This window comes from Methylobacterium sp. 092160098-2, from assembly GCF_028920805.1.
Classification (GTDB): Bacteria; Pseudomonadota; Alphaproteobacteria; order Rhizobiales; family Beijerinckiaceae; genus Methylobacterium; species Methylobacterium fujisawaense.
In genome coordinates, this window is the sequence record NZ_JAQPZJ010000001.1 from 2,734,396 (window position 1) to 2,791,100 (window position 56,705).

A 56,705-nucleotide genomic window follows, 5' to 3' on the forward strand; every position below is an offset into this window, starting at 1 on the left:
TGGTGGGCGGCGTGAGCCTCGTGGTCGAGCCCGGCGAGTGCGTGGTGCTCGGCGGCCCCTCGGGGGCGGGCAAGTCCTCGCTCCTGAAGATGGCCTACGGCAATTACCGCTGCGATGCCGGCGCCATCCGGGTCCGCGACGGCGAGGCCATGGTGGACGTCGTCCGGGCCGATCCGCGAGTGGTCCTGGCGCTGCGGGCGCGGGTCATCGCCTACGTGTCGCAGTTCCTGCGGGTGATCCCGCGGGTCCCGGCCCTCGACGTGGTCGAGGCCGCCGGCCGCGAGGGCGGGTTGTCCGAAGAGGCCGCCCGCGCCAGGGCCAAGGACCTCCTCGCCCGGCTCAACCTGCCCGAGCGGCTCTGGGGCCTGCCGCCCGCGACCTTCTCGGGAGGCGAGCAGCAGCGGGTCAACATCGCCCGGGGCCTGATCGCCGACCGGCCGCTCCTGCTCCTCGACGAGCCGACCGCCTCCCTGGACGCGCAGAACCGCGCCGTGGTGGCCGACCTCGTGCGCGAGAAGCTGAAGGCCGGCGCCGGCGTGCTCGGCATCTTCCACGACAGCGAGATGCGCGAGGCTGTGGCGACCCGGGTGGTCGATGTCACCCGCTTCGCGCCGCAAGCCCGGGCAGCCTGAGGAATTCACGATGGACGACTTCATCCTCGAGAACGCGACCCTGGTCCTGCCCGACCGGGTGCAGCGCGGCTGGCTCGCCGTCTCCGACGGGGCGATCATCGAGATCGGCGAGGGCCGGGCGCCCGCGCGCGGCCTCGATTGCGGCGGCGATTACCTGATCCCCGGGCTGATCGAGCTGCACACCGACCATCTGGAGAGCCACTACGCGCCGCGCCCCAAGGTCCGCTGGCATCCGCTCGGCGCGGTGCTCGCCTACGACGCGCAGATCACCGCCTCGGGCATCACCACGGTGTTCGATTCGCTCCGCGCCGGCAGCGACCCGGACGGCAGCGGCCTCGGCTCCGAGCTGGAGCAGCTCGCCGGCGCCATCGCCGCCGCGCGGGCCGGCGACCTGTTCCGAGCCGAGCACTTCACGCATCTGCGCTGCGAATTGCCCTCCACGGATGTGCTCGACACGGTGGCGACCTTCACCGCCCGCTACCCGGTGGGGCTGATCTCGCTGATGGACCACACCCCCGGCCAGCGGCAGTTCCGCGACATGGAGAAGTACTACACCTACGCCACGCGCGGCGGCCGTCCCATGGAGGAGATCCGCGCCAACACCGAGCGCAAGATCCGCGACGGTCGGTCGCTGAATGCGAAGAACCGGCCGGCCCTGGTCCAGTTCGCCCGCGAGATGGGGATCCCGCTGGCGAGCCACGACGACACCACCCTGGCGGATGTCGACCTCGCGGTCGGCGAAGGCGTGCGGCTGGCCGAGTTTCCCACCACCCTGGAGGCGGCCGAGGCCGCGCACCGCCAGGGCATCACCGTGATGATGGGCGCGCCGAACCTGATCCGCGGCGGCTCGCATTCCGGCAACGTCGCCGCCCTGGCGCTGGCCGAGGCCGGGCACCTCGACATCCTCTCGTCGGACTACGTGCCGGCGAGCCTCTTGATGGCGGCCTTCCTGCTGCCCGAGCAGGCACCGTCGATCACGCTGCCTGAGGCGCTGGCCACCGTCACGGCGAATCCCGCCCGCGCCACCGGGCTCACCGACCGGGGCGCCCTGGCGCCCGGGCTGCGGGCCGATCTCGTGCGCGTGCAGCGGGCCGAGGGCGTGCCGGTCGTCCGCGAGGTCTGGCGCACCGGCCGGCGGGTCGCCTGATGCCGGGCTGCCTCGTCCTCGTGGTCGGCCCGAGCGGCGCCGGCAAGGACACGCTGATCCGGCTGGCCCGGGCGGCCCTCGCGGACGATCCGCGCTACGTCTTCCCGCGGCGTCTCGTGACCCGGCCACCCTCGGCGGACGAGGACAACGACGAGATCGACGAGGCTGCCTTCGCGGATGGCTGCGCGGCCGGCCGCTTCACCTTGAGCTGGCGCGCCCATGGCCTCGGCTACGCCCTCCCGGCGGAGGCCGGAAGGCGCGCCGCCGACGGTCAGGTGGTGATCTGCAACGTCTCGCGCCGCATCGTCGCGGAGGCGCGGAGGACCTGCCCGCGGGTGAGCGTCGTCGAAGTCACCGCGCCGCCCGAGATCCTGGCGCAGCGTATCGCCGCCCGGGGCCGGCCGCAGGACGGCGACCTCGCCGCGCGTCTCGCTCGGGAGGGCGACGTCGTCGCGGATCTGACGATCCTCAACACCGGCTCCCCGGGCGACGCCGCGTCGCAACTCGTCGCGCATCTGCGCGCCTGCTGACGGGACATCTTCGTCCCACGCCGGGTGCGACTGCCGGGTCGCGGCGGCCGATGCACCGATCGCGCCGGAGCAACGAAAAAGGGCGGGTGCCGATATCGGCACCCGCCCTTGTTGGTCTCGGCCGGGGAAGCCCCGGCGCCGTCGGTCTCAGAGGCCGCCGAACTTGTAGTTGAAGCCGGCGCGAACGATGCTGCCCTCGGTGCGGAAGCGCGAGATGTACGCGCCGTTGCCGACACCCGGGACCGCGCCGACGAGCACGTTCTGGCTGCCGAGGTCGTAGTGCAGGTACTCGGCCTTCACCGTGATGGCGTCGTACTTGATGCCGATGTAGCGGCCGAGCGCGAAGGTGTTCAGGAAGCTGTCGGTGGGCAGGGCGAACTCGATGCCGCCGCCGTAGGCGTAGCCGACCTTGAAGTCGTCGTAGCGGCCGGCGAACTGCAGGCGGCCGCCCGGGGTGTAGAAGTTGGCGTCGTGGAACACGTTGCCGTAGGCGAGGCCGCCCATCCCGTAGACCAGAACGCGGTCGAAGGCGTAGCCGACGCGGCCCGTGAGGGTGCCGAGCCAGTCGAGGCTCTGGCGGAACTGGCTGATGTTCGGCGGGCCGCCGGCGACGTTGCCGGTGCCGAGGACGACGCGGTTCTTGGTGATGTCGGTCCAGTCGATGCTGTTGGCGAGACCGACGACGATGCCGGAGCCCGGCGTGAACTGGTAGTTGTAGCCGGCGGTGCCGCCGATGTTGGCGAAGCCGTCCTGCGTGGTCGAGGTCAGGAAGGGACGGCGGCCGAGGGCCACATTGGTGGCGTTGCCCGGCTGGACGCCGACCGTGGTGATGCGCTCACGATCCGTGAAGGTGTAGGCGGACTCGAGACCGGCGTAGAAGCCCGTCCAGGTGAAGACCGGCACCGGCGTGAAGACCGGCGGCGGCGCGGCCCGGCGCGGCAGGTCGGCGGCCGAAGCGGCCGTCGTGACCAGCGCCGTCGCGGCGGTGGCGAGGAGGAACTTCTTCATCATGGCGGGGGGTCCGAGGTGATGCGTTGTTGTCCCCACTTAAGCTCGGCCGCACGGATCCCGCTATGCCCGCGAAGCCACACTGTGGCGTGAAAGCGGCGTGGATACTGCCTGTGATTGATGTTTCGGCGTTCAAGACTCATGGCCGCGGCTTGACAGCAGAGCCGGTCGTCGGGCGCCCGCGCGCCGCGGAGCTTGATCCCTGGCGGCCGACCCTCTAAGCGGACCGCGTTTTTCGCCCCTGTCCGAGCTTCGGGGCGGCTGACCAGGATTCGGGGCCCTTGTGTGGTCCCCGCCGCAGGAATGGGAATCATGGGCAAGGAAAAGTTCTCCCGCACCAAGCCGCACTGCAACATTGGCACGATTGGTCACGTTGACCACGGCAAGACGTCGTTGACGGCGGCGATCACGAAGGTTCTGGCGGAGACGGGCGGGGCGACGTTCACGGCCTACGACCAGATCGACAAGGCTCCGGAGGAGAAGGCGCGCGGGATCACGATCTCGACGGCGCACGTGGAGTACGAGACGCAGAACCGTCACTACGCGCACGTGGATTGCCCCGGGCACGCCGACTACGTGAAGAACATGATCACGGGCGCGGCGCAGATGGACGGCGCGATCCTGGTGGTTTCGGCGGCCGACGGCCCGATGCCGCAGACCCGCGAGCACATCCTTCTGGCGCGCCAGGTCGGCGTTCCGGCGCTGGTGGTGTTCCTCAACAAGGTCGACATGGTCGACGACGAGGAGCTCCTGGAGCTGGTCGAGCTGGAGGTGCGCGAGCTCCTGTCGAAGTACGACTTCCCCGGCGACGACATCCCGATCACCAAGGGCTCGGCGCTGATGGCGCTTGAGGACAAGGAGCCGAAGATCGGCAAGGAGGCGGTGCTGGCGCTGATGGCGACGGTGGATGCCTACATCCCGCAGCCGGAGCGTCCGATCGACCTGCCGTTCCTGATGCCGATCGAGGACGTGTTCTCGATCTCGGGCCGCGGCACGGTGGTGACGGGTCGCGTCGAGCGCGGCATCGTCAAGGTCGGCGAGACGGTGGAGATCGTCGGCATCCGCGACACGCAGACCACGACGGTCACGGGCGTGGAGATGTTCCGCAAGCTGCTCGACCAGGGCCAGGCGGGCGACAACGTCGGCGTGCTGCTGCGCGGCACGAAGCGCGAGGACGTGGAGCGCGGCCAGGTCGTGTGCAAGCCGGGTTCGGTGAAGCCGCACGCCAAGTTCAAGGCCGAGGCCTACATCCTGACCAAGGAAGAGGGCGGCCGCCACACGCCGTTCTTCACCAACTACCGGCCGCAGTTCTACTTCCGCACCACCGACGTGACCGGGATCGTGACGCTGCCCGAGGGCACCGAGATGGTGATGCCGGGCGACAACGTGACCATGGACGTGGCGCTGATCGTGCCGGTGGCCATGGAAGAGAAGCTGCGCTTCGCCATCCGCGAGGGCGGCCGCACCGTCGGTGCCGGCGTCGTCGCCGCCATCAACGATTGAGCTCGAGCAGGGCCGGCGCGTCGCGACAGACGATGCGCCGGTCCCGCGCCGTCATCCGGCGGATGGTCCGTGGTCATCTCTAGACCACGGGGGTGCGTCAGGGCTCTGGCCATCGACTTCGACGTGACTCGCGCCGGCCTCCATCTTGACGGGGTGCCGGCGTTGTTTTGTCTTGTCTCCGCCTTGTCTTGGGGGAGACTCGGATGTTCGGAGATTCCGCTCGGTGGGCCGCGCGATTGCTGGCCCTGATCTGTGCCGGCTCCGTGTTCCTGCCGGTCGGCGCGCGGGCAGACGACCTGAGCGACGGCCGCTTTCGCGACGCGGTGATCAAGCAGATCCGGATCCGTCGACCGGACGTGGCGATCGACCTCAATGCCGATCCGGCGCAGCTCGGCATCGGCACCCAGACGCTCGATCTCACCAACCTCCACCAGCATGTCCGCGGCCTCACCGAGGCCGAGCGCCGGCGGGAGGTCGACGAATTCCTCGGCCTCGCCTTCGCCAAGGCCGGCCCTGTGCCGGAGCCGGCGGATTTCGCGGCGATCAAGGGCCGCCTGCGCGTGCAGCTGGTGCCGGATGAGATCCTCCAGCAGAACCCGCAGCTCGCGCATCGCCGGTTTTCCGAGACGCTGCACGTCGTCTACGTGCTCGACGAGTCCAGGCGCTACCAGTACGTCACCCGCGAGATGATCGCCGGCTGGCATGTCGATCCTGCCGTGGTGGAAGCCACGGCGGTGCGGAACCTCGCGGGGGCCTCCAAGGATGTGCCGTTCCAGCTCGTCGTCGCGGACCGCACGCCCGTCGCCGCCCTCGCCAGGGAGGACGACAATTACGCCCTCGCGCGTTTGCTCGTGCCGGACTGGCTCGAGGAGATCCGCAAGGCGCTGAAGGCCGACGGCATCACGCTGACCGGGCCGACCCGCAATCTGCTCATGGCGTGGCCCGCCGACAGCCCTGCGCGGCGCGAGCTGGCCGCAGAGGCCACCACGCAGATGCGCGCCGGCCCCTACGGCCGCAGCGACGAGCTGTTCCGCTTCGACCGGGGCGGACTCCGGCCCCTGACCGCCGCCGAGCGGGCGGATCACGGTCGGTGATGCGCGGCGATCGGCGGCGAACCTCTTGCAAGCCGCGCCGCGATGAGGCATTGGGCGGTGCGCTAGGAGTGTAGCTCAACTGGTCAGAGCGCCGGTCTCCAAAACCGGAGGTTGCGGGTTCGAGTCCCTCCACTCCTGCCAGACATTCAGCCCGATCCCGCGCGGTGGCCCGGTCGACAAGCCGGGGGAGTTGCGCTAGAGCGGGCGCAATCCGAGATCTGAAGCGACCGTCGGTGCGGGCCCATCCGGGTCCTCGGCGCCGACATTCGCATTCCCGGATGCGGTCTCTGCCTCGGGGCCGAACACGCACAGATACTGGCGCCATGGCATCGAACGAAGCGACCAAGAAGGTGGACCTGGTGCGCGGCGCAGCCCGCGGTCCCGCGAATCCGCCGCCGGCCCGGCCGGCGACGCCGAACCGGGCGCCGCAGAAGCGTGCCACGCCGGGCGAGTTCATCGCGCAGGTTCGCGACGAGGCCCGCAAGGTCACGTGGCCGACCCGCCGGGAGACCACGATCACGACGATCATGGTCTTCGTGATGGTCGTGGCCGCGAGCCTGTTCTTCACGGTCGTGGATCAGGCCTTGCGCTTCCTGGTCGGCCTGATTTTGGGCGTCTGAGGCGGAGGCGTACGAGGGCGGCTCGCCGCCGATCGGGGGAGACCCCGCGGACTTGTCGGAGTTGAACGGAACCGTGTCGAAGCGCTGGTACATCGTCCACGCCTACTCGAACTTCGAGAACAAGGTCGCCCAGTCCATCAAGGATCAGGCGGCTCAGCGCGGGCTGACCGAGCTGTTCGACGAGGTGATGGTCCCGACCGAGAAGGTCGTGGAGGTCCGCCGCGGCCGGAAGGTCGATGCCGAGCGTAAGTTCTTCCCCGGCTACGTGCTGGTGAAGTGCGACCTCACCGACGAGGTCTACCACCTCATCAAGAACACCCCGAAGGTCACGGGCTTCCTAGGCGCCGACAAGTCGAAGCCGGTTCCGATCCCCGACGCCGAGGCCGAGCGGATCAAGGGCCAGGTCGCCGAGGGTGTCGACCGGCCGAAGCCCTCGATCTCCTTCGAGATCGGCGAGACCGTCCGGGTCGCCGACGGTCCGTTCGCCAGCTTCAACGGCACCGTCGAGGAGATCGACGACGCCCGCTCCCGCCTCAAGGTGGCCGTGTCGATCTTCGGCCGCGCGACGCCGGTGGAGCTCGAATACGCCCAGGTCGAGAAGGCCTGAGCCTCCTGATTTCGGCGGCCCTGAGGCCGCCGCGTCCTTCCGGCCGTCGCTGTGCGGCGGCCGCGAACTTGCCCCATCCTCCTGAGGCTGGGGCATCATCCGCGGGAGATCCGCCCGGCCTCGCCTCCGGGATCCACGGCTCGCACCGCGACCTGCAACCGTCCGACCCGCCGCGCTTCAGGCCGCGTGGGGGCGGATTCTCATTGGGAGCAGTCCCATGGCGAAGAAGATCACGGGCTACGTGAAGCTTCAGGTCCCGGCCGGCGCCGCCAACCCGTCGCCGCCGATCGGTCCCGCGCTCGGTCAGCGCGGCCTCAACATCATGGAATTCTGCAAGGCCTTCAACGCGAAGACCGCGCAGATGGAGAAGGGCACCCCGATTCCGGTGATCATCACCGCGTATCAGGATCGCTCCTTCACCTTCGAGATGAAGCAGCCCCCGGTCACCTTCTTCCTGAAGAAGGCCGTCGGCCTGAAGATCGGCAAGAAGCCGGCCTCCGGCTCGAAGACCCCGGGCAAGGGCCCGACCGTCGGCAAGATCTCCGAGGCGCAGCTGCGCGAGATCGCCGAGAAGAAGATGCCCGACCTCAACTGCGACTCGATCGAGTCGGCCGTTGCCATGATCCGCGGCTCCGCCCGGGCCATGGGCCTCGAAGTGACGGCCTGAGGGAGGACAGCATGGCTAAGGAAGGCAAGCGCATCCGCGCCGCCCGCGAGGGCATCGAGGTCACCAAGCTCTATCCCCTCGACGAGGCGATCAAGCTGGTGAAGGAGCGGGCGACCGCGAAGTTCGACGAGACCGTCGAGGTCTCCATGAACCTCGGCGTCGATCCCCGCCACGCCGACCAGATGGTCCGCGGCGTCTGCAACCTCCCGAATGGTTCCGGCCGGACGGTGCGGGTGGCGGTCTTCGCCCGCGGCGCCAAGGCGGACGACGCCAAGGCCGCCGGTGCCGACATCGTCGGCGCCGAGGACCTGCTGGAGATCGTGCAGAGCGGCAAGATCGAGTTCGATCGCTGCATCGCGACCCCGGACATGATGCCGCTGGTCGGCCGTCTCGGTAAGGTGCTGGGCCCGCGCGGCCTGATGCCGAACCCGAAGGTCGGCACCGTCACCATGGACGTGAAGGGCGCCGTCGCCGGCGCCAAGGGCGGCTCGGTGGAGTTCCGCGTCGAGAAGGCCGGCATCGTCCATGCCGGCGTCGGCAAGGTCTCGTTCGATGCCGACAAGCTCGTCGAGAACATCAAGGCCTTCGCGGACGCCGTCGCCAAGGCGAAGCCCGCGGGCGCCAAGGGCACCTACGTCCAGCGCATCGCCGTCACCTCGACGATGGGCCCGGGCGTGAAGGTCGAGCCGAACACGGTTCTGACCGCCTGAGGCAAGGCATAGCGTCTACGCTGCGGAGCGCCCGGCCGGAAACGGCCGGGCGTTTTCCGTTGCGGGCATGCGGACCGAGCCGCCGTCCCGCCGCGACAGTCTGGCGAGCCGCCGGACGGCACGCTCGACGCGGGCTCGGCGACCGATCCGGCGCATCGCGTGGGTACCTTGCCGGGAAACGCCCCGGATTACGGCGTGACCATGCTGGTCCCGTCCGAGGCCCGTCGGCGGATCTGATCGGCGGGGCCGAATCGCGGCGATTCTCGTGCTGGATCCCGGGTCGCATATCGCTGACGCGCCCTGTGCCCGGGAAGGGCCGGTGAGAAATAAACCCGTACCCCTTTTCCGGACGGGTGAAGCGGATCCTATCCGGAACCCGGCACGCGACAGGCCGCGACAGCGGCGCCGTTCTCCTTCACGCCATTCTTAACGGCAGAGGGGGCGCCAACGCGCGCGGCTGTGCTAGATAGGCCGACATGCGATGCACCCTGACGGTCACCTCCAAGCGACGCATCCTGTGCGTCTTTCCCGCCTACACGCCGTCCTTCGGGACGTTCTCCCACGCCTACCCGCTGATGGGCGGGGTGAAGGCGTTCATGCCGCCGCAGGGGCTGCTGCTGATCGCGGCCTACATGCCGGAGGCGTGGGAATGCAGATTCATCGATGAGAATATCCGCCGCGCGAGCCCGGCCGAGTTCGCCTGGGCCGACGCGGTGTTCGTTTCTGGCATGCACATCCAGGAACCGCAGATCCACGACATCCGCGACCGTGCCCGGGCCGCCGGCAAGGTCACGGTTCTGGGCGGTCCCTCGGTCTCGGGCGCGCCGGAGAAATATGGCGACTTCGACTATCTCCATGTCGGCGAGATCGGCGACGCCACCGACCAGCTCGTCGCGCGCCTCGACGCCGATGTCGCGCCCCCGCCCGCCCAGGTGGTTCTGGAGACGAAGGACCGGCTCGCGCTCGCCGACTTCCCGGCCCCGGCCTACGACCACGCACCGCTCAAGCGCTATCTGATCGGCTCGCTGCAATTCTCCTCGGGCTGCCCCTATCGCTGCGAGTTCTGCGACATCCCGCAGCTCTATGGCCGCCAGCCGCGGCTCAAGAGCCCCGAGCAGATGTGCGCCGAGCTCGACGCCATCATCAGCCAGCCCGGCCATCCGGCCGTCGTGTACTTCGTCGACGACAATTTCATCGCCAACCGCAAGGCGACCCGCGAGATGCTGCCGCACCTCGTGGCGTGGCAGAAGAAGAACAACTACCCGCTCCAGTTCGCCTGCGAGGCGACGCTGAACATGGCCAAGCAGCCCGAGATCCTCGAGCTGATGCGGCAGGCGAACTTCATGACGGTGTTCGTCGGCATCGAGACCCCGGAGGCCGAGGCCCTCAAGGGCATCGACAAGACCCACAACGCCGCCGTCCCGATGTACGAGGCGATCGAGACCCTCAATTCCTACGGGCTGGAGGTGACCTCGGGCATTATCCTGGGCCTCGATTCCGACACCGACAAATCCGAGCAGAACCTGATCGACTTCATCGACCGCTCGGCCATTCCCGTGCTGACCATCAACCTGCTCCAGGCCCTGCCCAAGACCCCGCTCTGGGACCGGCTGGAACGCGAGGGCCGGCTCGTCCACGATGCGGCATTGGAATCGAACGTGCTGTTCAAGCGCCCGCACGACACCGTGGTGGGCAGCTGGCGCCGGGCCATCGCGCACGCCTATACGCCGGAGAAGATCTTCGAGCGCTTCAAGCACCAATGCGCGGTGACCTACCCGAACCGCATCACCACGCCGACCGCCGGCAAGCTGACCTTCACCAATCTCCGGCGGGGCCTGATCCTGGGGTTCAACATCATCACCCGGGTCGGGATCTTTTCCGATTACCGCAAGCCGTTCTGGAGTGCGGCCGGCTACGCGCTGAAGCGCGGGCAGATCGAGGCGGTGTTCAACATGGGCTTCGTGGCCCACCACCTGATCCGCTTCACCCGCGAGGCCCTGCGCGGCGAGCACAACGCCTCCTTCTACGCCGCCAAGGCCGCGGAGGCGAAGGCGGCCCGCGACCGGAGCTGGTGGGAATCGGCCCGGCGCAGGCTGGCGCCGGAACGCGAGGCCGCGTGAGGCGGGTTGCCGGTCAGGCCCGGAGATTCCGCAGCAAGTCCTTGCCTGCGGCGGAAAAGTCGCGCTTCAGCCCTTGGCAGGCGGCTTGCTAGGCTCTATACACCGCGCCTCACGCATTTCATCCTCACGGAAGGAGACGGCCGATCGGCCGGTTTCCGCTCGAAATGTCGCCCGGGCAACCGGGTGGCAAAGGCCGGACGGATCCCAGGGGCGACGAGCCCCGCGGAGCCTTGTCCGGCCATGTCCTGTCCGAGACTGCAGGTGCCGGCTCGCCGGCTTAATCCCCAAGCCTGCACAGACGGGGAAGACCGAATTCGAAAAGCCTCGCCCAGGCCTCGGCCGCGGAGGGGTGTCGGTTTGAACCAACTCGCCCGAGGCGGCCTCCAGGGGCACGCGCGGGGACAGGGCCGCGAAGCGTCGTTCGGACGTTCCCGGTCTCTTGGCCGAGATGACGTCCGGGCGGCATGTGCAACCGGCGGACCCGAGATCGGGTTCCGCCAACCGGAGAGAGCCCAGTGGACCGGACAGCTAAAGCTGATCTCGTCTCGACGCTCAACGGCGTGTTCAGTGAGAGCGCCGTTGTCGTCGTGGCCCACTACAAGGGCCTCACGGTCGCCGACATGCAGAAGCTGCGTTCGCAGATGAAGCAGGCTGGCGCCACCGTGAAGGTCGCCAAGAACAGCCTCGCCGGCATCGCACTCGATGGCACGGACGTCGCCTCCATCAAGCCGCTCCTGAAGGGCCCGACCCTGCTCGCCTATTCCGGCGACCCGGTCGCAGCCGCGAAGGTCGCGGTCGATTTCGCCAAGGCCAACGACAAGCTCGTGATCCTCGGCGGCGCGATGGGGAAGACCGCCCTGAACCCGGACGGCGTGAAGGCCCTCGCCTCGCTCCCGTCCCTCGACGAACTGCGCGCCAAGATCGTGGGCCTCGTGCAGGCTCCCGCGACGAAGATCGCTCAGGTCGTCAACGCGCCGGCGGCCAAGCTCGCCCGCGTGTTCGGGGCTTATGCCAAGAAGGACGAGGCCGCCTGAGGCCCTTCAAAAACCATCCGTTCGAACCGATATTGAGAGGAATTCAAAATGGCTGATCTCGCCAAGCTCGTCGACGACCTGTCCTCGCTGACCGTGCTCGAGGCCGCTGACCTGGCCAAGATGCTCGAAGAGAAGTGGGGCGTCTCGGCCGCCGCTGCCGTCGCCGTTGCCGCCGGCCCGGCTGCCGGTGGCGCCGCCGCCGCCGTCGAGGAGCAGACCGAGTTCACGGTCGTCCTGGCCTCCGCCGGCGACAAGAAGATCGAGGTCATCAAGGAGGTCCGCGCGATCACCGGCCTCGGCCTTAAGGAAGCCAAGGACCTCGTCGAGGGCGCGCCGAAGCCGGTCAAGGAAGGCGTTGCCAAGGACGAGGCCGAGAAGCTCAAGGCTCAGCTCGAGAAGGCCGGCGCCAAGATCGAGCTCAAGTAAGTCGACGATGGGCCGGTCCCGGCCCATCACCCCACGGAGGTCCGCTTCGGGCCTGTCGTGACCGGAGCCCGCGGGTGCAACACCCGCGGGCTTTAGGCCGCTTCGGCGGATGGTCCCGGAAGGGACCGGCGAGAAGTTTCGGTTCGGTGGCGCTGCCCGGCGGGGCGCGCGTCGCGGCCCGGTGCGGGAGGTCCCTTTCGGGAACGCTTCCCCGGGCGAGAGGTACGCGGGTAGGAGCGAGGTCACATGGCCAACACGCTGGTCGGTCGCAAGCGCATTCGGAAGTTCTTCGGCAAGATCAAGGAAGTTGCCGAGATGCCGAACCTCATCGAGGTTCAGAAGGCGTCCTACGACCAGTTCCTGATGGTCGACGAGCCCGAGGGTGGGCGCGCCGACGAGGGGCTGCAGAGCGTGTTCAAGTCGGTGTTCCCGATTTCCGACTTCGCCTCCACGGCCCTGCTCGAGTTCGTGCGCTACACCTTCGAGGCGCCCAAGTACGATGTCGACGAGTGCCGCCAGCGCGGCATCACCTTCGCGGCCCCGCTGAAGGTCACGCTGCGCCTCATCGTGTTCGATGTCGATCCCGACACGCAGGCGAAGTCGGTCAAGGACATCAAGGAGCAGGACGTCTACATGGGCGACATGCCCCTGATGACGGAGAACGGCACCTTCATCGTCAACGGCACCGAGCGCGTGATCGTCTCGCAGATGCACCGCTCGCCGGGCGTGTTCTTCGACCACGACAAGGGCAAGACCCATTCCTCGGGCAAGCTCCTGTTCGCCGCACGCATCATCCCGTACCGGGGCTCCTGGCTCGACGTCGAGTTCGACGCCAAGGACATCGTCCACGTCCGCATCGACCGGAAGCGCAAGCTGCCGGCGACGTCGCTGCTCTATGCCCTCGGCCTCGACGGCGAGGAGATCCTGTCGACCTTCTACAACAAGGTCGTCTATGACCGCGACGGCGCCGACTGGCGCGTGCCGTTCGACGCCGAGCGCATGAAGGGCATGAAGGCCACCGTCGACCTGATCGACGCCGATTCCGGCGAGGTCGTGCTCGAGGCCGGCAAGAAGCTCAACGCCCGCAACGCCCGTCAGATCACCGACAAGGGCACCAAGTTCCTCAAGGCCACCGACGAGGATCTCGTCGGCCAGTACGTGGCCGAGGATCTCGTCAACGCGCAGACCGGCGAGATCTGGGCCGAGGCCGGCGAGGAGATCACCGACAAGCTCCTGAAGAGCCTGGATGATGTCGGCATCACCGAGCTCCCGGTGCTCGACATCGACCACGTCAATGTCGGCCCCTACATTCGCAACACGCTGGCGGTGGACAAGAACTCCAACCGCGAGGGCGCGCTGTTCGACATCTACCGGGTCATGCGCCCGGGCGAGCCGCCGACCCTCGAGACCGCCGAGGCGATGTTCCACTCGCTGTTCTTCGACTCCGAGCGGTACGATCTCTCGGCCGTCGGCCGCGTGAAGATGAACATGCGCCTCGACCTCGACGCCGCCGACACCGTGCGCACCCTCCGCAAGGAGGACATGCTCGCGGTGGTGAAGGCGCTCGTGGAGCTGCGCGACGGCAAGGGCGAGGTCGACGACATCGACCACCTCGGCAACCGCCGCGTCCGCTCGGTGGGCGAGCTCATGGAGAACCAGTACCGCCTGGGCCTCCTGCGCATGGAGCGCGCGATCCGCGAGCGCATGAGCCAGGTCGATATCGACACGGTCATGCCGCAGGATCTCATCAACGCGAAGCCCGCCGCCGCGGCCGTGCGCGAGTTCTTCGGCTCGTCGCAGCTCTCGCAGTTCATGGACCAGACCAACCCGCTCTCCGAGGTGACGCACAAGCGCCGCCTGTCGGCGCTCGGCCCGGGCGGTCTGACCCGCGAGCGCGCCGGCTTCGAGGTGCGCGACGTGCACCCGACCCATTACGGCCGCATCTGCCCGATCGAGACGCCGGAAGGCCCGAACATCGGCCTGATCAACTCGCTCGCCACCTTCGCGCGGGTGAACAAGTACGGCTTCATCGAGACCCCGTTCCGCCGCGTCCGCGACGGCGTGGTCACCGACGAGGTCGCCTACCTCTCGGCCATGGAGGAGGCGAAGTACTACGTCGCTCAGGCCAACGCCCAGATGGACGAGGCCCGCAAGCTCACGGAGGACCTCGTGGTCTGCCGTCGGGCCGGCGAGGTGATCGTCGTGGGGCCCGAGCGCGTCGATCTCATGGACGTGTCGCCGAAGCAGCTCGTCTCGGTCGCCGCGGCGCTGATCCCGTTCCTTGAGAACGACGACGCCAACCGCGCCCTCATGGGCTCGAACATGCAGCGCCAGGCGGTGCCGCTCGTCCGCGCCGACGCCCCGTTCGTGGGCACCGGCATGGAGGCGGTGGTCGCCCGGGATTCCGGCGCCGCCATCGCGGCCCGCCGGGCCGGCATCATCGATCAGGTGGACGCCACCCGTATCGTCATCCGCGCCACCGAGGAGGCCGACGCCAACAAGCCCGGCGTCGACATCTACCGCTTGCAGAAGTTCCAGCGCTCCAACCAGTCGACCTGCATCACGCAGAAGCCGCTGGTCCGCGTCGGCGAGTTCGTGAAGAAGGGCGAGATCATCGCCGACGGTCCCTCGACCGAGTTCGGCGAGCTGGCGCTCGGCCGGAACGTGCTCGTCGCGTTCATGCCGTGGAACGGCTACAACTTCGAGGACTCGATCCTGCTTTCCGAGCGGATCGTGAAGGATGACGTGTTCACCTCGATCCACATCGAGGAGTTCGAGGTGATGGCCCGCGACACCAAGCTCGGGCCGGAGGAGATCACCCGCGACATCCCGAACGTCTCCGAGGAGGCGCTCAAGAACCTCGACGAGGCCGGCATCGTCTATATCGGCGCCGAGGTGAATGCGGGCGACATCCTCGTCGGCAAGATTACCCCGAAGGGCGAGAGCCCGATGACGCCGGAGGAGAAGCTCCTCCGCGCCATCTTCGGCGAGAAGGCCTCGGACGTGCGCGACACCTCGCTGCGGGTGCCGCCGGGCGTCACCGGCACGATCGTCGAGGTCCGCGTGTTCAACCGGCATGGCGTCGACAAGGACGAGCGCGCCCAGGCGATCGAGCGCGAGGAGATCGAGCGGCTCGCCAAGGACCGCGACGACGAGCAGGCGATCCTCGACCGCAACACCTACGCGCGCCTCGCGGACGTGCTGATCGGTCAGGCGCCGGTGGCCGGCCCGAAGGGCTTCCGGAAGGACACCACGCTCACCCGCGAGCTGATCAACGACTACCCGCGCTCGCAATGGTGGCAGTTCGCCGTCATCGAAGACCGTCTCATGACCGAGATGGAGGCGATGCAGAAGCAGTACGACGAGTCGAAGAAGCGCCTCGAGCAGCGCTTCCTCGACAAGGTCGAGAAGCTGCAGCGCGGCGACGAGCTGCCCCCCGGCGTCATGAAGATGGTCAAGGTCTTCGTGGCGGTGAAGCGCAAGATCCAGCCGGGCGACAAGATGGCCGGCCGTCACGGCAACAAGGGTGTCGTGTCGCGGATCGTGCCGATCGAGGACATGCCGTTCCTGGAGGACGGGACGCATGCCGACATCGTGCTCAACCCGCTGGGCGTGCCCTCGCGCATGAACGTCGGCCAGATCCTGGAGACGCACCTGGGCTGGGCGGCTGCGGGCCTGGGTCGCAAGGTGTCGAAGGCGGTGGATGCCTATCTGAAGTCGCAGGACATCGCGCCGCTGCGGGAGGAGATGAAGGCGATCTACTCCCCGGGCGAGCTCGACGGGCTGACGGACGAGGAGCTGGCCGAGGCCGGCAACAACGTCCGCCGTGGCGTGCCGATGGCCACGCCGGTGTTCAACGGCGCCAAGGAAGCCGACATCGAGCAGATGCTGGAGATGGCCGGGCTGGACCGCTCGGCGCAGTCGACGCTCTACGACGGGCGGACCGGCGAGCCCTTCGACCGCAAGGTCACGATGGGCTACATCTACATGCTGAAGCTCCACCACCTCGTGGACGACAAGATCCACGCGCGCTCGATCGGCCCGTACTCGCTCGTCACCCAGCAGCCGCTGGGCGGCAAGGCGCAGTTCGGCGGCCAGCGCTTCGGTGAGATGGAGGTCTGGGCGCTGGAGGCCTACGGCGCGGCCTACACGCTGCAGGAGATGCTCACGGTGAAGTCGGACGACGTGGCCGGCCGCACCAAGGTCTACGAGGCGATCGTCCGCGGCGACGACACCTTCGAGGCCGGCATCCCCGAGAGCTTCAACGTGCTCGTCAAGGAGATGCGCTCGCTCGGCCTCAACGTCGAGCTGACGTCTTCGAAGAAGGCCGCGAACGATCAGCTGGAGCCGCCGGCCGACGCGGCCGAGTAGAGCCAGTCACAAACACCTCCCGTGGCGGCGGATCCCGCCGCCACGGTCGAGCGGGGAGGGGAGGGGCCTTCCGGGTTCGACGACGGTGAGCAGCGCCCGTGCGGGGTGCGGCGCCGGATCTTTTTCAGGACGCGGTGGCCCGGCGCGGGGCTGCCGGCGTCAACAAGGAGCGGATCATGAACCAAGAGGTCATGAACCTTTTCAACCAGCAGGCCACGCCGGTCAGCTTCGATCAGATCAAGATCTCGATCTCGTCCCCGGAGAAGATCCTCTCCTGGTCGTACGGCGAGATCAAGAAGCCCGAGACCATCAACTACCGGACCTTCAAGCCCGAGCGCGACGGCCTGTTCTGCGCGCGCATCTTCGGGCCGATCAAGGACTACGAGTGCTTGTGCGGCAAGTACAAGCGCATGAAGTACAAGGGCGTCATCTGTGAGAAGTGCGGCGTCGAGGTCACCCTCGCGCGCGTCCGGCGCGACCGCATGGGCCATATCGAGCTGGCCGCCCCCGTCGCGCATATCTGGTTCCTGAAGTCGCTGCCCTCGCGCATCGGCCTGCTGCTCGACATGGCCCTTAAGGACCTCGAGCGGATCCTGTACTTCGAGTCCTACTGCGTCATCGAGCCGGGCCTCACCCCCCTGAAGGAGCGTCAGCTCCTGTCGGAGGAGGAGTACCTGCGCGCCCAGGAGGAGTACGGCGAGGACTCGTTCACCGCCATGATCGGCGCCGAGGCCATCCGGCGCATCCTGCAGGAACTCGACCTCGACAAGATCGCCAACGATCTGCGCGAGGAGATCGCGGTCACGACGTCGGAGCTGAAGCCCAAGAAGCTCCTGAAGCGGCTCAAGATCATCGAGGCCTTCCAGATGTCCGGCAACAAGCCGGAATGGATGATCCTCACGGTCGTCCCGGTGATCCCGCCGGACCTGCGCCCGCTGGTCCCGCTGGACGGCGGCCGCTTCGCGACCTCCGACCTCAACGACCTGTACCGCCGCGTCATCAACCGCAACAACCGCCTGAAGCGGCTGATCGAGCTGCGCGCGCCCGACATCATCATCCGCAACGAGAAGCGGATGCTGCAGGAGGCGGTCGACGCCCTGTTCGACAACGGCCGCCGCGGCCGCGTCATCACGGGCGCCAACAAGCGTCCGCTGAAGTCGCTCGCCGATATGCTGAAGGGCAAGCAGGGCCGGTTCCGCCAGAACCTGCTCGGCAAGCGCGTCGATTATTCGGGCCGCTCGGTCATCGTGGTCGGCCCGGAGCTGAAGCTGCACCAGTGCGGCCTGCCCAAGAAGATGGCGCTGGAGCTGTTCAAGCCGTTCATCTACGCGCGCCTCGACGCCAAGGGCTTCTCGGCCACCGTCAAGCAGGCCAAGAAGCTGGTCGAAAAGGAGAAGCCGGAGGTCTGGGACATCCTCGATGAGGTGATCCGCGAGCACCCGGTGATGCTGAACCGCGCGCCGACGCTGCACCGCCTCGGCATCCAGGCCTTCGAGCCGAAGCTGATCGAGGGCAAGGCGATCCAGCTGCACCCGCTGGTCTGCGCCGCGTTCAACGCCGACTTCGACGGCGACCAGATGGCCGTGCACGTCCCGCTGTCGCTCGAGGCGCAGCTGGAAGCGCGCGTCCTCATGATGTCGACCAACAACATCCTGCACCCGGCCAACGGTCAGCCGATCATCGTGCCGTCGCAGGACATCGTGCTCGGCCTCTACTACCTGTCGATCGTGGCCGAGGGCATGCCGGGCGAGTTCAAGGCGGACAACGCCAAGAACCCGATGCAGGGCGTCTACGGCGACATGGGCGAGCTGGAGCACGCCCTGGCCGCCAAGGCCGTGTCGCTGCACACCAAGATCAAGTGGCGCTGGACCGGCATCGGCCCGGACAATCAGCCCCTGACCAAGACCTACGAGACCACGCCTGGCCGGGTGATCCTGTCCGGTGCCCTGCCGAAGCACGCCAAGGTGCCCTTCGAGGTCGTCAACAAGTTGATGACCAAGAAGGAGATCTCGGCGATGATCGACACCGTCTACCGCCACTGCGGTCAGAAGGAGTCGGTGATCTTCTGTGACCGGATCATGGCGCTCGGCTTCAACCACGCGTTCAAGGCCGGCATCTCGTTCGGCAAGGACGACATGGTCGTGCCGGAGAACAAGTGGTCGATCGTCGACACGACCCGCGCGCTCGTGAAGGATTACGAGCAGCAGTACAACGACGGCCTGATCACGCAGGGCGAGAAGTACAACAAGGTGGTGGATGCCTGGGCCAAGTGCTCGGACAAGCTGGCCGCCGAGATGATGGGCCGCATCTCCGCGGTCCAGAAGGACGAGCACGGCGCCGACAAGCAGATCAACTCGATCTACATGATGAGCCACTCCGGCGCCCGTGGTTCGCCCGCCCAGATGAAGCAGCTCGCGGCGATGCGCGGCCTCATGGCCAAGCCGTCGGGCGAGATCATCGAGACCCCGATCATCTCGAACTTCAAGGAAGGCCTGGACGTTCTGGAGTACTTCAACTCCACGCACGGTGCCCGTAAGGGCCTGGCCGACACCGCCCTGAAGACCGCCAACTCCGGCTACCTGACCCGCCGCCTCGTCGACGTGGCGCAGGACGCCGTCATCCGCGAGGTGGATTGCGGCACGACCAACGGCATCAAGATGCGCGCCATCGTGGATGCCGGTCAGGTCGTGGCGACGCTCGCCACCCGCATCCTGGGCCGCGCCACGGCCGAGGATCTCGTGGCCGCGGACGGCACGGTGATCGTCAAGACCGGCGAGACCATCGAGGAGCGGCACCTGCCGGCGATCAACGCCGCCGGCATCCAGGAGGTGAAGATCCGCTCGGTGCTCGTCTGCGCCACCAAGAGCGGCGTCTGCGCCACCTGCTACGGGCGCGACCTCGCCCGCGGCACGCCCGTCAACATGGGCGAGGCCGTCGGCGTCATCGCGGCGCAGTCGATCGGCGAGCCGGGCACGCAGCTCACGATGCGCACCTTCCACATCGGCGGTGCGGCCCAGATCGCCGACTCGTCCTTCATCGAGTCGAGCTTCGAAGGCACGATCAAGATCCGCAACCGCGCCGTCGCCAAGAACACGGACGGGGACCTGATCGCCACCGGCCGCAACGTGGCGGTCGTGATCGTGGGGTCGGACGGCGTCGAGCGGGCGGTCCACCGCCTGCAATACGGCGCCAAGCTCCGGGTCGACGAGGGTGACAAGATCAAGCGCGGGCAGCGGATCGCCGAGTGGGATCCCTACACCCGTCCGATCCTCACCGAGGTCGACGGCCTCGTGGCCTACGAGGATCTGGTCGACGGCCAGTCCATGACCGAGACCACCGACGAGTCGACCGGCATCGCCAAGCGCGTCGTCGTCGACTGGCGCGGCTCGGCCCGGACCTCGGACCTGAAGCCCGCGATGGTCGTGGTCGATCGGGAGGGCAAGGCGCTCAAGCTGCCGCGCGGCTCGGACGCCCGCTACTTCCTGCCGGTCGATGCCATCATCGGCTTCGATCCGGGCGCGACGGTCAAGGCCGGCGACATCCTGGCCCGCGTCTCGACCGACTCGGCCAAGACCCGCGACATCACCGGCGGTCTGCCGCGGGTGGCGGAGCTGTTCGAGGCACGGCGCCCGAAGGACGCGGCGATCATCGCCGAGAAGTCGGGCACCATCGCGTTCGGCCGCGACTACAAGAACAAGCGTCGGCTCACGCTGACGCCGCATGACGGCTCGGAGGCGGTCGAGTACCTGATCCCGAAGGGCAAGCACATCCACCTGCAGGACGGGGACGTGGTGGAGCTCGGCGACTACATCGTCGACGGAAACCCGGCTCCGCACGACATCCTGGCGATCAAGGGCGTCGAGGAACTCGCCGCCTACCTCGTCAACGAGATCCAGGAGGTCTACCGGCTGCAGGGCGTGTCGATCAACGACAAGCACATCGAGGTGATCGTCCGTCAGATGCTGCAGAAGGTCGAGGTGACCGATGGCGGCGACTCGGACATCCTCTCGGGCGACCAGATCGACCGGACGGAGCTGACCGAGTTCAACGAGAAGCTGCTCGCCGAAGGCAAGAAGCCGATCCAGGGCGTTCCGGTCCTGCTCGGCATCACCAAGGCGTCGCTGCAGACGAAGTCGTTCATCTCGGCGGCCTCGTTCCAGGAGACCACCCGCGTCCTCACCGAGGCGGCGGTCAACGGCAAGGTCGACACCCTGGAAGGCCTGAAGGAGAACGTGATCGTCGGATCGCTGATCCCGGCCGGCACCGGGTCGATGGTGGCGGACATCCGCTCCATCGCCCGCCGCCGCGACGCGATGATCCTCCAGCAGAAGCAGACCGAGAGCGGCGCGATGCCGGTCGAGGAGCTTCCGCCCGCCGCCGAATAAGGCGACAGGCAGGATTGAGAGAGACAAGGGCGGCCTTCGGGCCGCCCTTTTTCGTGGTTGCTCTCCAAACCGGGACGCCTGCACGGTGGCCGACTTAACCGAGGCTCAACCATGCCGCGCGATAAATCCTGAGCGGCCCCAGAAACACCCTGGAAACGGGGAGGATCGGGCCGGTTCGGGTGCGTGAGTGCGGGTCTGGCGTCGTGGGCACGAGACGAGGACGGGAATCGAGCCTGCGCTGGCTCTCGGCGGCGATGACGCCCTGGATGGTCGGGCTCGGCTTGCTGGTGTCGTTCACGGCCGATGCCGGCACGGAGAACGCCATCGGGGCGAGCCGGCTCGGGGTGATCGATGCCGAGACCGTTCCGCCCCTGCCGCCCGGCACCCTGCTGATCGGATCCGCCCTACGCCGCCTCGGTGACGAGCCGCCCCAGACGGTGTTCAAGACCGGTGCGCACGTCTTCCCGGTTGTGCAGCGGGGCGGCAAGGGCAACCCCGCCCGGCCGCCGGCCGAGAGCTTCGCCCGCCGGGCCGCCAACCTGCGGGAGCCCGGCGGCGCCCTGGTGTTCGGCGACGTCACCGGCAGCGTCACCGGCGTGCTGACGCAGGGGGCTGCGGTCTGGGATCCGGATTCCGAGCCGGAGGCCGGTTTCGTCCCCGTGCCCGATCTCGGCCTGACCACCGGCGCCGGCACGGCCGCCTCCACGGGCGAAGGCACGGCCGACCTCACCGCGGATGGCGGGCCCGAGCGCTTCGACGGCTCGACCCCGCCGGTGCCCCGTGCCATCGCCCTCTCGTCCACCACGCCGGCGCCCGCGGACGCCATCCCCGTGGAGATCGCCGCGGCGAGTCTCGCGCTCCCCGATTTCGCGATCCGCACGGAGCGCCCGGACAGCGCCCAGCCGGTGCCCGAGGATGCGCGCCGGCGCTACGCCGACCTGATCGACCCGAACGCCCTCGACAAGGAGCAGCGCTGCCTCTCCGAGGCGGTCTATTTCGAGGCCCGGAGCGAGCCGGAGGCCGGCCAGGCCGCCGTCGCCCAGGTGGTGCTCAACCGCGTGAAGAGCGGCCTCTACCCGGCGAGCGTCTGCGGCGTCGTCTACCAGAACCGGCACCACTACATGGGCTGCCAGTTCTCCTTCGCCTGCGAGGGCAAGTCCCTGCGCATCACCGATGCGGGCGCCTGGGAATCGGCGACCCGCATCGCCCGCTCGGTGATCGAGGGCCGGACCTACCTTGCCGAGGTCGGCGCCGCGACCCACTACCACGCCGACTACGTCCGTCCGGGCTGGGCGCGCCGCCTGCGCAAGATGGACGTGATCGGCCGGCACATCTTCTACCAGCTCCGGGCGGGTCAGACCTGAGGCGGCTCTGGCCTGACTTCGTAAGAGAGACTGTGGAAAATTCGAACAATGCTACCTAGGTAGGCGACGACTAAGCAGTCGAAACCAAGGGTTAATTTTACCTTCGTTCCCGATAATGCTTGCGCGCCGGGCAACGAGTCTGGCCTCTGGTACGTCGAGACGAGCGCCGCTTGCGCGCCGCTTCTCGTTGTAATGCGTATCAGAGGACTTCCATGACCGCGCCGGTCGCTCGCACTGCTCTCCTGGCCGCCGCCCTCGGCGGCGTTCTCCTTGCCGCACCCGCCCAGGCCGGCGGCTGTTACGGCTCCGAATGCTACCGCCACGTCGTCACGCCGCCGGTCTACGACACCGTGCAGGAGAACGTGCTGGTCCGTCCGCCCCGCACGGTCTACCGGACCACGCCGCCGGTCTACGATACGGTGTCCGAGCGCGTGATGGTCTCGCCGGGTGGCCGCTACTGGCAGACGAGCCGCGGTCCCGGCGGTGAGCTGATTGGCTGCTGGGTCACCACGCCGCCGCGCTTCGCCGTGCGCACGCGGACCGTGCTGGTCCGTCCGGCGCAATCGATCCCCGAGACGATCCCGCCGGAATACGCCAGCGTCAGCCGCCGGGTTCTCGTGGCGCCCGCCCGGGCCGGCTGGGTGCCGGTCGGCGGCGGCTACGGTTACCGGCCGGCCTCTTACGGTGGCCCGCTGGTCGGCTCGATCCCGGACGCCGTCGGCATCACGGGGGCCAGTTCTTCGGATATCGGCGTCGGGCTCGGCTTCTACACGGGCAGCCGGTACGAGGGGTACTGATCCGGCCGCGAAGGCTTGATTCCGGACGTCCCGGCGACACCTCACCGCGCAACACGGGAGGTGACGATGGGGACGTTCAAGGCCTGGGTGGTCGAGAAGAACGAGGCCGGCCAGAGCCTCGCCTTCAAGGACTTCGACGACGCCGACCTGATGGACGGCGACGTCACCGTGCGGGTGACGCACTCGACCCTGAACTACAAGGATGGCCTCGCCCTCACCGGCACGTCGCCGGTGGTGCGCCGCTTCCCGATGATCCCCGGCATCGATTTCTCGGGGATCGTCGAGACGTCGGACCATCCCGAATACAAGCCGGGCGACGCGGTGGTGCTCACCGGCTGGGGCGTCGGCGAGACGCATCTCGGCGCCTACGCCCAGCGCGCCCGGGTGAAGGGCGACTGGCTGGTGCCGCTACCCCAGGGGCTCACGCCCGAGCAGGCCATGGCGGTGGGCACCGCCGGCTACACGGCGATGCTGTGCTGCATGGCCCTCGAGGCCCACGGCGTGACGCCGGAGCACGGCCCGGTCATCGTCACCGGCGCCTCCGGGGGCGTCGGCTCGGTCGCCGTGGCCCTCCTCGCGCGGGCGGGCTGGCACGTCGTCGCCTCCACGGGCCGGGACGGCGAATCCGACTACCTGAAGGGCCTCGGCGCTGCGGAGATCCTCGACCGGGCCGAGTTGTCGAAGCCCGGCAAGCCGCTCGGCAAGGAGCGCTGGGCCGCGGGGGTCGATGCGGTCGGCTCCACGACGCTCGCCAACGTGCTGGCCATGACTAAGGCGGACGGCGCCGTCGCCGCCTGCGGGTTGGCGCAGGGCATGGATCTGCCGACCTCGGTGGCGCCGTTCATCCTCCGCGGCGTCTCGCTGCTCGGCATCAACAGCGTCACCACCCCACAGCCGAAGCGTCGCGAGGCCTGGGCGCGGCTCGCCCGGGATCTCGATCTGGGCAAGCTCGCCGCCATGACGAGCCGTGTTCCCCTGGAGGAAGTCGGCCGGCTCGGCGCTGAGATCCTGGCCGGGAAGGTGCGCGGGCGGATCGTGGTGGAGGTGGATCGGGCGGGCGGTCCTCGCTGATCCTCGGGGGTTTCGGCCAATCCGTCCCGGCACCGGGCTGGACCGGAATTTTGCCGCGGCCCCGGAACCTTTGCCGTGCATCGCGTGTTGATGTTTTCATGAGCGTTGCATTCGTCAAAGAGCCCGAGGGTGGAGAAGCGTTCGAGAATCTGCCGGATCGGCCGATCTCGCCGCACACGAATTTCGTGACGCCGGAAGGCCTCGCGCAGATCGAGGCCGAAGTCGCCCGCCTGGAGAAGGAAGTCGCCTCGCTGGACCCTGCCGACAAGGCGGAGGATTCCCGCATCGGGCGCGATCTTCGCTACTGGGCGGCCCGGAAGAACACCGCGCAGCTCGTCGAGCCCAAGGCCGGCGACACGGTTCAGTTCGGCTCCACCGTCACGGTGATCCGGGAGGACGAGTCCGGCAAGGAGACCCGCCAGACGTTCCGGATCGTCGGCGAGGACGAAGCCGATCCGCACAAGGGTTCGATCTCCTACGTGGCGCCGCTCGCCCGGGCGATCACCGGCAAGACGATCGGTGACGTGGTCGAGGTGAACGGCAACGAGGTCGAGGTGGCGGAGATCCGCTGAGCCGGTTCAGCGGCCTTCGAAGCGCGGTCGCAGGGGCAACAGCGCCTCGGCGATATGTTCCATGAAGACCCGGACCCGTGCCGCGTGGCGCAGGTCCGGATGCGTCAGGATCCAGAGATCCGCCCCCAGCTCCGGATGCGGCCCGGACAGGCGTTGCAGTGCCGGATTGACGTCGGCGGTGAAGCAGGGGAGCGGGCCGATCCCCAGGCCGGCCTGCACGGCCGCCTCCAGGCCGATCACCGCGTTGAGCCGGAGGCGGATGTGGTCGGGCGGCACACGCGCCTCCACGAAGCGCATGAACGAGCCCCCTGCCACCAGCGGTCCCGGACTGATCCACGCCTCCCGGGCGAGATCGCCATAGGCGCGGTCGGCCCGGCCGTAGACCCCCCACGCCGTGACTGCGAGACGCCGCCCGACCAGAGTCTCGCTCGGCTCGCGGCTGATCCGGATCGCGACGTCGGCATCCCGGCGCGACAGGTTGAGCGTCGCCTCGGCGAGGATCAACTCGATCCGGATGTCGGGGTACCGCTCCGTGAAGCTCGCGAGCATCGGCATCAGCAGCTCTGCGGCGAAGCCGGCCGGTGCGGTCACCCGCAATTCGCCGGACGGGGTTTCGCCCTGTCCGGCGACCACGCGGGTGAACCGCGCCACGTCCGCCTCGATCCGCGCGGCCGCCGCGATCATCGCCTGTCCGGCAGGGGTCGGCACGTAGCCCGTGCGCAGCCGCTCGAACAGGCGCGTATCGAGCTTCGCCTCCAGGGCCGCGAGGCGTCGAAACGCCGTCGAGTGGTTGATGCCGAGGTCCGCCGCCGCCGCGGTCAGGCCGCCGCGGTCGGCCACGGCCTTTGCGAACCGAAACTCGTCCCAGTCGAGCGCCACACCCGGGTCCTTGCGTCTGCGCAAGATCACTCTTGCATGGTGGGGCATTCTTGCAAGGCGCCAAATGCGCGATGGAGGGGCACGACGCTGGCCGACGATTCGGCCGCCCGACACACAGGAGAGACCCGTCCATGGCCAAGGTTCTGGTGCTGTACTACTCGACCTACGGTCACGTCGAGCAGATGGCCTACGCGGTCGCCGAGGGGGCCCGCGAGACCGGGGCCGAGGTCGTCGTGAAGCGCGTGCCGGAGCTGGTCCCGGAGGAGGTCGCCCGGCAGAGCCATTTCAAGCTCGATCAGGCGGCCCCGATCGCCACCGTGGACGAACTGGCGCAGTACGACGCCATCATCTTCGGCACGCCGACCCGCTACGGCAACATGGCGTCGCAGATGAAGCAGTTCATCGACCAAACCGGCGGTCTCTGGATGAAGGGCGCGCTGGTCGGCAAGGTCGGCTCCGTCTTCACATCGACGGCCTCGCAGCATGGCGGCCAGGAGACGACGCTGACGAGCTTCCACACGGTGCTGTTCCACCACGGCATGGTGGTGGTCGGCCTGCCCTACAGCTTCCAGGGCCAGGGCGGTGTCGAGGCGGTCAAGGGCGGAACACCCTACGGGGCCAGCACGATCGCGGATGGTGACGGATCCCGCCAGCCGAGCGCCGTGGAACTGGAGGGGGCCCGCTTCCAGGGTCGCCATGTTGCCGGCATTGCCGCCAAGCTGGCCCGAGACTGAGAAGGCAAGAAAAAAGGCTCGGATTGCTCCGAGCCTGAAAGGAAAAAGGCCATTGGGGGCTGAGAAGGCCTTCGTGATCAATAAACGGATCAGGCCGACATCTGTTCCGCTGCCGGCAAAAATTTCTGCGCAGTCAGCGGGGCGCGGCGGCCCGGGCGAGGCGGTCGCGGATCGCCTCGCCGAGGCCGTCTTCCGGAATCGGCACCACCGCGATGGTGCCGGCCCCTGAGGCATCGAGGTCGCGCAGGGCGCCGAACAGGCGGGCCGCGGCCTCCGCGGGATCGCCCGACGGGCTCAGGTTGAGGCTGGCCCGCGCGGTTTCGTGACCGGCCGGGCGCCCGGCGCCGAACAGCAGCACCGCCTCGCCGGGCTCGATCCGCACCGCATCCAGGCGGACCCGCGCCCGGGGCGCGTAATGCGAGGCGAGCATGCCGGGGCCCGCCGGCCGGTCGGCGTCGGCCGCCTCCGGAGATGCCGGATCGAGGCCGAGCACGTCCCGGAGCGCCGCCCGCGTGATGCCGCCCGGCCGCAGCAGCCGCGGCGCGCCGCCGAGGCAAGCCACCACCGTCGACTCGACGCCCACCATCGTGTCGCCACCGTCGAGCACCGCGGCGATCCGGCCAGCGAGATCGTCGAGGACATGGGCGGCCCGGGTCGGGCTCACGCGCCCGGAGCGGTTGGCCGAGGGCGCCGCCACCGGACGGCCGACTTCCGCGAGGAGCGCCTGGGCGAGCGGGTGCGCCGGCACCCGCAGGGCGAGGCTCGGCAGGCCGGCGCGGGCGAGGTCGCAGACCCGCGTGCTCGGATGAGCCGGGACGACCAGGGTCAGGGGACCCGGCCAGAAGGACGCGGCGAGGCGGCGGGCCTGCGCGTCGAAGACCCCCTCCGCCAGGGCCGCGTCCGCATCAGCCAGATGCGAGATCAGCGGGTTGAAGCGCGGCCGATCCTTGGCGGCGAAAATGCCCGCCACCGCGGCGGCATCGGTGGCGTCCGCCCCGAGCCCGTAGACCGTCTCGGTGGGGAAGGCGACGAGGCGCCCCGCCCGCAGGAGCGCGGCGGCCTCCGCGATGCCGGCCGCGTCGGGGGGAAGCCGGCGGGTCGCGGTCGGACCCGTTGACCCGGGATCATTCATGCGGGAAGCCGTCTCCGAGGTCATGGCGATGCGAGCCCCGCGCGCCTATCCTCGCCCCGCCCTAGCGCCGGTGCGCGGGCGCGGTCAAACCCGCCCCGGATCGAACGAGCGGGCGGGCCGCAACACGGGAGGATCGTATGAGTTACCGCGCCCCGGTCCCCGAGATGCTCTTCACCCTCCGGCACGTGGCCGGGCTCGATTCCGTCGATCCGGACGACGCCGAGGCGATCCTGAGCGAGGCCGGGCGGATCGCCGCCGGCGTGATCGCGCCGCTCAACCGGGTCGGCGACCGGCACGGCACCCCCTTCGCGGAGGGGCGGGTCACCACGCCGCCCGGCTGGCGCGAGGCCTACCGCACCTTCACGGAGGGCGGCTGGAACGGGCTCTCGGCCGAGGCCGACCATGGCGGCCAGGGCCTTCCGAAGCTGATCGAGGCCGCCTGCACCGAGATGTGGAACGGCGCCAACCTCGCCTTCGGCCTCTGCCCGCTCCTGACCCAGGGCGGCATCGAGGCGCTCGCGGCCCACGGCTCGGACGACCTGAAGGCGCGCTACCTCGAGAAGCTGGTCTCGGGCGAATGGCCCGCCACGATGAACCTGACCGAGCCGCAGGCGGGCTCCGACCTCGCCCTGCTGCGCACCCGGGCCGAACCTGCGGGCGACGGCACCTACCGGATCACCGGGTCCAAGATCTACATCACCTACGGCGAGCACGATCTCGCCGACAACATCGTCCACCTCGTCCTGGCCCGGCTGCCCGACGCGCCCGCCGGCACGCGGGGCATCTCCCTGTTCCTGGTGCCGAAGGTGCTGCCGGACGGGACCCGCAACGACCTGCGCTGCTCCGGCATCGAGCACAAGCTCGGCATCCACGCCTCGCCGACCTGCTCCATGGCCTTCGGCGACGATGGCGGCGCCACCGGCTGGCTGATCGGCCAGGAGAACAAGGGCCTCGCCTGCATGTTCACGATGATGAACGCGGCGCGGCTCAACGTCGGCCTGCAGGGCGTCGGCGTGGCCGAGGCCGCGACCCAGCGGGCGCTCGCCTACGCGCAAGAGCGGCGCCAGGGTAAGGCCATCGGGGCCGACGAGGCGACGAGCCCGATCGTGGCGCATCCGGACGTGCAGCGGATGCTGCTGACCATGAAGGCGTACACGGCCGCGGCACGCGCCATCTGCTACCTCACCGCCGCCGCCCTCGACGCGTCGAAGGGCCCCGAGGGGCAACCCGCCCTGGACCGCGCCTCGCTTCTGACGCCGGTGGCGAAGGCCTTCGCGACGGACCTCGCCAACGAGGTGACCTCGCTCGGCGTGCAGGTCCATGGCGGCATGGGCTTCGTCGAGGAGACCGGGGCGGCGCAGCTCATGCGCGACGCCCGCATCCTCGGCATCTACGAGGGCACCAACGGCATCCAGGCGATCGACCTCACCGCCCGCAAGCTGCCGCTGAACGGCGGCGCCACGGCCCGGTCGCAGATCGCCTGGATGCGCCGGGCGGCCGAGGGCCTGCTCAAGGCCGGCGATCCCGCCTTCGGCCACATGGCGGCACGGCTGCGCGACGGGATCGGCAGCCTCGACCGGGCCACGAGCCACCAGCTCGCCGCGCTGAGCTCCAACCGCCCCGAGGCGGCGCTGGCGGGCGCGACGCCGTATCTGCGCCTGTTCGGCCTGGCGCTCGGGGGCGCCTGCCTCGCCCGCAGCGCGCTCGCCGCCAGCGCCGCCCTGAAGGCCGGCGAGACCGATCCGGCGCAGGCCGCCCGCATCGCGCTCGCCCGGTTCTACGCCGAGAACCTGCTCACCGCGGCCGGCGGCCTGGAGCAGACCGTCGTGGCGGGCGGCGCCTTCACGGACGACGCCACCCTGGCGCTGGCGGTTTGAGGAGCGGATTATGGCCGAACCCGTCGCGATCGACGACCTCTCGGGCGGCGTCCGCCTGATCACCCTGAACCGCCCGGAGAAGAAGAACGCGCTCACCGGCGCCATGCACGACGCGATGCGTGCAGCTCTGGTCGAGGCCGACGCCTCGGACCGGATCGGCGCCGTGGTCTTCGCCGGGCAGCCCGGCATGTTCAGCGCCGGCAACGATCTCGCCGACTTCATGGGCCAGTCCTCCGGGGATCGTGCCGGGGACGGGTTCAGCGCCTCGCCGGCGCTGGCCTTCATCCGCCAGCTCGCCCGCACCCGAACCCCGATGGTGGCGGCGGTCGACGGGATCGCGGTGGGCATCGGCGCGACGCTCTGCCTGCATTGCGACCTCGTCTATGCGAGCCCGGCGGCGCGGCTGCGCATGCCCTTCGTCGAACTTGGCCTCGTGCCGGAGGCGGCCTCGAGCTACCTGCTGCCCCTGCGGGTCGGGCGCCTCCGGGCGACCGAGCTGCTGCTCCTGTCCCGGCCGCTCGAGGCCGACGAGGCGCAGGCGCTCGGCCTCGTCAACGCGGTGCTGCCGGCCGACATGCTGGTGGAGCAGGCGGTCGCGCAGGCGGCGCGCCTCGCCGCCCTGCCCCGCGGGGCGCTGGCGGCAACCCGGGCACTGATCCGGGGTGATCAGGCGCAGGTCGAGGCCGCCCTCGAAGCGGAGGCCAAGGCCTTCGACGCGCAGCTGCGCTCGCCCGAATCCCAGGAGCGGCTCGCCGCCTTCCTCAACCGCACCAAGCCCGTCTCGGCGTGAGCCCGCCCGACCTCTCCCGGAAGATCTGCCTCGTGGCGGGTGCGTCGCGGGGCGTCGGCCGGGGGCTCGCCCGCGCGCTGGGAGAGGCCGGGGCCACGGTGATCGTCACGGCGCGCTCCAGCGAGACCGGCCCGCGCACCGAGATGCGCCCGGAGGCGATCGAGGACACCGCCCGCATGGTCGACGCGGCCGGCGGGCGGGGTCACCATTACCTCTGCGACCACCGCTCCGAGCGCGCCACCGACGCGCTGGTCCACTGGACCCTGCGCCGGTTCGGTCGGATCGACGTCGTGGCCTGCAGCGTGTGGAGCGGCAACGAGGGCTATGACGGCGAGCGCTACCCGGACGGGGCCGGATGGGGCACGCCGTTCTGGCGCCGCTCGGCCGAGCCGTATCTCGGGCTGCTCGAAGCCGGGCCGCTGCCGGCCCTGCTGCTCGCCCGCGCGGTCGCCCCCGCCCTGGTGGCGGCGCGGACCGGGCTTCTGGCGCTCGTCTCCTTCGGGACCGAGGATTACCTCGGTGACGTGTTCTACGATTCCGCCAAGGCCGCCACCAACCGGCTGACCCTGGCCTTCGCCCGCGAACTCGCGCCCCACGGCGTCACCGCCCTCGGCCTCTCACCGGGCTTCGTCGCCACCGAGCGGGCGCGCGATCTCGGCCAGGAGGTGCACGCCACCGAGAGCCCGCTCTATGCCGGCCGGGCGCTGGCGGCGCTGGCGGCAGATCCGGATATCGCCGCCCGGGCCGGTGCGGTGCTGCATGCCGGCGACCTCGCCCGGATCTACGGCTTCACGGACGCCGACGGAACGCAGCCGGAGCGGTTCCGGGTCGGGCCGTGACGGGCCCTTGTCGGGCGTGTCGTGGAACCGGCGCACGCTCCGGACAGACGGGCCAAACGAGCCTCAACGCTCCCCGGCGGGGCGATTTTCGGCGTTCGGTCCGGCGTCCTGTCGGGATTGGCGGTGCCGATTGCTGCGGGAGCGAAAAACGGCCTTAATTGACCCGCAGGTCAGAGGGCGATCCTGCACCCGGTTCCGTCTGGAGCCGGCGGGGCCGGGTATGTGTGGACGAGGGAAACTGGCATGTCGGAAGCGAACACGGCCCCGCGCGTGCTGATGGTGTTCCCGAAGTTCTACGAAAACTCCATGTGGAACTTCAAAGAGGCCATGGAGCTGCAGGGCGCCCGCGCGCCCGCGCCGCCGCTCGGCCTCATCACGCTGGCCGCGATGCTGCCGCCGGCCTGGCAGGTGTCGCTCGTCAATCGCAATTGCGAGGAGCTGACCGACGAGCAGATCCGCGCCGCCGACCTCGTGATGACCGGCGGCATGCTCCCCCAGGAGCCGGATTGCCTCGTGGTCATCGACCGCTGCGTGGCGCTCGGCACCCCGGTCTGCGTGGGCGGCCCCGCGCCGACCTCGACGCCCGAGGTCTACGACAAGGCCGACTTCCTGGTGCTGGGCGAGGCCGAGGGCATCCTCGACAAGTTCGTGGCCGCCTGGGAGGCCGGCGAGCGCCGCGGCCGGCTCACGGCCGAGAAGTTCAAGGCCGACGTCACCACGAGCCCGATCCCGCGCTTCGACCTGCTGACCTTCAGCCACTACCTCTACATCGGCGTCCAGTTCTCCCGCGGCTGCCCGTTCACCTGCGAGTTCTGCGACATCATCGAGCTCTACGGCCGCGCCCCGCGGACCAAGACCACGCCGCAGATGCTGGCGGAGCTCGACCGGCTCTACGGCCTCGGCTACCGCGGCCATGTCGATTTCGTCGACGACAACCTGATCGGCAACAAGAAGGCCATCAAGCTGTTCCTGCCGCACCTGATCAAGTGGCAGGAGGATCACGGCTACCCGTTCAAGTTCTCCACCGAGGCCTCGCTGAACCTCGCGGACGACGACGAGCTGCTCGGGATGATGCGGGACGCGAACTTCTTCGCCCTGTTCACCGGGATCGAGACGCCCGACGAGGCGACGCTGATCCAGACGCAGAAGAAGCAGAACACCAAGCGTTCGATCGCCGACAGCGTGCACAAGCTCTACGAGCACGGCATGTTCGTCACGGCCGGCTTCATCGTCGGCTTCGACACCGAGAAGGACAGCATCAGCAAGGCGATGTCGCTGTGCATCAGCCAGACCGGCATCCCGATCGCCATGGTCGGCCTGCTCTTCGCGCTGCCGAACACGCAGCTCTCGCGCCGCCTGCGCAAGGAGGGCCGCCTCTACGAGAACTACGCGGCGACCACGGCCGACCAGGGCGACCAGTGCACGCAGGGCATCAACTTCGTGACCCTGCGCCCGCAGCGCGACGTGCTGGCCGATTACCGCGACGTCCTCCAGGAGATCTACGACCCGCCGAACTTCTTCGACCGGGTCCGGGTGGTCGCGCGGCAGGTGAAGCGGCCGAAATTCGCCGCCCAGAAGCTGAACTGGCGCCACATCGCCCACGATCTCTATTCGCTGCTGCGCGTGTGCTGGCGGATGACCGTGCGCCGTCCCGAACTCGCCAAGCACTTCTGGAGCGTGTTCCTGGAGACCGCCCGGCGCAATCCGGCCGCCCTGGAGGCGGTGGTCACCAACATGGTGATCTACCTGCACGTCTACCCGTTCTCTCGCTACGTCATCCGCGAGATCAACAGCCGGATCGCGGACCTCGACGCCGGCCGCTGGGTGCAGCCGCCGGTCCTGGCCCCCGAGGCTGAGACCTGCAAGGCGCCGCCCGTGGGTAAGGTTGTGGCGCGGGCCGAGGTGAAGCACCTGGCTGCGGTGGCGTGACGGGGCGTCGGTTCGGTTCATCCGACCCGCGCCCTCGTCCCGAGGTGCCGGAGCGCAGCTTTGGTCTCGAACGAGACCGCCACCGGGCGGCGCGCTTCCGGGAGCCCGCCTTCCAGGCCCGCTTCGCGGTCACCTCAGGATAAGGTCCGCGGATCGGGCCCGTGCGGCGCCCTTGCCGCCGTCCCCCGTAAACCTTAGCTGATCCCGCGCGAGGCCACGTCCTCCCTCCGGTTTACGGGGCACAAGTCCGGGACGGCCCGGCCCTTTCAGGAGGGCCGCCATGGCCTGGATCTCTCTCGTCATCGCGGGCGTCCTCGAGGTCGTATGGGCCTACGCGATGAAGCAGTCGGACGGCTTCACGCGCTTGTGGCCGACCGCGATCATGGCCGTGTCGATGGCCGGCAGTGTCGGCTTCCTGGCGCTGGCGATGCGCACGTTGCCCCTGGGAACCGCCTACACGATCTGGACCGGCATCGGCGCGGTCGGCGCCTTCCTGGTCGGCATCGCCGTGCTCGGCGAGCAGGCGAGCGCCAGCCGGATCCTCGCGGCCGGCCTGATCGGATCCGGGCTCGTCCTGATGAAGCTGTCGAGCCCCGGCTGAGCGTCAGGCCGCGCGCACGGTGTGCAGGAAGCCGTCGATCTCCCGCCGCAGCTCGGCGGTCTCTTCCGAGAGGCTTGTCGCCGAGGCGAGCATCCGTGTGGCGGCCGAGCCCGTGTCGTCGGCCGCCCGCGCCACTGCGTCGATCGTCCCGGTGACCGCGCTGGTTCCGGATGCGGCCTCGGCGACGTTCCGGGCGATCTCCCGGGTCGCCGCGCCCTGCTGCTCGACGGCGGCCGCGATCGAGGTCGCCACGCCGTCGATCTCGCGGATGCGGGATGCGATGCCGTCGATGGCGTCCACGGTCTGTCCGGTGGCGCCCTGGATCCGACCGACCTGACCGGCAATCTCCTCGGTGGCCTTGGCGGTCTGGGCGGCGAGCTGCTTCACCTCGCTGGCGACCACCGCGAAGCCGCGTCCCGCATCGCCGGCGCGGGCCGCCTCGATCGTGGCGTTGAGCGCCAGCAGGTTCGTCTGGCCTGCAATGTCGGTGATGAGGCGCACGACATCGCCGATCCGGCCCGCCGCCGTGCTCAAGTCCTGCACGAGGCCGGCGGTGGCGCCGGCCTGGACCACCGCGCTCCGGGCGAGTTCGGCAGACCCGTCCACCTGGCGGCCGATCTCCTGCACCGAGGCGCCGAGTTCCTCCGCGGCCGCCGCGACGGTGCCGACATGCTGGGCGGCCTCCTGCGCGGCCCCCGCCACCGTGGCCGAGCGCTCGGCCGTGTGCGTGGCCGTGCTGGTCATCGCCTCGGCTTCGGCCCGCAGGCCGAGGGCGGCGTCCGCCACCCGCGTCAGCACGCCGCCGACCGCGGCCTCGAAGGACTCGGCCAGGGCGTGAACGGCCCGCCGGCGCTGCGCCTCGGCGCCCTCCCGGGCCTGGGCCGTCTCCCGCTCCAGGGCGCGGGTGTGGATCAGGTTGTCCTTGAAGACCTGTACGGCCGCCGCCATCGCGCCGATCTCGTCGCGGCGCCCGGTGTGCGGGACCAGCACGCTCTCGTCGCCCTGGGCGAGGCGGCCCATCGCCCCGGTCATGCGCTCGATCGGGCGCGCGATCCCGAACAGGGCGAACAGCATCGCGGCGGCGGCGACCACGAGGCCCACCACGGTGGCGGCCATCGCGATCAGCTTGGCGCGCGTCGCCGCCTGCACGGTCACGGCGACATTGGCCGCGGTCTGTGCCCGGGCAGAGGCGATGGACTCGGTCAGGCTCGCCACCGCGGCATCGTTCTGCGCACCCGTCGCGGGGTCCAGCACCAGCGCGAGCGCGCCCGGCTGATCGCCTGCGATCATCAGCTCGACCACCTGTAGCTGCACGTTCTGGTAGGCGTTCCAGGCGGTGGTGAAGCGCTCGTAGATCTCCCGGTCCTGGGAACCCGTCAGGCGCTCCTGGTAAGCCTGACGGAGGCCGGAAAGCTCGCCGAGGGTGTCGGTGAGCGCGGTCTGGTTCTTGTCCAGGGCTGCCGCGTCGGGCGAGGCCACCACCAGCCGGTAGAGCCGCAGGCGGGCGTCCCGCACGGCCGTCCCGATGGCCTCGGCCTGGTTCTGCGTGGGCAGGGCCTGCTGGGAGATCGCCGCGGCGTTGCGCTCGATCTCCGACAGGCTCACGACACTGGCGATTCCCTGGCCGACGGCGGCGAGGGCAAGCAGGCCGATCGCACCGGCGAGAACCGTTTTCAGGGAGAAACGCATGGGAGGTTCCGTCATCGCGGCCATGCCGCGCCTGCAGGTCTCACCATGCTCCCGCAGAGACCTTAATATTTTTCCGGTCCTGGAGCAGACTTTGCCGTTAAAGCCACTTCTTCCAGCGAAAGAAAAAGTAAGGGAATACCGCTGCGACAACCATCATGACCAGCGCCATCGGGTATCCGAATGAGAAATCTAGTTCGGGTATGGCTTTAAAATTCATGCCATAGATCGACGCGATCAGCGTCGGCGGCATGAAGACGACCGCCATGACCGAGAACAGCTTGATGATGTTGTTCTGTTCAAGATTGACAAGACCGAGTGTTGCGTCGAGCAAAAATTGAATTTTCGTGGACAGGAAGGTGGCGTGCTCCTCGAGGGATTGCAGATCCCGCAGGGTGGAACGGACATCCTCGCGCAGATCGCGCGGGGCCTTGTTGGTCCGGTAGGTCGCCGACAGCGAGAGCAGAATACGCTCCATGGAGACGAGGCTCTCCCGCTGCTTGGAGATGAGATCGCCGTGCCGGCCGAGGGCGCGTAACGTGTCCTGGAGGGCGGTGTTGCGGGCGGACGGATCCTCCTGCACTTCGAAGATCTTGCCCGACAGGCGGTCGATGCGTTCGCCCTGGAGCTGGAGCACGTCGGCGGCCCGGTCGATCACCGCCTCGATCAGCCCGGCCAGGATGGTCTCGCCCGAGGTGGCCGACGCGCTGCCGTTGCCCATCGAGCGCCCGGCGCGCTGCGTGTACATGCGGAAGGCCTGCGGCTCCTCGTGGCGCACGGTGACGAGCCGGTTGCCGCGCAGGATGAAGGTGATGCCGGCGAGCCCCGGCTCCTCGGCATCGCTGACCTTCGAGAGCACGCGCCCGGTCATGTAGCGGGCGCCGTCTTCCACGTAGAGCAGCTCCGAGGGCTCGATGTCCTTCATCTCCTCGCGGGTCGGCACCTCGATGCCGGCGAAGGCCTCGACCTTCAGCTCCTCCTCGCGGCTCGGGCGGATCAGGTCGAGCCAGACGGTGTCTTCGGGGATCGTGTCCTGGAGATCGATGACGCGGCGTTCAAGCAGCGTGGCTCCGGCGCCGATGGCGGGCTGGTGGATGAAGATCACGAGCAGGTCTCGGATACGGATCGGTCACGGGACAGCGCAGGGCCGCAGCCCGCATCCGGCACCGCGACGATCGATGCAAGCTGTGCCGGGGATGTGGCGCTGTTTTCTGACGCTTCCGTGACATCGCGGCCCAATCCCTCGGAACAGCTCGGGGTCGGTCGCTGCGGGGCCGGTCGCCGCCTCGCCGAGGGCCTTGGCGTCGAAAGGGCGCTGAATAGGAGTGACGGAGCGGTCGCGCGCCGTCTCATGGATCGTCTCATGGACCGCCGCGGGCGCGACCGGTCGCTCCGGCCTGGGCGCCGTCAGCCGACCGTCGTCTGGGCGATCCCGCCGAATTCGGCCATCGCCGCCCGGAGAGGCGCCTGCTCGGTCCGGGTGGCATCGTCCCCGCGTCCGGCGAGCCGGGCTCACCCTGGCGGCCATGGTCGCCTGCCGCCCGGCCCAGGACGACCCTGCGGCGGCAAGGTCCGCCGACCGCGAGCGAGTGCCCCGGACCCAGGCTCAGTTGCAGCCGTCGCAGATGCTGCGTTCGATCCGATCGGTCAGGGCGCGCTCGCGCCGCTCCTCCGTGCGGGACGGCACTTCGGCGGCCCCGAGCGACGTGCCCGGCGGCTTGGTGACGCCGAGGCTGTTGGTGTTCGGCGCCGTGATCGTCGAGGCCGGGCCGCCGCCGGTGCCCGTCTGATCGGGCGCGACCGTCTGTGCCGCGAGGGGAGCCGAGAGGGTGAGACTCAGCGCGACCAGACCTGCGAGACGAAAATATCCTCGGCTCATGGAACCTCTCCAGTCTTCGAGAGAACGCCGAACTTCACTGCGGGTTGCTTGCCTCATCGGCGCCGCGCCGGCTCGCGTCGGAACACGCCAACCATCTCAACATGGCCCGAATGGCGGAACTGGTCCACCGGCGTGACGGCCTCCAGCCGGTAGCCGCCGGCAACCAGCGTCGCCGCATCCCGGGCGAAGGTGCCGGCGTCGCAGGCGACGCCGATCACGAGGGGCACGCGCGCGGCGGCGAGCTGGCGGGCCTGGGCCTCCGCGCCGGCCCGGGGCGGGTCGAACACCACCGCATCGAAGGCCTCGAGTTCGAGGGGGAGCAGGGGCCGCCGGAACAGGTCGCGGCGCTCGGTGGTGATCCTGCGCAGGCCCGAGGCCATGCGCGTGGATCGTTCGAGCCCGGCCAGGGCGGCGGCGTCGGACTCGACGGCGTGAACGGCGGCCGTCCGGGCGATCGCCAGGCTCAACGGCCCGCAGCCCGCGAACAGGTCGGCGACACGTCGGACACGGGGGCCGAGGGCCGTCAGGGTGAGATCGCAGAGCGTCGCCTGTCCGGCGGCGGTCGCCTGCAGGAATCCGCCGGGCGCCGGGTAGAGGCGGATCGCGTCGGCGGTGACCGAGACCGGCTCGGCCTCCATGAGCCGCTCGCCGTGGAGGGAGAGGCGGGCGAGACCGAGTTCGCCGGCGATCCGCACCAGCGCGGTGCCCACGCCGGCGCTCACCGGGCCGTGGCCGCGCAGATCGACGTCCAGGCCCTGGTCGGTGGCGGTGACGGCCACGTCGAGGGGCTTGCGCCCATGGCCCAGGGGGGCGGCGAGGCGGCGCGCCACCGCGGGGGCCGCGTGCAGCGCCGGCACGGTGATTGGGCAATGGTCGATCGGGACCAGCGCGTGGCTGCGCGCCGCCATCAGCCCGGCCTCGGCACGGCCGTCGATCTCCCGCACGTGCAGGGTGAGGCGGCGACGCCCGGTCCCGTGCGCGTCGATGATCGGGGCAGGGGCCACGTCGAGGCGGGCCTGGGACAGGGCCTGCGCAACGAGGCCGCGCTTCCAGGCGAGTTCCGCGGGCCGCGCGAGGTGCTGGGTGCGGCAGCCGCCGCAGCGCATGTAGTACGGGCAGAACGGCGCGACCCGGTCGGGGGAGGCCAGCGTGACGGCGATGAGGTCGCCGCGCCGCGCCTCCCGGCGGATTTCCGCGCGTTCCCCGGGCAAGGTGTAGGGCACGAGGATCCCATCCTCGGCGATCCCGTCGCCGCGGGCGCCGAGGTCGCGGATCGTGACTGTCTCGATGTCGGCTGTCTCGCTCACGGCAACCTCGCACCGATCAGGAACTCGGCATTGCCGTCGCCGCCCGGCACCGGCGAGTCGATGAGGCCCAGGATTTCGGCGCCGAGCGCCTCCAGGGTTTTGCGGATGGCCGCGCAGACTTCTGCGTGGACCGCCGGATCGCGCACGAGGCCGCCGCGGCCGACCCGCCCCCGCCCGGCCTCGAATTGCGGCTTGATCAGCGCGACGACCTCCGCTCCCGGGGCGAGCAGCGGCGGCAGGACCGGCAGGACGAGGCGCAGACCGATGAAGCTCACGTCCACGCTGGCGAGATCGGGGCGCGGGACGAGGGCGTCCGGGTCGAGGGCGCGGATGTCGGTCCCCTCCCGGTTGGTCACCCGCGGATCCCCGGCGAGGCGCGGATGCAATTGCCCCCGGCCCACATCCAGCGCGTGGACGTGGTGGGCGCCGCGGGCCAGCAGCACGTCGGTAAAGCCGCCCGTCGAGGCGCCGACGTCGAGGCCGGTACGGCCGGCCGGGTCGAGGCCGAACGCATCCAGGGCGGCGGCGAGCTTCATGCCGCCGCGGGAGGCGTAGGGATGCTCGGATTCCGCCTCGACCCGTGCCCCCGGGGCGATCGTGTCCGAGGGGCGGGCGAGCGGGTGCCCGTCGACCCGCACGAGCCCGGCGCGGATCGCAGCCTGGGCCCGGGCCCGGCTCTCGAAATGGCCGTGCGCCACGAGGAACAGGTCGGCGCGACGCGGGGACGGATCGTCCGTGGGCGGCGCGCGGTCCGGGATAGGCCGGTCTCGGGTCATCAGGGCTTCGTGCGGTCCCGGCAGATCTGCGACGGAGGTTTCGGGCCGCCGCCCTGTCGAAGGCCGGCGCGCTCCCTAACTAGACCGGGCCGGAGAGGAGAGCCACCGTATGACCCGCACCCTGCCGCTGCTCGCATTGCTCGGGACCGTCGCCGCCGGCGCCGCCCTGGCGCAGGAGCCTCCGAAGGAGGTCGCCAAACCGGCAGAGACCTACACGGCGCCGATCAAGAACGCCAAGGGCGACGCGATCGGCGCCTTGTCGATCCGCGACGGGGCCAATGCCCTGGTCCTGCGCGTGACGATCCAGCCCGGTGGTCTGCCGCCCGGCTGGCACGGGATGCATTTCCATGCCGTGGGCGACTGCTCGGATCCGAAGTTCATGAACTCGAAGGCCCACGTGAACCACGACCAGAGCAAGCACGGGCTGCTCAACGCCGAGGGGCCCGACGAGGGCGACCTGCCGAACCTCTACGCCGCGCAGGACGGCTCGGCCAATGCCGAGGTCTCGAGCGAGACGCCGCTGAACGGCGAGGGCGGCCTCAAGGATGGTGACGGCGCAGCGCTGATCATTCACGCCAACGAGGACGACCACACCAGCCAGCCGATCGGCGGCGCCGGCGACCGGATCGCCTGCGGGGTGATCAAGTAGTCGCGGAGGGCGAGGGCACCGCCGGCGGGATCGGCCGCGGGCGGCCGGCCTCGTCGATGGCCACGAAGGTGAACGTGGCCTGCGTGACCCGCTCGCGAACCTGGGTGCAGAAGCGCCGCGCCCAGGCCTCGACTTCGATCTTCATCGAGGTCCGGCCGACATGCGCCACCCGGGTATAGACGCACAGCACGTCGCCGACCCGGACCGGCCGGATGAAGGTCATGGATTCGAGCGCCACGGTGACCACGCGGCCCTGCGCCCGGTCCACCCCCGCGATGCCACCGGCTTGGTCCATCTGCGAGAGCACCCAGCCGCCGAAGATGTCGCCGTTGGCATTGGTGTCGGCCGGCATGGCGATGGTGCGCACCGTGAGGTCGCCCTTGGGCAGATCGACCTCCACGGGCGGTGTCGCGCTTCCGGCCGGTGAGAGTGTGACGTGCTGCATGCCGTCCATCCGCCCCGTCTGCGCCGTCAGGACATCAGGCCGGCGAGCTTGAGACCCGCCGCCAGCAGCACGGCGACCGCACTCAGGATGCATTCGAGCGGGATGGATTGCCAGAGGTCCGGCGTCGCCGCCGCAGGCTCGGCGCGTTGCGCAATATCGTTCATCGGGCTTCCTCTCGGGCGCACCGATCTGCCGTCGGCGGTCCCGTTCCCGGCACGATAAAGCAAGGGCCGCCCGCGCGCACCCCGAATCGGCGCATGAAAAAGCCCGGCGGCTCGAGGGAGCCGCCGGGCCGGTCAGGTCGGAGAACCGCTCAGTAGTAGAACCGGCGGCCGTAATAGGGACGGCGGTAGAACGGCCGCGGGCCGTAGTAGAACCGGCGACGGTAATAGGGGCGGCGCCAGTAGGGCCGCGGGCCGTAGAAGCGGCGGCGGTAGTAGTACTGGGCCTTCTCGGCTACTGCCGGCGCGGCTTCGGCGGGCAGGGCCAGCCCCGGACCGATGGGCGCGGCGGCCGCGCCCTCCGGCGCCGCAGCCGCGAAGCCCAGCACCAGCAGGGCCGCGAGCAGGAATTTCCTCAGCACGGTCTCGACTCCCTTCGTGTGGTTACGTCCTGGTCGACGAACCGCACGGGAAGCGAGGGCCCTCCGCCCGGTCCGAAACGCTGCAACGCGTAGGCGAGCGGAAGCGTTGCAGCATAACCGCTGCGACGTTTCGGACAGGGTTGATCGCGGGTTGAGACCCGACGGGTCAGGCGATCTTCGTCGTCATGTCCTCGATGCGGGCCTCGGCGCTTTGGCGCACGAGGGCGATGCCGTGCTCGCAATCCTCGCGGCGGCTATAGCCTTCGCCGGATTCGGCGATCACCTCGCCGTTGCGCGCCCGGAGGCGCCAGCGCCATTCACCCTTGGCGTCCCGATAGAGTTCGAACCGCATGATGCAGGCCCCCATTCGTCCGTCGGCAGAAATGGGGGCACGGCGCGGCCAATAAAAGGATCTGCCCGCGCCGGAGCGGCCGTCCGGTCGGGCGACGGTCGCGGAAGGGCCATCCGCTGCTGGGGGCTCGAGAAGTCCCGGCGACGGACTCGGATCCGGTTTGATTCCTTGTTTTACGCGCACGAATGCCTGTGCTCGCTCGACATCATTGGATCAAAGCAGTATTCGGCTGCATCGCTGCGGGTGGCGAATCACGCGGCCACGGTCGGGCTTGCCGGGTCGCCGTGGCGTGAACGGATCGCGATGAGCGAGAACAGGGCACTGTCCAGCGCATCGGAATGGTCGGTTCCGGAACGCCGGCTGGCCGCGATCTTCGCCGCCGACATCGCCGGCTATTCGAAGGCGATGCATGCCGACGAGAGCGGCGCCATGCGCGCCCTCCAGGCCACGCGGCGGATCGTCGACCGGATGATCGCGGCCCGTCACGGACGGATCGCCAACACGGCCGGGGACAGCGTGCTGGCCGAGTTCGCCTCGGTCATGGATGCCGTCTGCTGTGCGGTGGCGATCCAGCGAGCCCTCGCCGAGGCCGAGGGGGAGGCCGCGCAGTTCCGTCTCCGCATCGGGATCCATCTCGGCGACATCATGGTGCATGACGGCGATCTCTTCGGCGACGGCGTCAACATCGCCGCGCGTCTGCAGAGCGCCGCCGAGCCCGGCGCCCTGAGGCTTTCGGAAGCCGCCTACCTGCAGGTTCGTGGTCTCTCGGAAATCCCGTTCATCGATCTCGGCCCGCAGCGCCTCAAGAACATCGCACGCCCCGTGCGCGTGTACGCCGTGCCCCCGCCGGACCAGCGGACGTCGCGCGCCATCCGGGCGGGCCGCGCCCGCGCCGCCCTCCGGCCGACGCTCGGCGCCGTCGCGGTCCTCGCCGCCGCGGGGCTGGCTCTGACCTGGCCCCGTCTCGTCGGATCCGAGCGCACGGATGGGCCGGGCGAGCCTCTGCGCCCGAGGCTGTCCCTGGTGGTCCTGCCCCTGGCGAACCAGAGCGGCGAAGCAGACCAGGATTATCTCGCCGAGCAACTCGCCGAGGATCTCTCCGCCGATCTCGCCCGCGCCCCGGGGACCTTCGTCATCGCGCACGGCACGGCCCAGGCCTACAGGGGGCGGCCTCTCGAGCCGCGCGCCGTCGGCCGCGAACTCGGCGTCCGCTACGTCGTGCAGGGAAGCCTTCGGCAGAGCGGCGAGCAGGTGCGCTTCGCCGTGCAACTGACGGATGCCGAGACCGGCGCCGCCCTCTGGGCCGACCGCTACGACGGACCGCGGACCGCCGTCGGCGCCGCGCAAGACGTCCTCGTCGCCCAGGTCGGCCGCGCCCTCGGCGTGCGTCTTCTCGAAGCCGCCACGCAGGCCCGGTCGGGCCAGCCGGCGGATGCAGTGGATTTGGTCATGCGCGGACAGGCGCTGCTCAACCGGCCCTTCGCCCGCGACAACCACGCCCAGGCCCGCCCGCTGTTTGAGCGCGCGCTCGGCCTCGATCCGGCCAATGTCGATGCGCGCCTGGGGCTCGCCGAGGTGCTCGTCGACGGGGTGCTGAACGGCTGGACGACCGAGCGGACGGCGGATCTCGACACGGCCGAGCAGGCGATCGCATCGGTCCTCCAGGGCGACCCGACACATCCCTTCGCGCATTACCTGCGCGGGGAGACCCTGCGCGCCCGATCGCGCTACGCGGAGGCCCTCGCGGCGTTCGACCGGGTGCTCACCCTGAATCCCAGCTTCGCCCGGGCCTACGCCTATCGCGGCCTCATCCAGATCTTCCTCGGACGGGCCGAGGAGACGGAGCGCGACATCGCCGCCGCCATCCGCCTCAGCCCCAAGGATCCCCTGCTCGGGGCGTGGCTCGCCCGGGACGGCTTGGCCAAGCTCCATCTCGGGCAGGATCAGGAGGCGATCGAGCCGCTGCGCCGCGCGGCGGCGGTGAACCCGCTCTTCGACTTCCCCCACCTCTATCTCGCCTGCGCCTTCGCGCGGCTCGGCCGGGATGTGGAGGCGCGGGCCTCCCTCGCCGAGTTCCTCAGGCTGCGCCCCGGCTACACCCTCGCCCGCTACCGAAGCCTGACCTCCACCGATCCGACCTTCCTGGCCCAGCGGGCACGCATCTACGAGGGCCTGCGCCGCGCTGGACTGCCGGAGGGCTGACCCCGCGCGTCCGCCCGGCACGGACCGGGCACCGCGCTCGAATTAGAATTTTTCTTCTTCCCGATATAGGCTGGCCCCGACCCGCGCCGAGAAACACGCATAATAACGAGACGCCTGCGGCCGGTCAGGGAGGAAACGATGAACGAGATCGTCCAGGCCGAGGCCGTCTCAGAGGTCTTCTACGGCGCCTGTCCGCATGATTGTCCCGACACCTGCTCCATGCTGTTCGAGGTGAAGGGCGGCGAGCTTCTGAGCGTGCGCGGCAACCCGGACCACCCGATGACCCGGGGCGGCCTCTGCGTGAAGCTGAAGGATTACGAGAAGCGCCACTATCATCCGGACCGGGTGCTCTACCCGATGAAGCGCGTCGGCCCGAAGGGCTCCAAGCAATTCGCGCGCATCACCTGGGACGAGGCGCTCGACGAGATCGTCAGCCGCTGGACGGCGATCATCGACCAGTACGGGCCGCAGGCCATCGCCCCCTACAGCTATCTCGGCAACCAGGGCCTCGTGCACGGGCTGAACGGCGGCGACGCCTTCTTCAACCGCCTGGGCGCCACCGTGACCGAGCGGACCTTCTGCGGCGAGGGCTCGTGCACGGCCTGGCTCCTCACCGTCGGGCCGACCGCCGGCCTCGATCCGGAGAGCTACATCCACTCCAAGTACATCGTCATCTGGGCCTGCAACTCGGTCAGCACGAATCTCCACCACTGGGCGATCGTGAAGGACGCGCAGAAGAAGGGCGCGAAGGTCGTCGTCATCGACGCCTACGCGTCGCGCACCGCCAAGGCCGCCGACTGGCACATCGCCCCGAAGCCCGGCACCGACGGCGCCCTCGCCATGGCGCTGATCAACTCGATCATCGCGCAGGGCCTCGTCGACCAGGACTACGTCGACACCCACACGATCGGCTTCGCCGATCTGAAGGAGCGGGCCGCCCCGCGTACGCCGGAATGGGCGGAATCCATCACGGGCGTCCCGGCGGCCGACATCCGCAGGCTCGCCCACGAGATGGCGACGGCCCAGCCGGTGGGCATCCGCATGGGCGTGGCGCTGGAGCGGCATTTCGGCGGCGGCCAGACCATCCGGGCGGTCACCTGCATCCCGGCGCTCACCGGTGCGTGGCGCCATGTCGGCGGCGGCGTCACGCAGTTCCCGGTCTGGGAGCATCCCTACAAGTTCGACGTCATGTGCCGGCCCGACCTGATCCCGGAGGGCACCCGGGTCGTCTCGAACCTGCAGATCGGCCGCGCGCTCACCGGGGAGCTGAAGCTCGACCCGCCGATCATGTCGATGATGTGCTGGAACTCGAACCCGGTGACGCAGGCCCCCGAGACCGACAAGATCGTCGCGGGCCTGATGCGGGAGGACCTGTTCATGGTCTCGGCCGAGCACTTCATCTCGGACACGGCCGCCTACGCCGACATCCTGCTTCCGGCCGCGATGGGCGCCGAGATGGAGGACATGATCCTCTCCTGGGGCCACCTCTACCTGACCTACAACACCAAGTGCGCGGAGGCGCCCGGCGAGGCGATCCCCAACAACGAGATCTTCCGCAGGCTCGCCGCCCGGTTCGGTTTCGAGGAAGAGAACTTCAAATGGTCGGACGCGGAGTGCCTGGAGCACTACGTCGACTGGGCTTCGCCCGCCTGCGCGGGGATCGACCTCGCCTACATGCGCGCGCATGGCTTCGCCCGCCTGAAGGTGGGCACGCCGGACGACCGCGCCCCGCACCGGGAGGGCAACTTCCCGACCGATACCGGCAAGTGCATGCTCAAGATCGAGGGCGCCACGAACTTCGTCGCGCCGCCGTTCCGGCAGATGTACGAGGGCTTCCAGCCCGGCGAACCCCTCGACCCGCTGCCCGACTATGTCGGTGCGCGGGAATCGCACGCGAACGATCCGGAGCTGGCCAAGCGCTACCCGCTCAACATCGTCTCGCCCAAGAGCCACTACTTCCTGAATTCCTGCTACGCCAACATGGCGGACAAGCAGAAGGGCCAGGGCGAGCAGTTCGTGATGATCAGCCCGGCCGATGCCGAGTCCCGGGGCATCGTCGACGGCGACCGCGTCCAGGTCGCCAATGCCCGGGGCGCCTTCAAGGGCGTCGCGCGCGTCACCGACGACGTCACGCACGGAATCGTGGTGGCGACCCTCGGCTACTGGCGCCAGCTCAACGAGGGGACAGTCAACAGCATCTCGTCGGCGGCCTTCACCGATATGGGCCACGCCCCCTCGTTCTCCGACAACCTCGTCGAGGTCTCGCGGGCGAACTGACCGAGTCCTGTGATGGGAACCGCGCGCAGCGACGGGAGCCGGGGCAGCGTCACAGCCGGGGATGTGGTGCCGGCTGGCGTGCGTCGCTGCGCGCGCGGGGACAGCGGAGCCCTCATGGGGCGACGGGGTCGCGGGGCGTCCCCGCCCGCCATCCGGCCGGCGGCGCCCTCGCCGCGTGCGGGGCCGCAAGGGCCCGAGGCATGGTCACGGGCGTCAGGGGGAACTGATCGCCGCGCGGCGCGGCTTCGCGGCCGCGGCCTGCGCTGAAATGGAAAGCCGCCCGGGACGGATCCGTCCCGGGCGGCTCGAATGTGACGCTCAGGAGCGGGGCGCCCGCTCCAGCCAGCCGATGCTGCGACCCTCGCCGCCTCCCCCGCCGCTGCGCGGCCGGGCATCGGCCCGCTGGGGCCGGGCGTCGCGGTTCGGACGGCCCTGGTTGGGGCGCTCGCCCTGCGGTGGTGCCGGCCGGTCGGCGCGGACGTCGCGACCCTGCGGGGCATGACCCCGCCCGTCGCCGCGGGCGTCGGCCCGGCCTTCCTGGGGCCGGCCCTGCCGGGGCGCACCCTGGCCGGGACCGCCGAAGCCGCGGCCACCCTCCGGCCGACCCTGCTGGGGACGGCCCTGCGACTGCCGGGGCCGCTGACCCTGGCGGCCGCCGCCGGGACGCTGCTGCTGCCGTTCGGGCCGGCGCTCCTCCTCGCGGGCGATCTCGGCCGCCTCCTGGCGGGACGGCGGGGTGAAGCCCTCGGGGAAGCCCGCCACCGGCACCTTCTGCCGGGTCACCCGCTCGATGTCGCGCAGGTAGGCCTTCTCCTCGTCGTTGCAGAACGAGATGGCGAGCCCGTCCGCGCCGGCCCGGGCGGTGCGGCCGATCCGGTGGACGTAGCTCTCCGGCACGTTCGGCAGGTCGAAATTGACCACGTGGCTCACGCCCTCGACGTCGATGCCGCGGGCCGCGATGTCGGTGGCGACCAGAACCCGGCAGGAGCCGTCCTTGAAGGACGCCAGCGCCCGCTCGCGCTGCGGCTGGCTCTTGTTGCCGTGGATGGCCGCCGCCGCGATGCCGACCTTGTCGAGCCCGCGGACGACGCGGTCGGCGCCGTGCTTGGTGCGGGTGAAGACCAGGACGCGTTCGATCGCCGGATCGCGCAGGATGTGGCCGAGCAGCGCCTGCTTGGCGCCGGTGTGGACGAAGATCACCTGCTGGTCGACCCGCTCCGCCGTGGTGGCGACGGGCGTCACCGCGACCTGGACCGGATCGGTGAGATACTGCGCCGCGAGGCCGGCGATATTCTTCGGCATGGTCGCCGAGAAGAACAGGCTCTGGCGCTTCTCGGGCAGCATCTTCACGATGCGCTTGAGGGCGTGGATGAAGCCGAGGTCGAGCATCTGATCGGCTTCGTCGAGGACGAGGATCTCCACGCCGTCGAGGATCAGTGAGCGACGCTCGATCAGGTCGATCAGCCGGCCGGGGGTGGCGACGAGGATGTCGACGCCCGGCGCCAGGGCGCGCTCCTGCCGGCTGATGGTGACGCCGCCGAACACCACCGTGTTGGTGAAGGACAGGTGACGGCCGTAATCCGAGAAGGATTCGGCGATCTGGTTGGCGAGCTCGCGGGTGGGCGAGAGCACCAGCACCCGGCAGCCGCGGCGCGGCGCGCGGCGGTCCGAGAGCGAGAGGCGGTGCAGGATCGGCAGCGCGAAGGCCGCGGTCTTGCCGGTGCCGGTCTGGGCGATGCCGCAGAGGTCGCGGCCTTCCATGGCGGGCGGGATCGCCTGGGCCTGGATCGGGGTCGGCGCGACGTAGCCGGCCTCGCTGAGCGCCCGCAGCACGGGCTGGGCGAGGCCGAAATCGGTGAATTGGGTCAAGGATGTATCCGATGCAGCAGGGCCGGCCGGGCGCCTCGCGTCGCACGCGATCGATGCCGTGTTGGGGCCGGTCCGTTGGCAGGGGGCAGCCCGCGTGATGGGGCGGCCCGGGTGCATGCACGTTATGAAGAGGGGGGCCGGATCACGCCGGGAAGGCGCCCGATCCGTCACGCAGCCCCCTCAAGCGGGCCATGACGGCCGCTGACGCTGCAGCGCCGATATGCGGCTGTGCGACTGCGAAGTCAATGCAGGGCCGGGTTGCGGCGCGATCAGGCCGAGGGCCACGCGGACCGGTACCAGTGCTCCGTCGAGCCCGCGAACACGGCCGGCGTTCCGGGCATGGCTCTCCGCCTCCCGCAGCGCCAGGGCGCCCGAGCTTTCGGTCGATCGGGACCGGGCCGCGGTTCCGCAGAGCGGATCGGCTTACTCTGATGTTGTGTCGCAATCGGCGGCGCACCGCCCTGTCTTGCACCACATCCGGGCTGCCGCAGATCCGGGGCAACCGAAACAATGTGGTGCGGCCAAGAGGACTCGAACCTCCACCCCTCTCGGGACTAGCACCTCAAGCTAGCGCGTCTACCAATTCCGCCATGGCCGCATCGGACGCGAAGATCGGTCCGTTTGCCCGACCGTCGCGCGCCGCGGGAGAACCCGGGGCCGCTTTCGTGTCGCGCGGCGCAGCGGATAACAGATCGTTCCGCCGCCGACAAGCGCCTCGCTCACGGGGAATCGTAGCCGCCCTCCAGGAAAGGCGCCGCGCCGTCGCCGATGCTGATGCCGGGCTCCACGATCGAGGCCGCCTTGCGGATCAGCTCAGTCACCTCGACGGAGATGCGGTCGCCGGTCACCACGATCTGCCCGCGGGCGATCGGGTGGTCGTTGGCCAGGATCTCGACCATGTCGCTGTCGCTGGCTTCCAGCTCGATCACGGCGCCACGGCCCATGCGCAGCAGCATGTGCAGCGGCATGCGGGCGCGGCCCAGCACCACTGTCAGATCGACCTTCAGGGTCTCGAAGATCGCCACCAGCCGCCATCCTGTCTCACGGCCGGTCCTTGCCAGCGCCGGCCGCGAATGTTGAAGGCTGCGACCATCGACGCAGGATGATGAACTCTTGGTAAACGAGCCCCGCCTCACGGTCCGCCCGCACGCCTTCCCGAAGCGGCCCGGCGCAGATCCGGTCGCCGGCCCGGTGGGCTGGCGCGTGAGCGACGCGCCCGTGGGCTACGCGGCCGCCCTCGCCTGGATGGAGGCGCGTGTGGAGGCGATCGCCCGCGGCGCGGCGCCCGAATGCGTCTGGCTGCTGGAGCACCCGCCGCTCTACACGGCCGGGACCTCGGCCCGACCGGAGGATCTGGTGGCACCGGACCGCTTCCCGGTCCACGCCACGGGCCGGGGCGGGCAATACACCTATCACGGCCCCGGCCAGCGGGTCGCCTACGTGATGCTCGACCTCGACCGGCGCAGCCGCGACCTGCGCGCCTATGTGGCGAGCCTGGAGGCGTGGCTGATCGAGACGCTCGCCGCCTTCAATGTCCGCGCCGAGCGCCGGGAGGATCGGGTCGGCGTCTGGGTACGCCGGCCCGAGAAGGGGCCTCGCGTCGAGGACAAGATCGCGGCGATCGGGATCCGGGTGCGCCGCTGGGTCAGCTTCCACGGCATCAGCCTGAACGTCGAGCCCGATCTCGCGCATTTCGACGGGATCGTGCCGTGCGGCGTCCGGGAGCACGGGGTGACGAGCCTCGTCGATCTCGGCCTGCCCGTGAGCCTGCCGGAGGTCGACATGCAGCTCCGCGCCGCCTTCGAGGCGTTCTTCGGGGCCACCGTGACCGAGGCTGCGGACTGATCGGGCATGCCGCCGATGCCTCCGGCCGCGCCGATCAGAAATCCGCGTGCAACCGCGAGGCGAAGAAATGCGCGGGGCCGCGGTCGCGATTGTATCCGGGATTGTCGATGAACTGGTAGTCGAAGGTCAGGGTGACGAACTTCGTGAGGTTCAGGGCGTAGTAGGTCTCCAGCGCGCGCTCGGTGCCGTAATTCAGCCGCCCGTCGCCGATCAGCAGGCCGAGGTAGCCGGCCGCGAAGGCGGCCCGGTGTGAGGGTGAGAGCCCGTTCATCGCGGCGCCGATGCCGATCGTGTCGTCGGGCCGGTCCCAGGCCTTGCCCTTCAGCGACAGGCCTCCGGAGAAGCTCCGGTCGATGTCGGTGAAGGAGATGTTCTCGGTGCGCCCGTCGTTCAGGCTCGCCCGGGCGAACAGCCCGAGTTCCGGCGTCAGCCCCTGCTCCAGGTTGATGTAGCCGCCGGTCTTGCGGCGGGGGCGCCTTGTCGCCGCGACGGCGTCGTTGATGTCGTCGAACAGGCCGAGCTGCGTCAGGGTGACCACGTCGCGGTTGTTGGCCGAGACACCGACATTCGAGAACAGGCCGATTCGGATCTTGCCGGGCTGCTCCAGCCACGGGAGGACGTGGCGCTCCTCGAACTCGACGTTCAGCCCCGCACGCCGGAACACCCGCGGGTCGAGCACGTCGCTCGACGGCTCCTTGGGCACCTGCGTGTAGGCTGCGCGGATGGCGAATTCCGGCCGGTTGTACTCGGCGTAGACGCCTTGCGTGAAGCCCGGGAGGTTCGCCGGGAAGTCCCAGGCCGAGGCGCCCCAGAGCGACCAGTTGAAGAAGTCCACGCGCGGGTCGTGCGCGTAGATGTTGCCGTCGAAGAAGTCGCCCAGCGCGAACTTGCCGGCGATCAGCGTGATCCGCTCGGCATCGTAACGGGTGGCCACTTGGTTCGGACCGTCCGGAACATCCACGGTCTCGCCGCCCAGCCCGAAGGTCTGCTTCACGTAGTAGCGGTTCGAGCGCAGCTTCGGGAACGGGGCGCCCGCCTTCTGCGCCTCGCCGTTGACGAAGCCGGCGACGCCCAGCGTCCGCGACAGGCCGAAGCCCTGGCTGAATTCGGGGTTGTAGTAGATCTCGGTGCTGTCGGTGAGCTTGAGGCCGAGGAAGATCGTCGCCGTGGTGGTCTGCCGGGCCTGATGGGGGATCAGGCTCTGCGCGCCCTCGTAGGGCGAGCGGAAGCCGGGCACGGCCTGCGCGATCAGGGTCGTCTGCCCGTGCAGCGAGAAGCGGCCGGTATCGCCGTTGTCGGGGTCGTGCGGAGCGGTCTCGTCCGGGTCCGGCGGCACCTTCAAGCCGCCCGGGAACCACATCAGCCGTGCGAACAGCTGGTTGGAGGTGAAGCTCGCCCGGGTCGTGACCGGTCCACCCGTGTCGCCGGGCACCACGCCCAGCGGGAAGCGCCGGCTGCCGCCGAGATCGATGTAGCGGTAGTCGATGCCCAGGGCGAGGCTGTCGGTGATGGCGTATTGCACGCCCGCGCCCAGGGTGAAGCCGACATAGCCCAATTCCCGCTGCGCGGTGGTCTGGGCGCCCGTGTCGAGATCCGGATAGCTGGCGAGAAACCGGGCGTTCGCACCGGTGAGCCCGAAGGTGCCGTAGATCAGATAGCGATCGAAGCTGTAGCCGAGTCGGGCACGCAGGGCGCCGTAGAGATTCGTCTTGGCGCGCACGACGTTGAAGGCCGGATCCGCATCCGCGTAGCCGAATCCCGCGACGGTCGCGGGGACCGGACGCTTCAGATTCGCCAGGTCGAGATTCGCTTCGATGCCGTAGACCCACGGCCCGGCCTGCCAGGTCCAGCCGCCGAACACGCCGCCCACGGCCGTGGTGGCGTTGCGCCCCTGGTCACTGCGGCCCGTGGAATCGCCGCTCTTGAAAGCCGGGATCGGCCGGCCGCCGATCGTCGTCGGACCGAAATTGTAGGCCCCGTAGGATCCGCCGGCGCTGCCCTCGAGGCCGACATAGCCGCCCGACCAGTCGGTGTAGGTCGGCCGGGTGGCGTCGGGGCGCGGCGCGGCGAAGTCGGCCGCCCGCGCGGCAACCGGGACGAGAAGGGGCGTCGTCAGAATGAGGGCTGCGGTGCGGACCAGGGGCACGGAACGGGTTCTCATCCGACTCACAAAAAAGTATAGCACTTGCTAAAACGGTCTTTGGCATCGCGCAAGCCAGGGTGCGCCTTCTCGCCACAGGCCGCCTCGCAAGTCATCTCCGTTCCGCCCGCCATCCTCGACGCTCGGCATGGCAGTGGAATGACAATCCCGGTCCCGCCGTCTCGGTCAAGATGCAGAGGGTCATCGTATAGCGAACATCTCCGTGAGCTTTTGCAATGACCGCGTCACGGTGCCGGAAAGACATGCGAATACGATCATGGCTCCCCAAGGTGGTCTCAGATTAGAATTGTTATTATTTGAGATCGATGCGATTCCAGTTTGAACTTCGAGCGGGGTGGATTATGTGCGACCGCATGCATGCGTCGCCCATCACTCCGCTTCTCCGCGGCCTCGCCGCGGCCTCGCTCCTCGCCTTCGCGGGCCCCGCGACGGCCAAGGAAGTGCCCATCGGTCCGCATGTGACGCAGAACGGCCTGGAGGTCGCCGCCGTCTATCTCCAGCCGATCGAGATGGATCCTCCCGGCATGATGCGCGAGGCCGCCAAGTCGGACATCCACCTCGAAACCGATATCCGCGCCGCCAAGGACAACCGCAACGGCTTCGCCGAGGGGGATTGGGTGCCGGCCCTCGACGTCCGGTTCGAGGCGGTGAAGCTTGATGGCGACAAGCCCACCGACCAGACGGTGTCGGGGGTGCTGATGCCGATGGTCGCCAATGACGGGCCGCATTACGGCGATAACGTCAAGCTGTTCGGCCCCGGCCGCTATCGTCTCAAAGTAATGGTCGCGCCCCCGGGCAAGGACAGCCATTTCGGTCGCCACGTGGACAAGGAGACAGGGGTCGGTCCGTGGTTCGAGCCCTTCGCGGTTACGCAGGATTTCACCTTCGCCGGTGTCGGCAAGAAGGGCGCCTACTGAATTTGCCGGAGCTGTCCGTGTCCCGCCTGTCGCGCTTCCTCGCCCCTGCCGCCGTGCTGCTGGTCGCCGTCGCGTCCGCGCGGGCCGACGACATGCCGGTCATCAAGGTCGAGATGCGCGATGGGGTGATCCTTCCGGCGGTGATCGAGGTGCCGGCCAACACCCGGTTCAAGCTGGAGATCTCGAATACCGGCCAGAGCCCGGTTGAGTTCGAGAGCACGGAACTCAAGCGCGAGAAGGCGCTGGCCGCGGGCTCGACCTCGGCGATCGTGTTCCGCACCCTCGATGCCGGCACCTACCAGGTGTTCGACGACTTCCACCCGGAGGCGAAGGCGACTTTGGTGGCCAAATGAGCGCGTCGACGACAGCGCCAGCCTCCCTTGCCCTGAGCCGTGTTCCGCCGCGTCGATCCGTCATCGACGGTGCGCTGGCCCGGTTCGGCGACGGGCTGCGCCGGTACGGTTGGATCATCCGGGCCGTGCAATGGCTGATCGTTGCCGTCTACGCGGTTCTGGTGATCGTCCCGGCGCTGCTGCCGCTCCCCGACAACGCCGCCCATATCTGGACCAACCTGACGCTCGCCGCTCAGTTCGCGTTCTGGGGGATCTGGTGGCCGTTCGTGCTGGTGAGCATGGTCCTGGTCGGCCGTGCATGGTGCGGCGTGCTCTGCCCCGAGGGCGCGCTCAGCGAATTTGCAAGCCGCTGGAGCCGCGGCTATGCCGTGCCGCGCTGGATCACCTGGCAGGGCTGGCCCTTCGTGGCCTTTGCCGGCACCACCGTCTACGGGCAGATGACCAGCGTCTACGGCTATCCCAAGCCGGTCCTCGCGGTCCTGGGGGGCTCGACGCTGGCGGCGATCGTGGTCGGCCTGCTCTACGGGCGCAACAAGCGCGTCTGGTGCCGCTACCTCTGCCCGGTCAACGGCGTCTTCGCGGTGCTGTCGAAGCTGGCGCCGGTCAGCTTCCAGGTCGACAGCGCCGCCTGGGCGGTCTCGCCCAAGCCCGTCGGGGGCACCGAGAGCTTCAACTGCGCGCCCCTCGTGCCGGTAAAGACCATGCGCGGCGCGGGCGCCTGCCATATGTGCGGGCGCTGCAGCGGCCATCGCGGCGCCGTGCGACTCGCCCTGCGCTCCCCCAATCACGAGATCGTCCGCGTTGCGGGCGAGGAGCCCAGCCTCGACCAGACCATGCTGATCCTGTTCGGCATGCTGGCGCTGGCGGTGGGCGCCTTCCAATGGTCGTCGAGTCCCTGGTACGTCGACGCCAAGCAATGGGCCGCCACATGGCTCATCGAACGCGGGACCACGTGGCCCCTGGAGCATTCGGCGCCCTGGTTCGTGCTGACGAACTACCCCGACCGCAACGACGTCATGACCCTCCTCGACGGCGGGTTGCTGCTGGCCTACATCGGCGCCGCGACGATCGTCCTCGGGCTTGCCCTGTCGGGGATCGTGGCGCTCGCGACCCTGTCCCTCGGGGGCTGGTCCCTGCGCCGCTTCCACCACCTGACCCAGACGCTGATCCCCGTGGCGGGCTGCGGCGTCTTCCTGGGCCTGTCGGCGCTGACCGTCACGTTCCTCCGCGGGGACGGCATCGTGATCCCCTACGTGGCGGAGATCCGCACGGCCCTGCTCGCCGGCGCGAGCCTGTGGAGCGTGTGGCTCGCCTGGCAGGTGGCGGGGCTTGCCGTCGGTGGGGTCCGCCGGGTGGCGGCCGCAGCCTGCATCGCCGGGGCGGCCGCCCTGTCGGTGGCCAATTGGGTGCTCCTGTTCTGGATCTGGTAGCGCGCGGTCCGCGCGCGGTGCTTCACGCTCTCGCATAACCCCTGGAGACCGCCATGATCGGCGCCTTCGTCATCGCCTTCCGCGAAGTCATCGAGGCAGGCCTCATCATCTCCATCGTGCTGGCGGCCACCCGGGGTATCCCGGGCCGGATGCGCTGGGTCCTGCTCGGCGTTGCCGGCGGCCTCGCGGGTGCCGCCCTGGTGGCACTGTTCGCCGAGAAGATCTCCGATGCCTTCGAGGGCAGCGGGCAGGATATCCTGAACGCTGCGGTCCTGATCGTCGCCGTGCTGCTGCTCGTCTGGCACAACACCTGGATGAGCAAGCACGGCAAGGAACTGGCGGGCGAGCTGCGCGCCGCCGGCGCGGCGGTGCGATCGGGGGAGCGGGAGGCGGCGGCCCTATCGATCGTGATCGGCGCCGCGATCCTGCGCGAGGGCGCCGAGCTGGTGCTGTTCCTGTATGGCCTCGTGGCCTCGGGCACCTCGGGGGCCGACATCCAGTTCGGCGCCGTCGCCGGCATCGGTGCGGGCGTGCTCCTCTCGGCGGTCACCTATCTCGGCCTCGCCTCGATTCCGAGCCGCTACGTCTTCTCGGTGACCAGCGTGCTGATCATCTTCCTCGCGGCCGGCTTGGCCGCGCAGGCCGCGCAGTTTCTGAGCAATGCCGGCGTGGTGGACGTCCTCGGCCACACCCTGTGGAACAGCTCCGGTTTGATCGCCGAGAATTCCTGGCCCGGCCGCGTCCTGCACGCCCTGGTCGGCTACACGGACCGCCCGACCGCCCTGCAGGGTCTGGTCTACATCGCCACCATCGCGGTGATGATCGGCCTGATGCAATGGAGCGCCGCCGACCAGCGCCGCGCGGTGCGGGCGGCGTAGAACGCCGTCCGACCGCAGGGCCGCCGGACCGTCGGACAGCGTGATGTGCGGAGACTGTGCGCTGGCCGGCTGACCCGGTTGGGGCAGATCCGGCGCGGGGTGCGGGCGTCCCGGGCCAAGGATCGCCCGGCTGTGTGTCCTCGACGCGAGGCGACCGGCTCCGCCGCACCGATCGGCGATGCGGCGGAGGGGGATCGGGCTGCGGCCCTCAGGCCGGGGCAGCCCATTTCGCGCGATCGGCCGGCTTCTCCCTGTAGATCGTGCCGCCGAAATCGATGTGCAGTTCCGTGTCGGCCCCCTCGCGCCGGCGCGCCAGCACCTCGAAATGCTTCGGCTTGCGGCGCGGCGCGTCTACGACCATCCAACCCGCCGAGGCCGCCGCCGCGAGGGCATGCGCGGGATCGGCGGGGCCATCCGCCCGCTTGGAGCCGGGGGCGTGGTGGGGCTTCTTGTGATGGATCTCCACCGGATCCCGGCCCGCGGCCGAAATCCGTGTGACCTTGATCTCCGAGGGACGGCGCTCGCCCTCCAGGGTCACGTGCAGCCCGCTCGTGATCGGAAACGCGTCCACGCCCTTCGGGCCGAGATCGGCCAGATGTGTCTCGCCGCCCGCCTCGAGGGTGAAACGATGGGCGAAGACGTGCCGGATGGTGCCCGAGAGGGCGGTCGTGTCGTGAAGCGGCATGATTTTCTCCGTGGAGCGCCCAACCGCAGGCGCATTCGATATATCGAAATCTGCCACGAAGGTTTCAAGGACACGATCAGATCGGTCCGGACACGGCGGCAGCCCGCCATGTCCGAGGGCAGGTTTCTGGCGGCCCGCCCGCTTCTCAGGCGCCCGTTTTCCTCAGGCGCCCGTCGCGACCGCGCGGGCCGGATCGGCGCCCCATTCCGACCAGGAGCCATCGTAGAGGCTTCGCGCCGGGCGGCCCATGGTCTCGAGAGCGAGCGCGATGATCGCCGCGGTCACGCCGGAGCCGCAGGTGGTCACGATCGGCCGGTCCGGATCGACGCCGTTCTCGGCGAAGACCGACTTCAATTCCTCCGGGGTCTTCATCCGGCCGTCACGCTGGAGTGCCGCGTAATGCAGATTGCAGGCGCCCGGCATATGCCCCGGTCGGACGCCGGGCCGGGGTTCGGGCTCCTCGCCGCGGAAGCGTGTCGCTGAACGGGCATCGACCACCTGAGCCGACCCGGTTTCCAGCGCCCGCGCCACGTCGTCCGCATCCGCCACCGCGCCGTGATCGAGGCGGGCCGAGAAGTGGCGACGCTCGTGTGGGTGCGGCTCGCCTTCCTCGGTGGGGTAGCCTGCCGCGATCCAGGCCGGCAGGCCGCCGTCCAGCACCAGGGCGTCCCGCACGCCGAAGGCCTTGAGCATCCACCAGACGCGCGGAGCCGAGAACAGGCCCTGACCGTCATAGACCACGATCTGCATGCCGTCGCCGACGCCGAGGGCGCGCATCCGGGCGGCGAACACCTCGGGCCGCGGCAGCATGTGCGGCAGGCTCGACTCGGTGTCGCTCATGGCGTCGAGATCGAAGCGGCGGGCGCCGGGAATGTGGGCCGCGCGATATTCGGCCTCGGGGTCCCGGCCTGCGGCCGGCAGGTACCAAGAGGCGTCCAGGACCACGATGTCGGGAGCTTGAAGGCGGTCGTG

At 69.6% G+C, this 56,705-nt stretch carries 49 protein-coding genes and 2 tRNA genes (2 of these 51 only partly in view); 33 read left to right on the forward strand and 18 right to left on the reverse strand.

The window, feature by feature from the left end; all coding sequences use genetic code 11:
• The 3 genes in view from phnL to phnN are tightly spaced (at most 10 nt apart) and all read left to right on the forward strand, a layout consistent with a single transcriptional unit that may run on beyond the window.
• On the forward strand, window positions 1-632 hold the 3' portion of the coding sequence (gene phnL, locus PQI07_RS12915) for a phosphonate C-P lyase system protein PhnL (protein ID WP_043351240.1). Its footprint begins 76 nt before the window's first position; only the last 632 of its 708 coding nucleotides appear in the window; the start codon falls outside the window, past its left edge; its stop codon occupies window positions 630-632.
• Between the two features lie 10 nt (window positions 633-642).
• Window positions 643-1,779, forward strand: a complete 1,137-nt coding sequence (locus tag PQI07_RS12920; protein ID WP_274926748.1) for an alpha-D-ribose 1-methylphosphonate 5-triphosphate diphosphatase — start codon at window positions 643-645, stop codon at window positions 1,777-1,779.
• Window positions 1,779-2,309 carry a phosphonate metabolism protein/1,5-bisphosphokinase (PRPP-forming) PhnN gene (gene phnN / locus PQI07_RS12925; protein ID WP_274926749.1) on the forward strand — a complete coding sequence of 177 codons (531 nt, stop codon included), beginning with the start codon at window positions 1,779-1,781 and terminating at the stop codon, window positions 2,307-2,309. The genes PQI07_RS12920 and phnN overlap by 1 nt, the downstream gene beginning before the upstream one ends.
• A gap of 147 nt (window positions 2,310-2,456) precedes the next feature.
• On the opposite strand, the gene PQI07_RS12930 is transcribed toward phnN, so the two are convergent.
• On the reverse strand, window positions 2,457-3,320 hold the full coding sequence (locus tag PQI07_RS12930) for an outer membrane protein (protein WP_043351243.1): 864 nt from the start codon (window positions 3,318-3,320) through the stop codon (window positions 2,457-2,459).
• Window positions 3,321-3,629: 309 nt separating this feature from the next.
• Here PQI07_RS12930 and tuf point away from each other — a divergent pair, with 309 nt between their 5' ends.
• From tuf to greA, 16 genes are all read left to right on the forward strand, one after another.
• Window positions 3,630-4,820 carry an elongation factor Tu gene (tuf, locus tag PQI07_RS12935; RefSeq protein WP_043348276.1) on the forward strand — a complete coding sequence of 397 codons (1,191 nt, stop codon included), beginning with the start codon at window positions 3,630-3,632 and terminating at the stop codon, window positions 4,818-4,820.
• A 203-nt stretch (window positions 4,821-5,023) separates the two neighbouring features.
• Window positions 5,024-5,914 carry a DUF1444 domain-containing protein gene (locus tag PQI07_RS12940; RefSeq protein WP_274926750.1) on the forward strand — a complete coding sequence of 297 codons (891 nt, stop codon included), beginning with the start codon at window positions 5,024-5,026 and terminating at the stop codon, window positions 5,912-5,914.
• Between the two features lie 64 nt (window positions 5,915-5,978).
• Window positions 5,979-6,055: transfer RNA gene (locus PQI07_RS12945), tRNA-Trp, on the forward strand.
• A gap of 182 nt (window positions 6,056-6,237) precedes the next feature.
• Window positions 6,238-6,534, forward strand: coding sequence for a preprotein translocase subunit SecE (gene secE, locus PQI07_RS12950; protein ID WP_043348282.1), 297 nt, complete (start codon window positions 6,238-6,240; stop codon window positions 6,532-6,534).
• A gap of 73 nt (window positions 6,535-6,607) precedes the next feature.
• Window positions 6,608-7,141 (forward strand): transcription termination/antitermination protein NusG, encoded by a 534-nt coding sequence (gene nusG / locus PQI07_RS12955; protein ID WP_012320778.1) that lies wholly within the window; start codon window positions 6,608-6,610, stop codon window positions 7,139-7,141.
• A 217-nt stretch (window positions 7,142-7,358) separates the two neighbouring features.
• Window positions 7,359-7,808 carry a 50S ribosomal protein L11 gene (rplK, locus tag PQI07_RS12960; protein WP_043385646.1) on the forward strand — a complete coding sequence of 150 codons (450 nt, stop codon included), beginning with the start codon at window positions 7,359-7,361 and terminating at the stop codon, window positions 7,806-7,808.
• A gap of 11 nt (window positions 7,809-7,819) precedes the next feature.
• On the forward strand, window positions 7,820-8,518 hold the full coding sequence (gene rplA, locus PQI07_RS12965) for a 50S ribosomal protein L1 (protein ID WP_043348287.1): 699 nt from the start codon (window positions 7,820-7,822) through the stop codon (window positions 8,516-8,518).
• A 476-nt stretch (window positions 8,519-8,994) separates the two neighbouring features.
• The gene (locus PQI07_RS12970; RefSeq protein WP_043348289.1) at window positions 8,995-10,638 is read left to right on the forward strand and encodes a B12-binding domain-containing radical SAM protein; all 1,644 of its coding nucleotides are present in this window, start codon (window positions 8,995-8,997) and stop codon (window positions 10,636-10,638) included.
• Between the two features lie 515 nt (window positions 10,639-11,153).
• Window positions 11,154-11,672, forward strand: a complete 519-nt coding sequence (rplJ, locus tag PQI07_RS12975) for a 50S ribosomal protein L10 (protein ID WP_043348291.1) — start codon at window positions 11,154-11,156, stop codon at window positions 11,670-11,672.
• Between the two features lie 48 nt (window positions 11,673-11,720).
• Complete coding sequence (gene rplL, locus PQI07_RS12980; RefSeq protein ID WP_012320773.1) at window positions 11,721-12,098, forward strand: 50S ribosomal protein L7/L12; 378 nt, start codon at window positions 11,721-11,723, stop codon at window positions 12,096-12,098.
• Window positions 12,099-12,344: 246 nt separating this feature from the next.
• On the forward strand, window positions 12,345-16,469 hold the full coding sequence (gene rpoB / locus PQI07_RS12985) for a DNA-directed RNA polymerase subunit beta (RefSeq protein ID WP_043385649.1): 4,125 nt from the start codon (window positions 12,345-12,347) through the stop codon (window positions 16,467-16,469).
• A gap of 176 nt (window positions 16,470-16,645) precedes the next feature.
• The gene (gene rpoC / locus PQI07_RS12990; protein ID WP_043385733.1) at window positions 16,646-20,854 is read left to right on the forward strand and encodes a DNA-directed RNA polymerase subunit beta'; all 4,209 of its coding nucleotides are present in this window, start codon (window positions 16,646-16,648) and stop codon (window positions 20,852-20,854) included.
• Between the two features lie 266 nt (window positions 20,855-21,120).
• Window positions 21,121-22,218 carry a cell wall hydrolase gene (locus PQI07_RS12995; protein ID WP_274927713.1) on the forward strand — a complete coding sequence of 366 codons (1,098 nt, stop codon included), beginning with the start codon at window positions 21,121-21,123 and terminating at the stop codon, window positions 22,216-22,218.
• A gap of 212 nt (window positions 22,219-22,430) precedes the next feature.
• The gene (locus tag PQI07_RS13000; RefSeq protein ID WP_043348296.1) at window positions 22,431-23,015 is read left to right on the forward strand and encodes a hypothetical protein; all 585 of its coding nucleotides are present in this window, start codon (window positions 22,431-22,433) and stop codon (window positions 23,013-23,015) included.
• Between the two features lie 66 nt (window positions 23,016-23,081).
• Entirely contained in the window at window positions 23,082-24,086 is a 1,005-nt protein-coding gene (gene acuI / locus PQI07_RS13005) for an acrylyl-CoA reductase (NADPH) (RefSeq protein ID WP_075380841.1), read from the forward strand.
• Between the two features lie 98 nt (window positions 24,087-24,184).
• Window positions 24,185-24,658, forward strand: coding sequence for a transcription elongation factor GreA (gene greA / locus PQI07_RS13010; RefSeq protein WP_274926751.1), 474 nt, complete (start codon window positions 24,185-24,187; stop codon window positions 24,656-24,658).
• A 6-nt stretch (window positions 24,659-24,664) separates the two neighbouring features.
• Here greA and PQI07_RS13015 read toward each other — a convergent pair whose 3' ends face one another.
• Complete coding sequence (locus PQI07_RS13015; RefSeq protein ID WP_111473622.1) at window positions 24,665-25,537, reverse strand: LysR family transcriptional regulator; 873 nt, start codon at window positions 25,535-25,537, stop codon at window positions 24,665-24,667.
• Between the two features lie 131 nt (window positions 25,538-25,668).
• Here PQI07_RS13015 and wrbA point away from each other — a divergent pair, with 131 nt between their 5' ends.
• On the forward strand, window positions 25,669-26,271 hold the full coding sequence (gene wrbA, locus PQI07_RS13020; RefSeq protein ID WP_043348306.1) for an NAD(P)H:quinone oxidoreductase: 603 nt from the start codon (window positions 25,669-25,671) through the stop codon (window positions 26,269-26,271).
• Window positions 26,272-26,404: 133 nt separating this feature from the next.
• Here wrbA and PQI07_RS13025 read toward each other — a convergent pair whose 3' ends face one another.
• Window positions 26,405-27,403: an L-threonylcarbamoyladenylate synthase gene (locus PQI07_RS13025; protein ID WP_274926752.1), complete on the reverse strand. Its 999-nt coding sequence runs from the start codon at window positions 27,401-27,403 to the stop codon at window positions 26,405-26,407.
• 137 nt (window positions 27,404-27,540) lie between these two features.
• On the opposite strand from PQI07_RS13025, the gene PQI07_RS13030 reads away from it, so the two are divergent.
• From PQI07_RS13030 to PQI07_RS13050, 5 genes are all read left to right on the forward strand, one after another.
• The gene (locus PQI07_RS13030; RefSeq protein WP_274926753.1) at window positions 27,541-29,280 is read left to right on the forward strand and encodes an acyl-CoA dehydrogenase family protein; all 1,740 of its coding nucleotides are present in this window, start codon (window positions 27,541-27,543) and stop codon (window positions 29,278-29,280) included.
• A gap of 10 nt (window positions 29,281-29,290) precedes the next feature.
• On the forward strand, window positions 29,291-30,070 hold the full coding sequence (locus tag PQI07_RS13035; RefSeq protein WP_274926754.1) for an enoyl-CoA hydratase-related protein: 780 nt from the start codon (window positions 29,291-29,293) through the stop codon (window positions 30,068-30,070).
• Between the two features lie 32 nt (window positions 30,071-30,102).
• A complete protein-coding gene (locus PQI07_RS13040) occupies window positions 30,103-30,909 on the forward strand; it encodes an SDR family NAD(P)-dependent oxidoreductase (RefSeq protein ID WP_043348313.1) in 807 nt (268 codons plus the stop codon).
• A 243-nt stretch (window positions 30,910-31,152) separates the two neighbouring features.
• A complete protein-coding gene (locus tag PQI07_RS13045; protein ID WP_043348316.1) occupies window positions 31,153-32,838 on the forward strand; it encodes a B12-binding domain-containing radical SAM protein in 1,686 nt (561 codons plus the stop codon).
• 280 nt (window positions 32,839-33,118) lie between these two features.
• Complete coding sequence (locus PQI07_RS13050) at window positions 33,119-33,439, forward strand: DMT family transporter (protein WP_043348319.1); 321 nt, start codon at window positions 33,119-33,121, stop codon at window positions 33,437-33,439.
• A 3-nt stretch (window positions 33,440-33,442) separates the two neighbouring features.
• Here the strand turns inward: PQI07_RS13050 and PQI07_RS13055 are convergent, their stop codons facing one another.
• From PQI07_RS13055 to PQI07_RS13075, 5 genes are all read right to left on the reverse strand, one after another.
• Complete coding sequence (locus tag PQI07_RS13055; RefSeq protein ID WP_182592799.1) at window positions 33,443-35,128, reverse strand: methyl-accepting chemotaxis protein; 1,686 nt, start codon at window positions 35,126-35,128, stop codon at window positions 33,443-33,445.
• Between the two features lie 97 nt (window positions 35,129-35,225).
• Entirely contained in the window at window positions 35,226-36,230 is a 1,005-nt protein-coding gene (locus PQI07_RS13060) for a magnesium transporter CorA family protein (protein ID WP_043348324.1), read from the reverse strand.
• A 501-nt stretch (window positions 36,231-36,731) separates the two neighbouring features.
• Window positions 36,732-37,004, reverse strand: coding sequence for a hypothetical protein (locus tag PQI07_RS13065; RefSeq protein WP_043759107.1), 273 nt, complete (start codon window positions 37,002-37,004; stop codon window positions 36,732-36,734).
• Between the two features lie 53 nt (window positions 37,005-37,057).
• A complete protein-coding gene (locus PQI07_RS13070; RefSeq protein ID WP_274926755.1) occupies window positions 37,058-38,311 on the reverse strand; it encodes a class I SAM-dependent RNA methyltransferase in 1,254 nt (417 codons plus the stop codon).
• On the reverse strand, window positions 38,308-39,087 hold the full coding sequence (locus PQI07_RS13075) for a TlyA family RNA methyltransferase (protein ID WP_274926756.1): 780 nt from the start codon (window positions 39,085-39,087) through the stop codon (window positions 38,308-38,310). Before PQI07_RS13075 ends, PQI07_RS13070 begins: the two co-directional genes overlap by 4 nt.
• Before the next feature lie 109 nt (window positions 39,088-39,196).
• On the opposite strand from PQI07_RS13075, the gene PQI07_RS13080 reads away from it, so the two are divergent.
• Window positions 39,197-39,736, forward strand: coding sequence for a superoxide dismutase family protein (locus tag PQI07_RS13080; protein ID WP_043348341.1), 540 nt, complete (start codon window positions 39,197-39,199; stop codon window positions 39,734-39,736).
• On the opposite strand, the gene PQI07_RS13085 is transcribed toward PQI07_RS13080, so the two are convergent.
• The 4 genes from PQI07_RS13085 to PQI07_RS13100 all read right to left on the reverse strand — a co-directional run bounded on the left by PQI07_RS13085 (window position 39,729) and on the right by PQI07_RS13100 (window position 41,116).
• Window positions 39,729-40,181, reverse strand: coding sequence for an acyl-CoA thioesterase (locus PQI07_RS13085; RefSeq protein ID WP_051976177.1), 453 nt, complete (start codon window positions 40,179-40,181; stop codon window positions 39,729-39,731). The genes PQI07_RS13080 and PQI07_RS13085 overlap by 8 nt on opposite strands.
• A gap of 26 nt (window positions 40,182-40,207) precedes the next feature.
• A complete protein-coding gene (locus tag PQI07_RS13090; protein WP_164706365.1) occupies window positions 40,208-40,345 on the reverse strand; it encodes a hypothetical protein in 138 nt (45 codons plus the stop codon).
• Between the two features lie 149 nt (window positions 40,346-40,494).
• Window positions 40,495-40,764 (reverse strand): hypothetical protein, encoded by a 270-nt coding sequence (locus PQI07_RS13095; RefSeq protein WP_274926757.1) that lies wholly within the window; start codon window positions 40,762-40,764, stop codon window positions 40,495-40,497.
• A gap of 166 nt (window positions 40,765-40,930) precedes the next feature.
• Complete coding sequence (locus PQI07_RS13100) at window positions 40,931-41,116, reverse strand: YegP family protein (RefSeq protein ID WP_043385745.1); 186 nt, start codon at window positions 41,114-41,116, stop codon at window positions 40,931-40,933.
• A 303-nt stretch (window positions 41,117-41,419) separates the two neighbouring features.
• Between PQI07_RS13100 and PQI07_RS13105 the strand changes: the two genes are divergently transcribed.
• Together PQI07_RS13105 and PQI07_RS13110 are read left to right on the forward strand one after the other, a co-directional pair.
• On the forward strand, window positions 41,420-43,318 hold the full coding sequence (locus PQI07_RS13105) for a tetratricopeptide repeat protein (RefSeq protein ID WP_051976175.1): 1,899 nt from the start codon (window positions 41,420-41,422) through the stop codon (window positions 43,316-43,318).
• Window positions 43,319-43,456: 138 nt separating this feature from the next.
• Window positions 43,457-45,595: a molybdopterin-containing oxidoreductase family protein gene (locus tag PQI07_RS13110; RefSeq protein ID WP_274926758.1), complete on the forward strand. Its 2,139-nt coding sequence runs from the start codon at window positions 43,457-43,459 to the stop codon at window positions 45,593-45,595.
• 318 nt (window positions 45,596-45,913) lie between these two features.
• On the opposite strand, the gene PQI07_RS13115 is transcribed toward PQI07_RS13110, so the two are convergent.
• The 3 genes from PQI07_RS13115 to PQI07_RS13125 all read right to left on the reverse strand — a co-directional run bounded on the left by PQI07_RS13115 (window position 45,914) and on the right by PQI07_RS13125 (window position 48,489).
• Complete coding sequence (locus PQI07_RS13115; protein WP_274926759.1) at window positions 45,914-47,464, reverse strand: DEAD/DEAH box helicase; 1,551 nt, start codon at window positions 47,462-47,464, stop codon at window positions 45,914-45,916.
• 513 nt (window positions 47,465-47,977) lie between these two features.
• A tRNA-Leu gene (locus tag PQI07_RS13120) sits at window positions 47,978-48,062 on the reverse strand.
• 121 nt (window positions 48,063-48,183) lie between these two features.
• Complete coding sequence (locus tag PQI07_RS13125) at window positions 48,184-48,489, reverse strand: FliM/FliN family flagellar motor switch protein (protein WP_043351350.1); 306 nt, start codon at window positions 48,487-48,489, stop codon at window positions 48,184-48,186.
• An 88-nt stretch (window positions 48,490-48,577) separates the two neighbouring features.
• Here PQI07_RS13125 and lipB point away from each other — a divergent pair, with 88 nt between their 5' ends.
• Window positions 48,578-49,309: a lipoyl(octanoyl) transferase LipB gene (gene lipB / locus PQI07_RS13130; RefSeq protein WP_043759102.1), complete on the forward strand. Its 732-nt coding sequence runs from the start codon at window positions 48,578-48,580 to the stop codon at window positions 49,307-49,309.
• 34 nt (window positions 49,310-49,343) lie between these two features.
• Here the strand turns inward: lipB and PQI07_RS13135 are convergent, their stop codons facing one another.
• Entirely contained in the window at window positions 49,344-51,470 is a 2,127-nt protein-coding gene (locus tag PQI07_RS13135; RefSeq protein ID WP_043759101.1) for a carbohydrate porin, read from the reverse strand.
• 353 nt (window positions 51,471-51,823) lie between these two features.
• On the opposite strand from PQI07_RS13135, the gene PQI07_RS13140 reads away from it, so the two are divergent.
• Genes PQI07_RS13140 through PQI07_RS13155 form a run of 4 tightly spaced genes read left to right on the forward strand, consistent with a single transcriptional unit; the run spans window position 51,824 to window position 55,048 of the window.
• Complete coding sequence (locus tag PQI07_RS13140; RefSeq protein WP_205782340.1) at window positions 51,824-52,387, forward strand: iron transporter; 564 nt, start codon at window positions 51,824-51,826, stop codon at window positions 52,385-52,387.
• A 17-nt stretch (window positions 52,388-52,404) separates the two neighbouring features.
• Complete coding sequence (locus PQI07_RS13145) at window positions 52,405-52,740, forward strand: cupredoxin domain-containing protein (protein WP_043351359.1); 336 nt, start codon at window positions 52,405-52,407, stop codon at window positions 52,738-52,740.
• A complete protein-coding gene (locus PQI07_RS13150; RefSeq protein ID WP_043385688.1) occupies window positions 52,737-54,170 on the forward strand; it encodes a 4Fe-4S binding protein in 1,434 nt (477 codons plus the stop codon). Before PQI07_RS13145 ends, PQI07_RS13150 begins: the two co-directional genes overlap by 4 nt.
• 53 nt (window positions 54,171-54,223) lie before the next feature.
• Window positions 54,224-55,048, forward strand: a complete 825-nt coding sequence (locus PQI07_RS13155) for an FTR1 family iron permease (RefSeq protein WP_043351362.1) — start codon at window positions 54,224-54,226, stop codon at window positions 55,046-55,048.
• Between the two features lie 208 nt (window positions 55,049-55,256).
• On the opposite strand, the gene PQI07_RS13160 is transcribed toward PQI07_RS13155, so the two are convergent.
• Together PQI07_RS13160 and sseA are read right to left on the reverse strand one after the other, a co-directional pair.
• On the reverse strand, window positions 55,257-55,733 hold the full coding sequence (locus PQI07_RS13160) for a hypothetical protein (RefSeq protein WP_043351364.1): 477 nt from the start codon (window positions 55,731-55,733) through the stop codon (window positions 55,257-55,259).
• 162 nt (window positions 55,734-55,895) lie between these two features.
• A protein-coding gene (gene sseA / locus PQI07_RS13165; RefSeq protein WP_111473628.1) for a 3-mercaptopyruvate sulfurtransferase crosses the window boundary here: on the reverse strand, window positions 55,896-56,705 show its 3' portion. Its footprint extends 36 nt past the window's final position; the window shows 810 of its 846 coding nt (coding positions 37-846); its start codon lies off the right edge, out of view — the gene reads right to left on this strand; the stop codon is at window positions 55,896-55,898.

Coding starts and splice junctions, on each gene's coding strand:
- PQI07_RS13075 (WP_274926756.1), bottom strand. CDS start 39,087: ATGACCCGAGACCGGCCTATCCCGGACCGCGCGCCGCCCACGGACGAT.
- PQI07_RS12940 (WP_274926750.1), top strand. CDS start 5,024: ATGTTCGGAGATTCCGCTCGGTGGGCCGCGCGATTGCTGGCCCTGATC.
- PQI07_RS13030 (WP_274926753.1), top strand. CDS start 27,541: ATGAGTTACCGCGCCCCGGTCCCCGAGATGCTCTTCACCCTCCGGCAC.
- PQI07_RS13045 (WP_043348316.1), top strand. CDS start 31,153: ATGTCGGAAGCGAACACGGCCCCGCGCGTGCTGATGGTGTTCCCGAAG.
- tuf (WP_043348276.1), top strand. CDS start 3,630: ATGGGCAAGGAAAAGTTCTCCCGCACCAAGCCGCACTGCAACATTGGC.
- PQI07_RS13000 (WP_043348296.1), top strand. CDS start 22,431: ATGACCGCGCCGGTCGCTCGCACTGCTCTCCTGGCCGCCGCCCTCGGC.
- greA (WP_274926751.1), top strand. CDS start 24,185: ATGAGCGTTGCATTCGTCAAAGAGCCCGAGGGTGGAGAAGCGTTCGAG.
- PQI07_RS13150 (WP_043385688.1), top strand. CDS start 52,737: ATGAGCGCGTCGACGACAGCGCCAGCCTCCCTTGCCCTGAGCCGTGTT.
- PQI07_RS13080 (WP_043348341.1), top strand. CDS start 39,197: ATGACCCGCACCCTGCCGCTGCTCGCATTGCTCGGGACCGTCGCCGCC.
- rplA (WP_043348287.1), top strand. CDS start 7,820: ATGGCTAAGGAAGGCAAGCGCATCCGCGCCGCCCGCGAGGGCATCGAG.
- rplL (WP_012320773.1), top strand. CDS start 11,721: ATGGCTGATCTCGCCAAGCTCGTCGACGACCTGTCCTCGCTGACCGTG.
- PQI07_RS13085 (WP_051976177.1), bottom strand. CDS start 40,181: ATGCAGCACGTCACACTCTCACCGGCCGGAAGCGCGACACCGCCCGTG.
- PQI07_RS13065 (WP_043759107.1), bottom strand. CDS start 37,004: ATGAGCCGAGGATATTTTCGTCTCGCAGGTCTGGTCGCGCTGAGTCTC.
- PQI07_RS13050 (WP_043348319.1), top strand. CDS start 33,119: ATGGCCTGGATCTCTCTCGTCATCGCGGGCGTCCTCGAGGTCGTATGG.
- PQI07_RS12970 (WP_043348289.1), top strand. CDS start 8,995: ATGCGATGCACCCTGACGGTCACCTCCAAGCGACGCATCCTGTGCGTC.
- PQI07_RS13160 (WP_043351364.1), bottom strand. CDS start 55,733: ATGCCGCTTCACGACACGACCGCCCTCTCGGGCACCATCCGGCACGTC.
- PQI07_RS13140 (WP_205782340.1), top strand. CDS start 51,824: ATGCATGCGTCGCCCATCACTCCGCTTCTCCGCGGCCTCGCCGCGGCC.
- PQI07_RS13105 (WP_051976175.1), top strand. CDS start 41,420: ATGAGCGAGAACAGGGCACTGTCCAGCGCATCGGAATGGTCGGTTCCG.
- phnN (WP_274926749.1), top strand. CDS start 1,779: ATGCCGGGCTGCCTCGTCCTCGTGGTCGGCCCGAGCGGCGCCGGCAAG.
- PQI07_RS13090 (WP_164706365.1), bottom strand. CDS start 40,345: ATGAACGATATTGCGCAACGCGCCGAGCCTGCGGCGGCGACGCCGGAC.
- wrbA (WP_043348306.1), top strand. CDS start 25,669: ATGGCCAAGGTTCTGGTGCTGTACTACTCGACCTACGGTCACGTCGAG.
- PQI07_RS13025 (WP_274926752.1), bottom strand. CDS start 27,403: ATGAATGATCCCGGGTCAACGGGTCCGACCGCGACCCGCCGGCTTCCC.
- PQI07_RS12920 (WP_274926748.1), top strand. CDS start 643: ATGGACGACTTCATCCTCGAGAACGCGACCCTGGTCCTGCCCGACCGG.
- PQI07_RS13035 (WP_274926754.1), top strand. CDS start 29,291: ATGGCCGAACCCGTCGCGATCGACGACCTCTCGGGCGGCGTCCGCCTG.
- PQI07_RS12995 (WP_274927713.1), top strand. CDS start 21,121: ATGGTCGGGCTCGGCTTGCTGGTGTCGTTCACGGCCGATGCCGGCACG.
- rpoC (WP_043385733.1), top strand. CDS start 16,646: ATGAACCAAGAGGTCATGAACCTTTTCAACCAGCAGGCCACGCCGGTC.
- rpoB (WP_043385649.1), top strand. CDS start 12,345: ATGGCCAACACGCTGGTCGGTCGCAAGCGCATTCGGAAGTTCTTCGGC.
- rplK (WP_043385646.1), top strand. CDS start 7,359: ATGGCGAAGAAGATCACGGGCTACGTGAAGCTTCAGGTCCCGGCCGGC.
- PQI07_RS13110 (WP_274926758.1), top strand. CDS start 43,457: ATGAACGAGATCGTCCAGGCCGAGGCCGTCTCAGAGGTCTTCTACGGC.
- PQI07_RS13055 (WP_182592799.1), bottom strand. CDS start 35,128: ATGCGTTTCTCCCTGAAAACGGTTCTCGCCGGTGCGATCGGCCTGCTT.
- PQI07_RS12930 (WP_043351243.1), bottom strand. CDS start 3,320: ATGATGAAGAAGTTCCTCCTCGCCACCGCCGCGACGGCGCTGGTCACG.
- PQI07_RS13100 (WP_043385745.1), bottom strand. CDS start 41,116: ATGCGGTTCGAACTCTATCGGGACGCCAAGGGTGAATGGCGCTGGCGC.
- acuI (WP_075380841.1), top strand. CDS start 23,082: ATGGGGACGTTCAAGGCCTGGGTGGTCGAGAAGAACGAGGCCGGCCAG.
- PQI07_RS13135 (WP_043759101.1), bottom strand. CDS start 51,470: ATGAGAACCCGTTCCGTGCCCCTGGTCCGCACCGCAGCCCTCATTCTG.
- PQI07_RS13155 (WP_043351362.1), top strand. CDS start 54,224: ATGATCGGCGCCTTCGTCATCGCCTTCCGCGAAGTCATCGAGGCAGGC.
- secE (WP_043348282.1), top strand. CDS start 6,238: ATGGCATCGAACGAAGCGACCAAGAAGGTGGACCTGGTGCGCGGCGCA.